This window comes from Treponema denticola, assembly GCF_024181405.1.
GTDB classification, from domain to species: Bacteria; Spirochaetota; Spirochaetia; order Treponematales; family Treponemataceae; genus Treponema_B; species Treponema_B denticola_D.
In genome coordinates this window covers 576,717-634,387 of sequence record NZ_CP051302.1, presented here as the reverse complement: position 1 = coordinate 634,387, position 57,671 = coordinate 576,717, and the positions used below count along the sequence as shown (strand labels likewise).

Below are 57,671 nucleotides of genomic sequence, written 5' to 3'. Positions count from 1 at the left end.
ATGAACTGATATGAACTCGATAAAACTACCGCGGACAATTCAGATAGGCGGCAAAGGACAGGTTAAAAAACTTACTCTCGGAGGCACTTCACCGATTTTGCTTCAAACTATGTGGAAAGAAAGCCTATTGGGAGCTGATCTCCTTTCTATTGTAAAAAGCTTAAATGAATTGAAACAATTGGGCTGCGATATCGTGAGGTTTGCAGTTCCCGACATGGATTCTGCAGAGCAATTTGTCAAGCTCACCCTATTAACGGAGATGCCTCTCGTCGCCGATATCCATTTCGACTATAAACTTGCCCTACGGTGCATGGACGGAGACACGGCAAAAATACGCATAAACCCCGGAAATATCGGTTCAAAAGAAAAAACGGAAGAAGTTATACGCAAGGCAAAGTATACGGGAACTGCTATCCGAATAGGGGTCAATTCGGGCTCTCTGCCTTCCGATCTAAAAAAGAAAATAGAAGAGGCAAATGCAAAAAGAAACTTAAGCGGCGACAAAAAGGCATTAGACGACGAGATTTCCCTCTTGAGAGCTGATGCCTTAACCGAGGCAGCCGCAAGAGAACTGGAAATTTTCGAAAAAGCCGATTTTAAAGATGCCGTAGTTTCTATGAAGGCTTCCAATGTGAGGGAAACGGTCATGGCAAACGAAATCTTTGCTAAAAAATTCGATAATCCTCTTCATTTAGGAGTTACTGAAGCAGGGCCCCTTATTCAAGGTATTGTAAAAAGCACAATAGCCTTTTACAGGCTTTTGGAACAAAACATAGGAAGTACCATAAGAGTAAGCCTCTCCGATTCTTGCGAAAATGAAGTTATAGCCGGAAGAGAAATATTAACCGAATGCGGTAAAAGGCAAGGCGGAATAAGGCTCATATCCTGCCCGCGATGCGGAAGAAAGGGCTTTGATGTTCAAGCCTTTGTAAAACGATGGCAGACAAAACTCTTATCCGAAAAGAAGGACATAAGCATTGCCGTTATGGGCTGCGTAGTGAACGGCCCCGGAGAAGGCAAGCATGCAGACCTTGGAATTACCGGAGCAGAAGACTCCGTTATAATATTTAAACACGGAGCAATTACCAAACGCTTGGATTTAAAAAAATTAACAGAAGAAGAAAAATTTGAGGCAGTGGATAAAGCCTTTATAGAGGAGCTTCAAAGTCTATGAAAAAACAATTAAAAATTATTTTTATCGTACTATCTATTTTTTATTTTTGCTCAAACCTTTTTTGTTTGGAATCTATTGATGAAAAAGAAAGACCTTGGCATCTTTTAGAACAGGCAAAAATCCAAATGGAAAAAGGTGAGTTCGGCCTTGCCCTCCACTTAACAAATAAGGCAAGGGATATTCATAAAGAACAAATGGAAGCAAAATATTCTTATATGTTCAATGCCTTAAAACCGAAAAGGGTAAAATTAGAGGGAGACAATATTTCGGATGTTTATGCAATTTTAAATAAAAGGGAAGATCACGATGCTTGTAAGATTTTGGATGAAATCTTTTTAACTCATCCGCCCATATTTTTTGATAAGTCTATTTCAAAATTAATGTCATGGCTCGAAAAACGCAAGGCCTTCCCTGAAACGGATTATTTGACAGGCCGAATTTATTTTGCAGAAGGAGATTATGAGCAAGCCATGCACTATTATAAAGAAGCATGGAATTCCCACAATTTCTTGGAAATACCCGATGAAAGGTTCAATATAATTTATGCACTTGCCGACACATCAAAACTTTTGCGAAAATACGATGAACAGGAAAAATACCTCCTGCTTGTTTTAACCGAAGATCCTATATACGGAACTACAAATTTGGAAAGCGATGCTCTTCAAGCTATGATTAAAACAATAAGCTCGGAAAAAACAACCGAAAAATTCTTTTTGCTGTATCGAAACCGTAATCCGATAGCCTTAAAAGCCTACATGGATTTAACTGAAATATATTTGGAAGCAGGCAAAAACAGAAGAGCTCTTGCAACCGCTGTTTTAGCTTCTATAATAACTATAACGAATCTTGATGACCTTATCTCAAAAGACGACTATAATTACAAATATACCGAATTTACAAACCTGCTTCACAGACTGAATAGAAGACAGGATGTAATATTATGGGCCGAAAAACAAAATTTTTGGAGAGCCTTTATGAATCTTGCGGATTCTCTTTCGAAAAACGGTAATACCGAACAGGCTTTATATCTTTATTCAAAACTGGCAGAATCTATTCCTTCCATAAAATATGCCCAGGAAGCCTCATATAAAAAAGAAGAACTTGCAAAAGGTAATAAATAAAGGTTTTAAGAAAATCTATAATTAAAACGATCTAAAAACGGCCTACCATCTGTAAGATTTTTTAAAAAATTTTCCATCAACTCGGCCGTTATTTCTATCGAATTATTGTAAAGAGAAAAAAGCTTTTTATTTGTAATTTTACTTTTAATATGGTCAGCCGTTCTAATAATGTGCCCCTGCAAAAAACCATAAAGGCCTAAGATTTTAATTAAAGAAAGTTTTAAAATCTGAGACAACCTTGTAGGTGCATAGAAAAAGTGTTTCCCCATTTTAAAACTACGAAAAGAACGCAAGATATCTTCTTTTGTTATAGAGGGAAGAAGACATCTGTAGATATTTGCAACGGCTTCAGCTTCTTTTTCACTTATATCGATATAATTATGGGCCTTGTATCTAAGAGGATGGAGACCGTCCTGCTTTAATAAAAATTTTTCAAATTCCATTTCAATTTCGGCATGGTCTCTTTTCATCTCCTCGACCATAGCATTTACATAAGGATGGCAGCAACTATCCAAACCGAAGTGACCTATAAAGCCCATCATGTAAGAAAATTCATCCGTATTAGGCTCTATTCTAATTTTATTTAATACGGCATTAAAAACATCGGTACAATTTTTATTATGGATATCCTTTGCAAGCTGCAATACAGGATTATTATTCTTTTTAAAGGGTTTATAAAAATACAAAAAATCAGGGCCCTGTAAGCCGAGATTATATAAATTTTTATTTGAAATTCCGGCAACAATTTCAGGAGACAATATAGCAAAAACCCTTTGTCCATGTATATAATGTGCGTAAAAATCCGGCATAAGGCTACCTATACCCTCCGTTATGTTTTAGTTCCTTAAAAAGACTTATAACTATCAGTATTATTATAATTCCTAAAGGAAAGGCGGCTATAATCGAAAGACTTTGAAGCTGGTTTAAATTAGTTCCCACAAGGATTAAGGCTGCGGGAAGCATTACAAAGACTACCGCCCAAAATGCCCTAAGGCCCTTTTTAGGTTCGCTATGCTTTTCCAAATTCTTTTGAGAATAGGAAGCTATTACCAAAGTAATTGCATCAAAAGTACTCGAATAAAAGGCTATCATTGTAATTATCAAAACACCTAAAACAATTTTTGCATAAGGAAGGGTGTTAAGAATTTGCAGGATAACTTGAGAAGGGTCCGTTTCCTTTATTGCGGAAGCCGCATCAAAAATTCCGTGAGCCTGTAAATGAAGCCCGTAATTTCCAAGGATTATAAAAGAACAATAAGTCCCTGCTATACCGCAGATAAGTCCGCCGATTATGGTATTCTTTATTGTACGGCCTTCAGAAATCTTTCCTATAAAGAAAGGAGTTGCAACAAACCAAGCTATCCAATAAGCCCAATAAAATATTGTCCAGTTTTGAGGGAAGCCGGCTCCTCCTTCTCCGGAAATACGCAATGGGTCCATCCATGTGGACATGCCGAAAAAGTTTTGAATAACCTTGCCGATACCGGTTATACTTGTTTCTATTATGTAGATTTTGGGTGAGGCTATAAATACAAGACCTAAAAGAACACAAAAAGAAACAACCGAAATCTTTGCAAGCTGAGAAATCCCCTTTAAACCCAATAAAACGGCAGCCGTGTAGACGGCAGCTATTATCAGAAGAATGACAAGAGTCAAAATCTTTCCTTGAGGTATTCCAAAAATAGTAGAAACAGCCAAAGACAAAAGAGGAGTTGCAAGCGAGAATGTTGTAGCAGTTCCGGCCAATAAACCTATTACCGAAAAAACGTCTATCATCTTTCCTATAGGGCCGTCAATCCTGTCCCCAAAAATAGGACGGCAGCTTTCGGACAGCTTTTGCTTTGTTCTTCCCTTGACATGAAGCATATAAGCAAAGGCTACGGCAGGCACTATATGAAAAGCCCATGGTGTTATTCCCCAATGGAATAGAGGATAGGCCGCGGCCCAATCCTGTCTTTCTGCCAGTGAAAGAGAAGACAGACCGAAGGGACTTTCACCAAAATAATAGGCCCACTCTATAAGCGACCAATAAAGAATATCGGCTGCCATAGTCGAGGTAAAAATCATAGCCCCCCATGTAAAATTTCCGTAACGGGGTTTTTCAAGGTTTCCCAGCTTTACAGTGCCGAAGCGGGAAAAGGCCAAACCTATGGCGGTAAAAACAAGACCCAAACCTAGCAAAATATAGAAAAAACCCAGCTTATTTACAAAAACAGACCAAAGAGCATCAACTACCTTCATCGATTCTACAGGAAAAAAGAGAACCAATCCCGTCAAACAGATTATCACTGTCAGTGGTAATACGGTTATAAGCCAATCAATTTCATTTTTATCCTTTAATTCAAGTTCCTTTACACCCAATTCATCTTCAGTGTTCATCATCAATTACCTCCTACTATACTCTTCACTTTTTTATAATAATCCTTTGCATATCTATACATCTTTAAGCCGTAATCTCCAAAGCTAACGCCTAGCGCCTCTTTATAACAAGTCCAAAGGGCCCATAAAAAACCCGAAAGAGCGACATAACAATAGATACGAAGCCTTTCATCTTTTTCAGGCTTTCTTTGAAAATAAAGCTCCATCAAATTTTCAAGTTCGGTATTGTCATAGTAGGCATAAATAGCAAACATCGCTATATCTATGAGGGGATCACACATAGCGGCATATTCCCAGTCAATTAAATGCACATCATCACCGCTAATTATAAAATTGTCCGGCACAAGATCTATATGACATAAAACATGAGGTCTTTCCGTATTTTCAATCAATTCCAAAAGCTCATTCATCAAAAGCCTAACCTCGCGGTAATCATTATAGAAAATGCCGTTTTTTTCGTTGGCGATTTTTTCGTAATAGTCCATACGTTCGCGGAGATTAAAGGAATGAGCAACATTTAAGCCTGACTCATGAAGGCGGCGGGCAACATTCATACATTTTTCTAAGTCTTCAGGATTACGGGCATCCGCAGTATGGGAGCTAGGAATAAACTTGGTAATCTTTACCCCATTTTCAGGGTCAAAATAAATAATAGAATCGCTTAAGTTTAAAGGAGAAATAGCCTTATAAACCTCATATTCTTCCTTTCTGTTTATAAGGGCTTCGGTTCCTTCTCCCGGTATTCTAAAAATATATTCTTCACCCTCAAATTCAAACAAAAAGGATTTATTTGTCATCCCGAATTTAAGAGGCTTTAGATTTGTGATACTGTGCTCGGGCCTTTTAAATACATTTGATATAAGTTCAAGCCATTTATCATGGGAGGAAATAAGATAAGATGAATCAAATAGGCGAATTTCGTCAAGGGATTCGAATTCATATACCTGATGCTCACCCTGCTTGTTTGCAAACATGGTTAGCTCTTTTATATTCCTCATATATACATCTTCCCAATACCAATCATCGGTATCATCTCTTTCATAAGCTTCTTCAATCAAGGGGCGTATCTTATCGGAAAATTCTTTTGAAAAATATACGGGGCCGTACATAACCCAGCCGTTTCTGCCTCCGACTTTTACATCCATAATTTTATCGTGCAAGCCTAACTTTAATATCCATTCTTTTGTTTTTCCGGCTATCTTAACGGAAGAATACCATGAATCATACTCATGGGAATGGTACATATTTTCCCTAAGCCAATTATCGCTCGAAAGAATATAGGTGCTTTTAAGCTCATCCCTTACATGGTAAAGGGTGGAAAGATTATTTTTATTTTTAAAATCGGGATTATATACAAATTTTACGCCGTACTTATCTATAAGATATTCAAAGGTTTCCTTTAAATAGCCCACAACTACCGTTATATCGTTGATACCTACAGCTTTCAGCTGTTCAATTTGCCTTTCAATCATCCTTTCCCCAAAAACTTCCAACAATCCCTTAGGTGTTGCATAGGTTAAGGGAACAAAACGCGAACCAAAACCGGCAGCCATAATAATTGCATTATCCACCCTGCACTCTTCAAAAGTTGTTAAAGCTTTTTTGGTAAGCCGCTTTTTTCCAAAAGGAGGAACACCTTCGGTATACAAAAAACCGTCATGCTCCATATCGAATAAAATCTTATTTACATAGGCCAAGGATATTTTTAACTTTTTTGCAATATCTCTTTGCGGAATATCCTTATCATTTTGCATAAGTTTTATAATTTGAAAGTATCTTCTTTTCATAGACATACATTATACAAAAATAACGTTCAAAGTCAAGCTCTTTTATACAAAAAAGTGAACATGCTATAAAAGTATTTTATTTTATTTTTGTATATCAATATCTTGACAAGTTGTAATTTTGATTGTATAGTTAAAGGCGCTTGTTTTTAACAAGTCTATATCGCTATATGCGTAAAAGGAGTTTAATCGCACTATGGAACAATTTTTACAAAATCTTACAAGCCTGTTTTCTTCGGCTAACGGATTTATTTGGGGTGTTTACTTCCTCATTCCGCTTCTATGCGGTACCGGTTTGTTCTTTACAATCCGGTTAGGAGGAGTACAGTTTACAAAATTCGGAGCAGGTTGGAAACGTCTTTTCGGTAACTTTTCATTAAGCGGAAAAGAAGCCGGAAAGCACGGTATGAGCTCTTTCCAAGCTGTTGCTACAGCTATTGCAGCACAGGTAGGAACCGGAAACCTTGTAGGTGCCATGACAGCCCTCATCATGGGCGGTCCCGGAGCTATCTTCTGGATGTGGCTTGCTGCCCTTGCAGGTATGGCAACCAACTTTGCGGAAGCCTCTATCGCTCAAATTTACAAGACAAAGGATGATTCGGGACAAACAGTAGGAGGTCCTGCATACTACATTTCTGCAGGTCTAAAAAATAAGGTAGGAGAAGGCTTTGCAAAATTCCTTGCAGGTTTCTTTGCCATAGCCATCATTCTAGCTCTCGGCTTTATGGGTAACATGGTTCAGGCTAACTCGATTTCGGATGCCTTCCAAAATGCTTTCCAGATTCCGACATGGATTACCGGTGCAGTTCTTGCACTAATCGCAGGTGTTATCTTCATGGGAGGAGTTAAGCGAATTGCCTCGGTTACGGAAAAAGTAGTTCCCATTATGGCTATCGTTTACATTGTGGTCGGTCTTATAGTCATTATCATCAATGCAGCTCAGATCCCCGAAATGTTTGCCATGATCTTTAAGGGAGCATTTAATCCCAAGGCTGTTTGGGGCGGAGCTCTTGGTTTCGGAATGGGAAGAGCCGTACGATACGGTGTTGCCCGAGGCCTTTTCTCGAATGAAGCAGGTATGGGTTCTACGCCTCATGCCCACGCTGTTGCCGATGTAAAACACCCCGTAGAACAGGGTGTTCTCGGTATCGTTGCAGTATTTATCGATACATTCATCGTTTTAAACATCACTGTATTTACAGTTTTAAGCTCAGGCGTTGTAAAATTTGAAGGAAGTGAGCCCACAATGAAAGGAATTAAGCTCGTTCAAGAGGCTTTCGCACAGCACTTGTTCGGATCCACATTCGGCTATCTTTTCATTGCCATCTGTCTTTTCTTCTTTGCCTTCTCGACCATCATCGGTTGGTACTACTTCGGAGAAACAAACATCAGATACTTGTTCGGAACAAAGGGACTTATTCCCTATCAGCTTCTGGTAGTTATCTTCATCTTTGTAGGAAGCTTGCTTAAGATTGACTTGGTTTGGGAATTGACCGACTTCTTTAACGGAATCATGGTTATACCGAACCTTATAGCCTTGCTATTCTTAAGCGGAACCGTTGCTAAAGTCTTAAGAGACTATAACAAGGGCCTCCCCTACGACGCAAGTCAGTACAAATAAGCACTAAAAAAGGGCAGCTTAAGCTGCCCTTTATATTTACTTTTATTTCCAAAACACAAGATATGCAAAAAGATTCACAAACTAATCAAAGACTTATTATTACAAATAACCCTAAAGTTAAGGCCTTCTATGAAGAAGATAGAACGGGCTTAAAAAAACGCTATGCCCTTAAATTTTTGGATTCCCGAGATGAAGTTTTTAAGACGGTAAGGGATTTAATACATTCCAACTGGAAGCTCTTAAACCATGCCATGGCAGGAAATATTCCGCTTCATAAGCACCCTTATAGAAGCATGGCCTTGGAACAGCAGGAAAATCTTGATACAAATTCTCTTATTCTTTGGGAATCGGCAATGGAAAGGGTAAAAAGAGGCAAAACGCCACCCTACCCTGATGATGTCTTGGAAGATTTCCAAGAATTGGACTATAACTTGTTTTCGGGTTCGGTAAAATTTTAAAAAATCTTCCGACATTCATTTTATAGTACGAAAACAATTTGGTGAATTTAGAAGAAGAGCCAAGAAGTGACATCGTCTATTATTTTTGTTAAAATCATTACATGTATTTCTTGTTTTTCGGACTCCGTATAAGCCTTCCATGACTCATAAGTATAGTTTTTATTTATTCTTGAGCGCAAGAGAAGGGCTTTTGCTTTTATTTCCTCTTCAGTCAACTGTGAATAGGTTTGTAAAACGTTAACAACAAAATATGTACTGAGACACTTAATCAGGGGATTTTTTGCCGAATCCGATACCTTAGTGAATAAAGCGGCACTTTTTTCATAATTTTTCATCATTTGAAGGGAAAGAGCCGAATAAAACACAATCCATTCACTTGCTGTTGTTTTTAAAACAGGTAAAGACGAACTAAATTCAAAAACATCTTGATAATCTCCCGAAATCATCTTAGCTGCTGCAAATTTGGGCCCCAGCTTTGATATATATTTTGGTTTATTATCCGTTAAAAAATCACAAAATTTATTCATGGAAGTAAAATCGCCTAAAAGAAGGAGAGATTCCGCTAAAAGAAGCGAATTTTTATAGGTAATCCGCTTTTTTGTATAGATTCTTTTCTCCAGTAAGGAGGCCAAAGAAGACCAATCTTCGGATTCAATATATTTGATCAAAAGTCTATTTTTTAAGAACATTATATTTACAAACAAAATAAGAATTAAAAATACAGGTCCAAAAAACCAGTTAGTCTTCCAAAATTCCCGCATAAAAGAACCGTCAGCATAAAATAGGGGGAGGAAAAAAACGGTAAACAATAATAAAATTAAGACGATATTAAATATAACAAATAGTACTTTTAATTTCATATAAAATCCTTTATAATGATATATATATTGTATCACAGGAGAGAAAATAAGTGAATACCTACAATGCAGAACATATAAAAGATTTATCTTTTTTTAATAAAAATGTTTATTTGGATAAAAAATTTTTGCTCTTAATCCCGGAAACACCTCTTACTGCCGAGCTAAAGGCTATTTTAAACGAGTGGGATTTTTCTCTCCTTTATTCTGACGGAGAACCTTCAAGTTTTATGAGTGTAAGGACCGATACAGCCTCAGGCAAGGATGTTCTGGACTCAAGCAAGGAAAACGAAATAATTTCCGACAAACTCAAAAAACAAAAGGAAATTATGGAAGAAACGGAAAATAAATTCTGGGATTTTTTAAGATTTACGGATAAAATTTTTACCGATTATACTATGAAAAAGATTTTGGATCCTCGTTTAGTTTTTGATAAAATAAAAGAATTATGCGATTTTGTAAAAAGCGATAAAAAAAATATCCTTCTAATAGAAATGCAGAAATACAGCTCTCCGACAAATTATCTTGTCATGCATTCTTTGCGGTCTTCAATTTTTGCCATAATTATAGGACTTCAGCTTAAAATGCCTCCTCATAGGCTCATAGAGCTTGGAGCTGCCTGTCTTTTACACGAAATAGGAATGTTCAGGCTTCCGCCTCAATACTATATGTATGACGCCCCCTTGAGCGAAGAAGGAAAAAAGGCCTTATTTACACATCCTGTCCTGTCCTACAATATTTTAAAAACCTCTTCTTTTTCTTTACCCATATGTTTGGGGGCTCTTGAGCATCACGAAAGAGAAAACGGGCTTGGATATCCGAGAGGCCTTACAAAAGAAAAAATTTCAATGTACGGCAAAATAATAGCCGTTGCATGTTCTTATGAGGCGGTTACAGCTCCGCGCCCTTACAAGGAAGCTCAAGATGCCTCATCGGGTATTGTGGAGATGATAAAGAATACTAACGGACAATATGATGAAACCATTTTAAAAGCCCTGCTTTATTCTCTATCCTTTTATCCAGTCGGAATGTATGTTCATCTTTCTAACGGAAAAATAGCAAAGGTAATAGATGTCAATCCTGATGACCCCAGATTTCCTATTGTACAAATCTACGGAAAAACAACTCCTACCGGAGATCCGGTTATTGTACAAACAAAATCAAATAACGTAACCATAAAAAGACAATTATCCAAAGAAGAGCTAAAAAATATCGACAGAAATACTGTATAAAAAAGTAAATTTAGTTTATAATCATGAAAATAAGAGGTAAGTAAATGAAAAAAAATAAGATTTTGTATTCCATATTTTTGGTATTTATTGCGGTATTTAGCCTTTGGGGAAATGAAGGATCGAAACTTTTAGAAGACTATAAAACCGTTCTTATGCGAATCAGGTATTCAAAAACTTCAGGCTTTTGTCATGACGGTAAAACAGAAATCAGGGAAGAAAAGGTAAAGGGTTCCGAAAATTCTTTTTTTACCGAACAGAAAAATATTTATTTAAAGGTAAAAAACATAAAAGAAAACAAGGTATATTATACAAGATGCTTTGAACTACAAGAAGATAACGGGAAATTAGCAGCTGCTGCAAATTATCAAATAGAACCGGCCGTCAAAATAACGGGTCATTGGAATTTTTTCAAAATAGGGAAAAAATTAAATATAACGGTATGCAGCGGTGAAAAATGTAAAAATATCGAGATGACTCTTTATGAAATAAATGAAACACCTAAAAATATAAAAGACGGCATATTTTTTGAATTCGATGAATCCGAAAAAAAGGAAGCATTGAATTTTAGTATAAGTCTTAACGCAAAGCCGATGCCTATCATAGATATTAAAGAGGAAGAAGCAAAAATGAATGAAATATTGAGGAAAATGGAAAAATATTTTACGGCAGCTCAAATTAAAGAAAAAAAAGACGCTTTTTATAAAGCTTTGGCATCTTTAAAATAATTTCTATTTTAATATAACCCAAGTGGAACCGGTGCCGCCGTCTGCATTTTTAGGATGACCGCACTCGCCTGCCCTTTTATGTTTTTCAAGATAGGAACGGACAAAGGGAGCCAAGACGGCACCTCCGCCGGAGTGGTTTCCCTTACCGTGAATAATTAAAATTTTTTTTAAGCCGTGGCGTATGGAATTTTCAAAAAAAACATTTAAAGCGGCTTCGGCTTCATCGCATGTCATCCCATGTAAGTCGATCTCATCTTCGCAGTGCATCTCTCTTAATGTCTTACGCTGCCTTGCATAATCGACTGAGGTAAACTCTTCTTGAGCATCCTTATCTTCAACGCCGTAACGCCTTAACCACATTTCCATGGGATTTATCTTTTTCGAATTATCTTCTTTTATAATCGTTTTATGGTTCTTTTTATTTAAATGCTCGTCTTTTTTTATCTGCTTTTTTCCGTAAGGTTTTCCCGTTATTTTATCCCACTCGTCCAAAATGTCTCCAAAATTTTTACTCATGTAAACCTCCCATCTTCCTAATCCGTTATAATAAAGCCGTTCTTTTTTTGCCAGCCGCCGGTACCGTCTTTTTTTTCTATAAAAAACCATTCGGAAGTTTTTTGTTTTATGATAACGGTTTCACCAATTTCCAGAGAACTTACAATGGTTCCGCTTGTTTCGGGTATATGATAAAGTAAATACGGCTCATCATAGTTTAGCGGCCTATAAACAGCTCTTTCATATTGCCGCGAATATAAAAAGATAAGGACAGAAATCAAACCAAGGCTTAAAATTAAAAAAAGCTTAAATACGATATTCTTCTTTTTATACAAGAAAAAATAGCTTGATAGCAGCAATAAAATAAAAAATAAAAACCATAATATTTTTTTTAGGATTGCAGATCTGACGGCAAAGCTTTCTTTTAAATTAAGTTCTTTTTCATATTCAAGTCTTTGATTTTTTATTTTTCCCGGAAAAAAACTGCCGGCTTCCTTTGTACGCAGCTCTGCAATAAGTAAAGCCCTTTCTTTTTTTTCTTCAAAATTTTCTTTATGATTTTTCAGCTTAGTTTGACCAAGTTCGTTTTTCTTAGTGTTTAAGGCAGGGCCTAAAGTTTCATAAGCTTTTTTTTCGTCGTCGCTTATTTCTTCTTGTTTAAGGCTTCCCTTTATTACATTTACCCTTTGCTCTCTAACATAAATTTTGCGGGAATCTTTTGATTCGGAGGCTATACTTATTTGCGCCACCGGAAGACCTATATCGCCGGCTTTAAGAGGCGTCCAAAAAAAATAAGAAACCGCCTTCCAACCTGTTTCATCAATAATTGTACGCTCTATTTTTGACGTATCGGATTCTTTAATTCTGACGGCAGCTTCGAAAATGGAATCTTCAGGAGCCTGACAGTTTATATCCAAACCGGAAGTCCTGCCCTCAGTTTGAAAATAATCATAAAAAAAGCCCATTAAAACGATGAGATATTTTTTTCCCTGTATAATTTTTTTAACCGGAGAATACGAAACAGCATCCAATATTTTCCATTTAAACATTGTATCCTTTGATAAGGCCGGAGGTTCCACCTGAATAGAAAACTTTTTAAGTTTAGTCTGATGCTTTCCCAAAGACAAGTAAGGAATAAGTTCAAAGTTTCCTATTTTTTTTAGCTTATACCTATTTGTGATTAAAATACCGCCGTACAATGAATTTATACTTGAATCCAAAAATTCAAGAACCGAATTCTCATCCAAAATAATCAGTTTAGGTTCATCCGATGACCTAGAAGAATATTCATCCAATTTTATTTTTATTTCAAAAACGGAATCTATAAATAGTGGGCCTGAAGAAAAAGATAGTTCCGGATCCTTCTCTATTCCGGCATAGATAAGTCCCGGATGAAGAGAAAAAAGAAAAAAAAGAATCAATAATCGAATGCCCGAGGCTGCTTGTTTTCTTGCTCTTTCTTTTGCCATTGTTCTTTCTCCTTTTGCCGTATTAAATTTAAAATCGTCTTTTCCAATAAATCGGCTTCTTTATTTTCAATAACGGCAGCTCTTTTAGAATTAGGAAGTTTTTCCTTTTGTTTTTTTTGATAACGCATACTAAGCTCGAAATTAATCTTAGCATCAACACTATCCGGTTTAAGTTCCAGAGATTTTTTAAAAAGCCTTACAGCCTTTTCATATTCATGATTTTTAAATGCTATTATTCCTTTTTGATAATAAATATAGGAATCCAAATTTTTATCCGTATTTTCATTTATCTTTTCAAAACGGGAAAGAGCCGAAGCATCTTCATTTTGCATAAGGTAGATGGAGCCGATTGCAAAATCCGAATAGTCTTTTATTTTTACATCTTCAACCTCTTCACTCAGGTCTATCGATTTAAAAAAGTTTGATGCAGCCTTATTCCAATCATTTTGTTTCCATGCAATATATCCCGAAAGAAAATTAAGCCTAGCCCTATCAACTTTACTACAAGAGGATATCAAGAAAATAAGGATACTTATACAGATTATTTTATTTATTTTTACCATAAAAGGATACTCCGCCTAAACATAAAAAAATAAAAGCAAGTAAAAGCATTTCAAAATTTCTTTTTACAGGCTCCTGTATATAAACCATTTTTTCAACTCCCTCTACACCGGCGTCTATTATTTTTAAAATAGTTTCTATAGACCCGGAACTTAAAGCCGAGATATACGTACTTTCACCTCCGGCTATACTTGCAGCCTTTTGTAAAAAGGCTTCTTCCAATCTTGCATCCTTTAATTGGGTATTTCCCTTTTCATCAAGGACTTTTATTTTAGTTTCTTCAAGAGTACCGAAGCCCACAATAATTAGGATTGCATCCGTCTTTTTTATTTTTTCTGCAGCATGTAAAAAAGAACCTGAGGTTTCCCCGCCGTCCGTGCATAAAACTATTATTTTTGAGTTTCCCCTGTTTTCTCCAAAAAAATCCAATGCCCGTAAAACGCCCGCTTCAAGGTTCGTGCCTGTAGAAGAAAGAATTAAGGGAGATAAGGCATTTATTGCAGAGGATAGGGCATTTTTTTCAAAGCTTAAGGGTACCGATAAAACACCCTCTCCCTTTGTAATTACAAGACCCACTGCAGGCTCGGCTGAGGTTTTATGCATCTTTTCGAGCAAGATTTTTAAAAACTGTCTTTGTACGGCAATACGGCTGGGCTGAATATCTTGAAGGCTCATACTTTTTGAAATATCGGAAACAAACATAACCGATACTCCCCTTCTCCTGACTGAAACGGGTTTGGAACCCCAAAGAGGACAGGCCAAGCCCAAAATCAAAAAAATCCATGCAGCAGAAAAAAACAAGGCTCTTATTTTAGCTTTTTTGATTATCTTTTTTGTATTTTCCAAGCCTGAATAAGCTTTTTTTATCTTTTTTAAGTTTATATAAAAAATAAACCAAACAGGAAGTAAAAACAGGATAAAAAACAGGTATACCGAATTTTCAAAACTTATCATAGATATACCCTCATAAAAATTCGGCGTAAAAGCCACACAAGCACAAAGGAAAAAATTGAAGCCGACAAAAAGTACACATATAAATTTTCTTCGATAATCCGGGTAAAATTAGACTGCGCTGCAGGGACCTGCTTGGATATTGTGTTAAATATATTTTCAAGTATTTCGGGTGAAGATGCAGAGGCATATTTTCCGTTTCCGTATTGAGCGATTTTTTTTAACTCAACCTCATCGAACTTGGAAAAAATAGATCCCGAGTAGGTTTTCCCCGTTTTTCGATCTGTGTACTCCAAGGTAGTATATCCCGAACTTCCTATCCCTATAACATAAAACCCGATGTTTTTATTTACTAAAACTTCTGCCGCAGTTTTCGGGTTTATTTCGCCCGTATTATTTTCACCATCTGTAAGTAAAACAATGTAAGAAGAATTCAGCTTAGTCCTTGTCATATAGGCTGAAGAAACTGCAAGCCCCATACCGATTGCAGTTCCATCTCCTAATTCTCCTATACTCAAAGAATCGAGGCGGGATAAAAATACCTTATGATCGATCGTAGGAGGAAGAATGAGAGCTGCAGAACTCGAAAGAGCTGTCAGGCCGAAAGAATCCCCGGGATACTTTGCAACAAATTTTCTTATAATTTTTTTTGCGGCTGCGATCCTCGTTTCTCCGTTCATATCCTTTGCCGCCATAGAAGGGCTTATGTCCAATAAAAACATAATGGAACTTCCGGCATCGGTATAAACCTGTTTGTTTTTAAAAATAACAGGTTCCGATAGGGCTATTATTAAAAAAATAATACCGCAATACCAAAAAAAATAGCATAAGAAATTTCCAAATTCCATAAGTTTATTTTTTTTTGGAAAAAAGCCCTTCCAATTAACCAAATTTAATTTTAACTCGGGAATTGCAACAAGGCCGCTTTTTTTTAATATAAGAAACAAGAAAAAAAACAAAATCAATAAAAGCATAAGGGGATGGTTAAAACTAATCATTTGTATCCGCCTTGTATTTTAATTTTTCTTTTTGAGCGGCATTTACGATTTTTTGAATTTCGGATTCTGCTATTTTCATAAGTTTAAGTGTTTGATTTAAAAAATAAATACTTTCCATTTCAAAGTTTATTTCTTTTAGATCCGCAGCCCCAAAACGGAGAGCTTGAAGTTTAAAAAAGATTTTTTCAAATTCAAAGTAAACTCCGTAGGTGCTTTCAAACTTCCGTTTAAGGTTTTCCAATATTTCCGAATATGTAAGACAGTCGCCCTCACCCGATTTTAAAACCTTTTCCGATGAAGTCAAGCTGAAGCAATACCTTCTAAAGGCAAACTCAAATTTTTTTAACCAATCCTTTCTTTTTGTAATTCCTTCAAGGCTGTCGGAAGAAGAAACGGAAGACACTTGCCGCTTTAACTTTCTCAAAGATTTATTTAAGGCTTTAATTCTTATTCTTTGAGCCCTCGAAAAAGAATAAACAAAAAAATGTTTTTTTACCGCAGAAAAAAACATTATGGAAGTAAAAATAAGTACACCGCTTATGGAGGCTATAAGATAAAGCAAATAACTCGTACCCGGAAGTAAAAGAGGAGGACGCGGAGGCTGTATGACCTCAACCTTTGCCGTTTCCAATATTGAAGAAATAAAAACTTGAGGCATTGAATCGTAAATACCGGCCTCAGCCAATGAAGGGAAAAATACGGATCCTGTTTCCCATGGAGTAAAATTTATGGATATGTATTCTTTTGTTTTCTGTTTTTTAATTTGAATGGAAGTTATATCCATCATAGTATTTTGTTTTATTTTATCAATCTTAAAATAGCCGGACATTAAAATGGAAGGATCAAAAGATTGCAAAGCATCTATGGGGAATAAAAATTCTGCGGAGTCTCCTACAAAAACCTGTTGAGGAATTAAAATGCCTTCCATCCATCCGCTCCAAACTTGGCCAAATTATCTTTTAAAACACGTTGATTGTTTTGTTTCGATAAAAAAAATTCTCCCAATACCTTTACGGTATCCTCATTTACATCGAGCAAAACAGGATTAGCAAGGGAATGCTTACAGGTATTCTCCCATCTTGATATTTCTTCAGTAAAATTCTTTTTATATTCCATCTGAAAGGTCTTAGAGTCCGTAGGCAAGAGCATTTTAAAATCGGTTTCCGGGTCTTTAAATCTTATAGCTCCGGCTTCCGGCAAAAAATAATCCATAGATCCGCTTATCTTAAGGCAAACAACATCATGTTTTGCCGCCAAGAGCCCAAGCTCCTTTTCATAGCCCTCAACCTTAAAATCAGAAATGATTATTACCAATGACCTCGAACGCAAAATCTTGGAAGCGGCAGTCATCGAAGATGCAAGGCGGGTTCCCTTTACGGGTTTTCGATTTTTGCAAAAGGCAAAATCTTCCATAGATTTTAATATGGTCAAAATATTCTCTTCTCCCGTTCTAGGAAGAAACAAGGGGCCTTTTTCTCCATCAAAAAAAAGGGCTCCGACCGGGGAAAACATATGCCTCCCAGCAAAGGCTAAGAGGGCTGCCGTTTCGACAGCTTTTTCCTTAGGGCTGATTTTATCGAGCCCAGGCTCCATCGAAAGCGAAAAATCCACACAGATAAAAATGCTTAGATCCCTTTCTTCACGGTACATCTTAACATAGGTCTTACCGCTCCGTGCCGTAAGGTTCCAATCGATAGAGCGCACATCATCTCCCGTTTCATACTCCCGCACCGAATCGAATTCTATCCCCTGCCCGCGAAAAGCCGAACTGAAGCCGCCTGAGCGTAAGCCTTCGGAAATAGAAAGAGAAGAGATTTTAAGCTGTTTTGCTCTTTCTGCGATAAAACCTGTTTTCATAAGTTTATATTTTAGTATTAAAACGAGTTTTATTCAAGATAGGTAAAACGGATAGATAAAACGGCATGATGATTACAAAATTGATTTCCGTGCCATCGGGCTCTTGATTTTTTTAAAAAAAAGGCCGAAAATATAAGATATGAAGAAAGGATTTATTATATTTTTATTTGTTGTATCTTTTTGCTTTGCAGAACAAGCCGCTTTTACCGATGAAAGTCTTATCGGCGAAAATGAACTATCACAAGTTTTGCCGGAGGTAAAGCCCGATAAAACAGGTTCGGAAAAGATAGAATTCGCGGAAAATCCTCAAGATCTGCAAAAAAATGAGGACTTTGCCTTTCTCTCATTTTCGATTCTCACAAGAGAAAGGTCTGTAATGATCAGCTGGAAAGCAAAACCTGAGGGAAGAAATCTAATTCTTTACAGGTCAACAACGGGCTTTTCATCAATAAGCTCTCTTGCCGAAGCCGTCCCTATTGCAAATATAACCGATGACGGACTTCCCTTTTTTGACTACCCGATTCCCGGGATTCCCTATTATTATGCCATTGCCGAAGAAAACGAAATCGCTTCAGGCAAAATTCAATTTATAAACGGAATAAATACAATCAACAGCCCCGTCGAAGTCTTCGGTTCTTCTGAAGAACAAGAGAAAAAAAACATTGCGCTGCAAAACCGCCCTATTCCTTTGCCTTTTTTAAACCCTGCAAAGCAAATAAAAAAAAGAACCGAGTTTTTTTCTTCTCAAACCGAAACCCTTATAAACGCTCTTACGGCGGAAAAAAGGGATTTCAGAGAATTTATTATTTCTTCGCAAAGACTGGAGCCCTATGTCTTTCCTGATGACAAAAGAACTCCTGACGGCGGTGAGGGCATGGAATTACAACGAATTCTAAACGATTATTTTTATACAAAAAACTGGCAAAAATGTAATGTTGAACTGAACAATTTTTTAAGAATACGCAGGACCTCCAGAGTTTCCGCGAGAACGCATTTTTATATAGGACAGACCCTTTTTTTCCAAAACCTCTATGACAAGGCCCTATTGGAATTTTTAGCTGCCCAAGACCTGTATCCGTCTCAGGCAAAAGAATGGGCGCATTATTGTCTTTTAGAATTAGCTAATTGAATTAGTTCAGTTCTTCGCTGGCGAATTGAATTAATTCTTCGCCGGCAAATTTTTGCTAGCGAATTTTCCTAAGAAGTAAAAGCAATAAAGAATTTTTTTGATAGGAATTCGTATAATCTTCCTCAGCTTTTTCTTTTGTATTTTCGCTAACAAGAATTACCGAATCGCCGGCATTCATTCTATCATAGTAACCGTTTCTCTTTAAAATTCCCTCAGACAAATTCTCCTCCGACTTTGAAGGTTCAAAATAACCTAAGAGATCGGATGGATCAAAGACTATGCCCAGGCCTTCTTTTTCGATAACCAAGCGGTCCTTGCGTATAACGGCAATTTTTAAATCCGTAAAATCCGAATCATGTTTTCCTATGTCGATAACGGCCTCATTTTGATAGCGGTTTATAAGCTTACCTACTATGGGCATTGCTTCATTAAGCATTGAAGAAAGCCGCCTTATGCCGTTCGAAAAACGGTCATTGCCTGAACGGTAAACGGTAAATGTTTTTGCCGGAGAACCGGTCCGCGAAACATAAAGTTCTAATATGATTTGAATATCCCTTCTGTTCTCTTTAAGTTTTATAATGCCGAAATAGTCCTCATTTGCCGTGCGAGATTTTTTCGAAGCCTCCCTGTAAGTTACAGATTTATCCGAATAAGAAGTTATTTTGATTCCGGGATTATAAGAAAAAATATCCGAGGTAAGAATTTGAGTTATACGCTCGGCTTCAGGATGTAAAACATTTGAGCTTTCCATGGCATAAAATAAACCTATGGATATGTGGGCCTTATCCAGATAAAGGGGGTCTATACGCCATTTTGATTGAATGGAACTTAAAAGATGTTTTTCATAAGCTTCAACTGCATCATTTACCTTTGTATTGCTCTTTACTATGGACTGAATAAAAAGCATTTGTTCCAAATATCTTTCGGGGTAACCGAGGCGGAGCAAAATACCGGCATAGGCCTCTCTGCTTTCAACATCATAAGGATATATCTTCAAGGTTCGCCTGTACTCATAGAGGGCTTGCTCAGTCATATTTCGGCGGAAAAATCCGAGAGCTTTTTGTGCGTGGTATTTTGAAAGCTCCATACGGAAGGAGTCTTCAAAATTCAAATTTTCTATGGCAAGCTCTTCTAAAAGGCAGCGCATTATTTCATCATCGGCATCCAAGGAAAGTCCAACCTTAGCGGCATTTATGGCCTCACCGTATCTTGCAAGCTGCCTTAAACTCAAAGTTTTTAGGTACCAAGCATCTGCCCTGTCTCTTTTTTTTGAAATCCTCATATCGGAAATCTTTATAACTTCTTCGTAACGCTTTTGTGCATATAAGACTGAAGCAAGCAGGGCATAGGCCTCATCATAATCTTCTTTTAATTTAAGAGCCGAATAAATACGTCCTTCGGCCTCTTCAAGTTTTCCGTCAAGAGAATGTAAATAGGCTGCAAAATAATGAACCTGAGGATTATCGCCATGGTATTTTAAGGCTCTGTTTATATAATCTTCGGCCTGTTTAACATTTCCGGCCTCATAGCTTACGAGAGCTAAGGAAAGAAGGGCCTTCCTGTTTTCCCCCTGACGCTGAAGGTTTTGCTTATACATCTCGGAAGCAAGATAGAGCTTTCCTTGGGAAACCTCTATTTCAGCCAAGCCGAAATGGGCTTCGGGATTGTTGGGATATTTTTTTAAAACCCCATTAAAAAGGGTCTTTGCCGCATCTATCTTTCCAAGACCTACCAAAATAAAACCGTGGAGGTTTTGCAAATCGGGATCATCTTTTTTATATTTTCGGGCTGACTCTACAAAGGATAAGGCTTGGTCATATTCGTCGAGAGCATAAAAACATTCGGCTAAGCCCTGATATACCAAATTATAGGAGGGGTTTTCCTTTAAAGCGGATTGGTACATTTCAATAGCCCCGTACCAATCTTCATTAGCCTGATATTCGGCACCTTTTTGATACAAGTCTGCAGGGTTGCAGAATAAAGAGGCTGAAAATAAAGCAATAAACATAAATCCGAAAAAAGGCTTTTTCATACATTCCCTCCCTAATTTTGCATAGAATTCTTGTTGTGGACAATTTTAACGGTCTTAACCTTATGTCCGTCCATATCCTGAACAATAAAGTCAAAATCATTCCAAGCCGTTTTTTCATATTTGGCAGGTATTTTTCCGAAAAGATCGAACACAAAACCGCCCAATGTTTCAAACTCGTCTACAGGTAAGTCATCGCTTTTAATGGTTTCGGCAAGGTCGTCCAGATCAACGCGGGCATCGCAAAGCCAGACCCCCGGGGCGATTTCGGTAATATCCTCACCCTCATTGTCAAATTCATCCTGTATATCGCCTACAATCTCTTCTATGATGTCTTCCATACATACAATACCTGAAACACCGCCGTATTCATCAACAGCAACGGCAATATGAACATGGCGTCTTTTAAATTCGGCTAAAAGAGCGTCAATTCTTTTTGATTCGGGAACAAAAAATGCTCGGCGCACTATCTTATCAAGCTCAATTTTTTGATTCTTTGTCAAAAGTTTTATTATATCCTTAACATAAAGAATACCTATAACATTATCGATTGACTCATCATATACGGGAAAACGGGAGTGACCGCTTTCCGATATTCTGTCTAAAATTTCATCGCTAGGCGTATCAAGGGCTAAAAAATCAACATCTATACGCGGAATCATAACCTCTTTTACAGCCGTATCGGATAAGTCGACAACGCCGCGGATCATATCCCTTTTTTCCTCGTTTAATCCTTCTTTTAGAATATTGTTTACATTACCCTTCTTTTTAAATAAGTCTATTATACCCATAACTATACCCGATAAATTTCCATATTTTTATATTGCATAAGCAATTCTTCTTGAAATTTAAGCATTTCTTGTTCCGGCGAATTATCCGAATGATCCATTCCGTTCAAATGCAAAATACCGTGCACAATCAGTCTTTTTAGCTCTTCATTTATGTCTACATTAAATTCTTCGGCATTAAAGCGGAGACTGTCAAGGCTTATAACTATGTCACCGGCCATAAACCTTGTTTCACCGGCCTCGTCAAAATATTCGTCACCCTGTTCAAAAGAAAGGACATCTGTCGGCGAATCGATATCCCTGTATTGTTTATTAAGGTTTTGAATAAAAGCATCATCACAAAACAACAAGGAGATATCCCAATTTTTCAAGTTTAAATCTTTTAGGACTTCAGATATAAAATTTTCAACTCTTACGGGGTCTATAGACCCCGGAGGTTCATCATTAAATGACACACTAATTGAATTAGACATTATGATTTTCCTTTTGAGGCTGTACCTGAGAAGTTTCAATCTCTAGTTTTTGACCGTTTTTATTCTGCGGCTTTGTGCCCTCATCATCATCAACATTCTTTTGATTCGGATATTCTATTCTGGAATGATAGTAACCGGCTAGGATTTTTACAAAGGCAGCCTTGATTATTCTGACTTCGCGGAAAGTAAGCTCAGAGTTATCAAGCTGACCTGACTTTATCTTTCCGGAAACAAGTTCATCAATAAATTTTTCCAAACGGGGAACCGAGGGTTTTTCCAAGGTACGGCATGCAGCCTCAACTATATCGGCCAGCATAACAACAGCAGATTCTTTTGAGCGCGGAGGTATTCCGGGATAACAAAAATCTTCGATATCTACATTGGGATCAAGTTCTTTTGCCTTTGCATAAAAATAGGATATACAGCTGTTTCCGTGATGCTCGGAGATTATATCTATGACGGGCTGAGGAAGCCGTAATTGCTTTGCTTTTTCTATACCGATTTTTACATGACTTCTTATTACCGTAGCCGAAAGGCGGGGATTTATATCCATGTGCTTATTATAATTTGTCTGATTTTCTACAAAGTATTCGCCCTGCTCCATCTTTCCTATATCGTGATAATAAGCTCCTACACGGGCCAAAATCGAATTTGCTCCTATCTCACGGCATGCACTTTCGGCCAAGGAAGCAACCATCATCGAATGATTATAAGTTCCCGCAACCGTTATAAGCATTTTTTTCATAATTGGAGAATTAAGGTCGGACAGTTCCATCAGTCTAAAACTTGTAGGAACATTCATCAAGGTTTCTAAAATAGGCAAAAAGCCTAAAACCAAAATACCGCTTATAAAACCGCTCCCTGCAGTGCCCAATAAAAGCACGGATTTATCGCTTGCAGAGTCCGGAAAAATAGCAAACATACAGAGTAAAATTACCGGCTGCACCAAGATTAAACCTAAAGAAGTTTTAATCAGATCCATCCTTTGGCCCTTAATATTTACCATACCGGCTCCGGCAAGACCTGAAAGGATGGCAAACAGAGCAGGCTGAATTTTAAAACCGGTTGCACCGAAAACAGCAAGAGAAAAAACAAAAACGGCAAATACCGAAATTTTTCTTGAAATTAAAGCCGCAATCAGCATGGTCAAAAAAGTAACCGGCAATATGGGAACAATATCAAGAGGGTATGCAAATATCGAAAGCCTTGAAAGAAAAAGAATTAAAATATAGATCAAATCAAAAGAGATTAAAATAAGCAGATTGAATTTAAAATCCAAACTTTCCCCGATAATTTTTTTAGAAAACAAAAATAGGCTGATTATAACAGATAAGGTTAAAAAAATTAGAGCAGCAGCAATCTGGCTAAAATCTATATATCTTCCGTCCCCTGCGTAGGCTTTTAAACGTGTATAGGCATCTTCAGATATTATAAATCCTCTCTTTATAATCTTTTGATTTTTTTCTATATTTATTTTTACAGGAGTTACCTTTTTTAAGGCCTCATCGACTCTTTTTTCGGTTTCTTCGGTATCAAATAAAATATTAGGCTGGGCAAATGGAAGCACAATACTCAACACATAAGATTCAAGTTTTGATTTTTTTACACCGGAAAGGAAAGTTTTAATCCTATCTCTCACATTATAAAATAAAACAAGGTTCGCAAGAAATACATTTGTAGACGACAGCTTTTGGTCTTGGCTTGTCCTCAGACTTATTTCGGCATCATTTAATTCTCCAAGGCCTGTAAGAGGCATCTCTATTATGCCGATATCGAAAAGCTGTTTTAACATGTTGAGCGAAACAGAGGTAATCTCATAAAAATCAACAGCCTTATATATGCTTTCCAAATCATTTTCTGAAAGAAGAACGGGATATTTTTCCATAACCATAAATTTAAAAGCCGTAAAACTCTTTGCCGAATCTTTTAGACCTATTATATAACTCGCAAATTCGGAGTACTCTCTTATCATTTTTTCCGAAACCGAGTCATCCTTATAAAAAACAGCCCTGACGGAATGTTTAGCTGCAACTCTTCTTATTTCTGTAGCTTTTTCATCAATCACCTCAATATTGCGGTTTGATATTACATCCCTATCGGAAACCATTCCGACTTCAAAATCGGAAATAGTCAATTTGGAAAATCCCGAATTTTCATAAGCATTGAGATAAATCATTACAGCCAAAACCAAAAAGCTTACCGCAACCGCTGTAACAAAGGCCTTATTTCTTTTAAATATCACACTGAGAAAAGATATTTTTTGTTTAAATTTACTTTCTTTTTTATTCTTTATCATAGGCTTTAATTATTTTTTGAACGAGAGAATGACGTACAACATCTTCCGGAGAAAACCGGACTATACCGATCCCTCGAATTTTCGATAAAAGATTTGCAGCATGTACCAAACCGGAATTTTTTGACGATGAAATATCGGATTGTGAAGGGTCGCCTGTTATAATGAGCTTGGAACCCTCTCCCATTCTCGTCAAAAACATCTTCATTTGCTCTTTGGTAGTATTTTGAGCTTCGTCCAAAATTACAACGGCGTTATGCAGGGTTCTGCCCCTCATATAGGCCAAGGGAGCCACCTCAACCATATTGGACTCCTCCATTTGGCGTATAAGCTCAAAAGGCATTAAGATCTCTATAGAATCATAAAGAGGTCTCAAGTAGGGAGTAATTTTTTGAACAAGGTCTCCCGGTAAAAAACCTAAACTCTCGCCGGCCTCTACAACAGGTCTTGTAAAAACAATCTTACGCATTTGGCGCGACATAAGCATTTGAAGGGCACATGCAACAGCCAGATAGGTTTTTCCCGTACCGGCAGCACCAAGTCCGAAACTTATATCGTTATTACGGATAGAATTGATGAATTCAAGCTGATGAGGATTTTTGGGGTATACGGAACGTGTGCCCCTCGGTATATGAATACATCCTGAGGAAAGGTCCTGCTTATCGGAAACGTTTATTGTAGATATAAGAGATTCGATATATTCCGATGAATTTTCGGACTTGATTTCCGATGAATTTACTGCCTTATCAACCACATGCTGAAATTTCTTGCAAACCTCATCATCGGCACTTAAAACACTTACCTCATTACCGCGGCAAACGACAGGAACTCCAAGATATTGCTCAAGAAAGCCCAAATTTCTGTCATTGGTACCGCAAAGAGCGGAAAGCACTTGTTCATCTTTTAACACTATTGTATATGCGTCTTCCAAATATAAACCTCTAGTAGTCTATTTTAAATGGAAAAAAGCAGTTCAGTCAAGGCCTTTAGGCCTTATTTAATACTTTTTCTTTCAATATTAGGTATAAACTACATAAAATTAGGTATAAAATACATAAATTCGCACAAAAAAAAGAGATACCGGATTTATCGGTATCTCTTTTAAACTACTCACCGTCTTTTTTGGTTTCAGTGCCGCTATTCGTACCGTCGTCGCTTTTCCACCAGTCGGTTGACGTTTCGGTTTGTTTTTTCATTGCCTCTTCGGATAAACCTGAATCCGATGGGGTTTTTGTAATAAGGGCCAATAAAAAGGTCGTTACAAAAAACAGGGCAACAACAACATAAGTAGCTCTTGTTAATACGTTGCTCGACTTTGAGCCGAAGGCCGAGTTGCTTCCGCCTGAAAAAAGGCCGCCCAAACTATCGCCTTCTTCATTTTGTAATAAAACTAAAAAGATAATAATCGCACAAATTATGACAAAAAGTACTAACAAAGCAATACCTAAACCACTCATAATCTAACTCCAAATTATAAAAATACGCCCTACAGAATACACTAAAAACGGAAAAGTTTCAATAGCTCTTATTAAATTTTTAGCGGACTTTTCTAAAAATAACGCGTTTTACTACAGTTGTCTTTGTTTTTCCTACAGAAGCGGCTTTTAGATCTTCAACTTCAAATCTTGAAAAAACATTAGTTCTTTTATATTCGGCGATAAATTCCATAATAATTTTTTCGCAGTCGGCTTCATTATAGGTATCGTTATTTTCCTCATAGGTAAGGTAAAACTCAACCTGATTTTCCAATCCCGGAACATCCATCTTTGTCAAATACATTACGGCAGACGGCCTATCTTTAACCTCAATTTTCTGTGTTTTGGTTGTTACATTTGCCGCATTTTGGGCAAAAACAGCCAAAGCTAATAAAGCCATAATACTAATCGCAAAAAATTTCTTTTTCATCTTAATAACCCTCCAATTTAAGTTATTTTATTATACTGTAAAGCTAAACAACTATCACAGCTCTTAAGATACTAGCATTTTATTCTCATTTTTTCAAGTAGAAAACAAGTCTAATCAAGAGTTTAAAGTCTACTCGGAAAACAAGGCTATAGGCAAAAATGTTTCCGTTTTAAGACCGGCTCCGCCTATTAAGCCTCCGTCAATATTGGGCTTTTTTAAAAGACCGGCGGCATTTTCAGGTTTCATAGAGCCTCCGTACTGGATTATCATATCTTTAGCAGCCTTTTCTCCGTAAAGAGCGGCTAAGGTCTTCCTTATTGAAGAATGGATGGCATCAGCATCCTCAGGGCTCGCATTTTTTCCCGTTCCTATTGCCCAAACAGGCTCATAAGCAATCGTTACCTTATCCAAATCTTTTGCAGAAACTTCTGTAAGCCCTTTTTTAATCTGCCTTTCGCATACGGCTTCGGCATGACCGGCTTCACGCTCTTCGAGAAGCTCTCCCACACAGAGGATAACTTCAAGACCGTGTTTTAATGCAAGTTTTACCTTTTTATTGATAAGGTCATCTGTTTCCTTGTATATATGCCTTCTTTCGGAATGGCCTAAAATTACGGCTTGAACACCTACATCCAAAAGCTGAAGAACAGAAACCTCCCCGGTATGAGCGCCCTTTTCTTCCAATCCCATATTTTGAGCACCCAGCAAGATATTGGAGCCTTTAAGCACGGACGCAACATCTTGCAGAAGAGTAAATGAAGGAGCTATCATATACTTATTTTTTCCGTCTTTTAGGCCGGCCTTCATTTCTGTTGCAAGCTGCTTGGCTTCAGCCCTATTCATATTCATCTTCCAATTTGCCGCAATGTAAAACTTTTTCACTTTTCCTCCTATAATTGAAGCCAAAAAGCCTCATTCATATTGAATAGGTTATCCTTTTATGCCGGCGTTGTCAAGACTATAATTGAATTTTATGGTTTATTGTGGTAATATGCCTAAAATATGAGAGGTTATTATGAAATCTAAAAAATACATAGTAATTGTTTTTCTTATTATATGTTTAATAACCGAAACGGTCCAAACAGCCTTCGCAACTGAAAATGAATCGGAATATGATATACCTTATGCAAAAATTTTTTATGAAAAGAATACGGATATTTATGATGCCGTATATTTTTTAGCTATCGAAAACGGATTTTCTCCCCTTTCCTATAAAAAGCCGCAATCGGCAGCAGAGCTTTATAAAACATTAAGTCTTATTGATAAAGAGAATTTAAGCACTATAGGCTTACAGGTATATGAAAATACAAGAAAAACTTTAGTGCAGCCTAATTATCTTCTTAAACAAGAAATACTTAAATTCAATATAAACGCCCTATTTGGGGTTCAAGGGCGCTTCACATACAAAGTAAACGATTATACCCCCCGCATAGATAAATTTTTAGCTTACAATGAAATGCCGATACCGATAGCCGTTCCAATAGAATTTTTAATTTCAAATTATTTTTATACTTACTGTTATTTAAGTCTTAATAAGAATTTTGCAGCAAGTAAATTTTCAAATACTTTTTTAAATATTCCGTTAAAAGAGAACGACATGGATTTTCATTTTCCTCAAAAGGCCGGCATATCGATGGGAAACTCTTTTTTTAACATAAATATCGGCAGGGGCTCGTTAAATTTGGGCAGAACATTGGGAGGCAGTATGCTTATAGCCGATACGGCTGACCGCTTTGATTATTTTTCGGGAACCGTATTTACAAATAACTTAAAACTTGATTTAACTATCGTAGAATTAAATCCTACCCGTTTTTTATTTACGCATGGGATAAGTTTTAGACCTATAAAGCAAATTTCAGTAACACTTCATGAAGGTGTTTTAATAAATTCTTTTTTTGATCCGCGCTTTTTAAACCCTGCTATGATTTTTCATAGCCATGCAGCATGGAAAGAAGATTACCTTCCTGGCACTACACCGGCATCTGAAAATGGAGCAGTAGGAAGTCAATTCGGGATTACGATAGATGCAGTTCCTATAAAAGGATTAAGGTTATATGGGCAATTCGGAATGAATCAGTTTCAAACTCCATCAGAGCTCAAGGGCTTAAACGGAAAAAATTATACCCCAAATTCTTTGGGCGGCCTTTTCGGTGTCGAATACCTTTACCCTACAACAATAGGCTACATCATATCTTCAGTTGAAGGCATTTACGCAAACCCATGGTATAATATCCTTTCAAACAAAAAAATAAGCTATTACCATGAACGGCAAGAAATGTCTTCTTCGGTTCTAGGATATGATAATTCCCAAATATACACATGGATTTCAAATCCATATGGGCCTGATACAATTACAGCCATAGCCCAAGTTTCTCTTGTAAATCCAAAAAAATATTCGGCATCCCTTACTTACAGACTTGTATGCAAAGGCGAAAATGAAGATAACTTTTTTGATAAAAATAAAGAAGATCCTCCGGGTGTGTATTATCCGGAAGCTAAGGGGAATAACCATCAGGAATGGCTTCTTTGGCGAAGTCCAAGCGGTAATCCTATCTTTTTTAACACTATCAGAATATCAGGATCGTACCAAATATTGCATAATTTAATTGCACGGGGAAGCTTTGCATGGACAAATGCATCGGGAAAAATTAATGGAAATGCAATTGACTTTTCGTTATCTTTAAAATATAGTATACGTTGATTTTTGAATTTTATAATCTTTGCAGTTGATCGAACAATGACCGCCATTGTTAATTACTTGTACTTGTATTGATTTTTGCTTATAATACTAACTATGAAACAGAAAATCGGATTTATATATTTAAAAACAGGAGCAGGACACATAGCCGGTGCAAAAGCTCTGTCAAGCAAATTAACGGATTTACACCCCGATGAAGTTGAATGCTACCTCAAGGACGGCTTTGATAAGGGCGCATGGTTTTTAAAATTCTTTTTTGAAAAAGGATATTTATCTTCTACAAATTATTTTGAACTTGGCTATGTTTCATTTTATCAATTATGTTCTTTAAAACCGGTGCTGACATTTTTAAAAAAAATAATAGTTCCATATGCCGTTCCAAATTTAGTAGAATTTTTAAAATCAAACCAAATTACAAAACTTGTATGTTTACATCATACCCTTATTCCAATTTGCAGAGAAGCGATAAACAGGATAAATCCCAATATTCCGCTCATCAGTATAGTAATGGATCCTTTTACGGTTCATCCTGTATGGTTTTTTGAAAAAAACACCGAATTCATTGTTTTTTCAAAAAAAGCACTCCAAGAAGGCTTAAACAAACACAATGTTCCTGCAGAAAAACTGCATCAATTTCCATTACTTATTTCAGAAAAATTTGATGTTCCCTACCCACAAGAACAAATAATTTCAATAAAAGAAAAATTGGGAATTCCGAAAGATAAAAAAATAGTATTAATAGCCGGAGGCGGAGAAGGATTAAAAAATGCACTGTCAATAGTTAAAGCTTTTATCAAAAAAAAATCCGACAGCTTTTTAATTGTTGTATGCGGAAAAAATAGAACTCTTAAATACAGCCTCGAATATCTAGTTCAATTTTCAAAATTTAAAAATATTAAAATATTCGGTTTTGTTGCATTTATGCCGGATTTGATAAATATATCAGATTGCATCGTTACAAAAGGAGGGCCTGCGATGCTAATGGAATCTCTGGCTGTAGGGAAACCTGTTATAGTTTCTACATATATAAGAGGACAAGAAGTAGGAAATATGCTGTATATTGTGCAGAATAAGCTTGGATGGTACATTCCAAAACCAAAATGTATTGTAGAAAAAATAGAGGAAATTTTTTCTGACAATAAATACCTTGAAGAAATTCGTGAACGTATAAAAAAAATGAGTATCAGAAACGGTCTAAACGATATAGCAAATTTTGTATGGAATTTTAATACCTAATAGAAAATAAGGACTTATATGTTGACTGTTTACATTATATTATGTAATATCATTTAACTATATACATAAGGAATATCTATGATTAAAAATAAACTTTTTGTTATATTATTTATATTTTTTGGATTATCGGTTTTTTCTCAGGCTGCAGTGGACATATTTGATCCTTTATATGAAGACATAAGAATATGGGAAAATATAGGTTTACTCAATGACTTGTCTTCACTACGGCCTTACCCCTTACAAGAAATAGAAAGAATCTTAAACATTGTTATCGAAACAGGATCCGAAAAACAAATAAAAAAAGCTCAAGAATATAAAAAACATTTATTTGGAAGTGTATTTCATTACGGAGGTGAGGCTGAATTAGGAATCACGATTCCTAAAACACAAAGAGATATTTCGATTGCTCCATTATTGGATATGAATATTTCCTTACATAAATTACTTACGGCTTCGGCCCATGCTAATTTTAGTTTATTAAATAAATTACCCAAAGAAGAGGGACTGCCTGCATTTCAATTTTCAAAAAAAGATATAATACCTGATAACAGCGTAGTAGGCTCATTTACTTTATTACCTATGTTTAATTCAGGAGTTGCAATAGGCACACCTGAATATTATTTTACAGCCGGGATGGCTAGAACATCCTTCGGCCCATTTGATGAAAATAATATTCTGATAGGAGAACAGGCCTTTCATTCGGGACAGTTTATATTTGTCGTCAATAAAGAAAAATTTACATATAATCAAGCTTTACTGGCTATATCTGCATCAGATGACAGAGGAGAATCTTATTTTCCTCAGAAATTTACGGCAGCACACTCCATAACATACAGACCCCTTCCATGGATATCTATTGGACTTGTCGATATAATTACATACGGAGGCAGGTTCGACCCTATTTATCTTCTTCCACTTTCAGTATTTTTTATAGGTCAAAGCATATACAATTTTGCTGATGCCAGTATGCTAGGTCTGACTATAGGAATCAAGCCCATTAATGGGTTAAAAATTGATGCAGTTCTTTTAGCGGATGATTTAGGTTTCAATGAGATTATAAAATTTAAAGATGCGAGATGGAGGATGGCAGGGCAATTCGGAGTTTCCTATGCAATGCCTAAAGATCATTGGTTCAGCTTTGCAGATATAAACTATATTTTGGTAACACCCTACTGCTATACCAGCATTCACAATAACAACAGAAAAGAACCTAACTATGAAAATTATACACATAATGGAGAACCTTTAGGCAGTAACCTGCCTCCAAACTCCGACCGCATACGGGTTAAGGCCCAATTTACACCGCTGGAAGGTCTTGCAATAAATGTATCAAATACCTTTATCCGCCATGCCAATGTTACGGAAAGCGTATATGATCCAGTAATATTAAAAGAGTATCTTAAAGAAGGAAATTATTCGACTGATGGCTCGGTTTTCAATCATTCAGCTGTAGTAGATAAAAATTCAGAAAGAACACATGCTTTCCTTTACTCCACACCGTTCCTAACCCAGCAGACAATTCAATATGTCAATCAGCTTGGATTGGAAGGAGTTATTAACCTCCCGATTTTAAAATCAGGCGGTTTAATGCAGTTTAAACTGGGCTATACCTTTGAAACAAATATAAATCCGGGAGTGAATAACCATATTTACAATGAAAAAATTCCTGCTGCAAGTTTAGCCACTGATGCACAAGTACTTAATGAGGCCAATAAGCAGTTAAAAAAATGGAGAGAACAAGCCGTCGGAAAAGAGTTTAATCACTACTTTAACATAGGCGTAAAAATCTCTTATTAATATTTTTTTGCGGTCTTTTGCCAAACCTTATTTTTAATTTTCCATGTGCATAGACCGCTTTTTTCTTCTTTAAATTCAACGTCTGCATAGTACCAGCTGCGGCAGTTTAAAATTGAAAAAACAGGAAGACTTGTTTTTTGTTTTAAGCTCTCAAGTTGTAAAAATACTGTTTTTGCCTCTTCACGTGCATCACCTAAGATAAAACCTCCGTTAACCTCAAAAGCATCGGGAGAATTACAAGGTCTTACAATTAGAGAGCCTGACAAAATCGGCGGATAGATTGTAAGATAGTCAAATTTTTTCTTTGTTTTAAAAAAAGGAATTGTCTTACGAAAAGGAAAAGACACAAGACTTTGAATCAATTTTTGTTCCTCATAGAGAACGGTCATTAAATTATCGGGCAAAAAAAGACAAGTTTCCGTCATACTTAAAAAGGTTTATTTTCAAAATCTTGAAAAAACGAAGCATTGAATTTACGCTCTACCCCTATGGAAGTGGGAGGACCGTAAAAAGGCATGATAATAAGATTATCTTCAAAACGCATGAGCTTTGTTTTTAAAATATTGCGCAGTGTCCGCTCTGCATACATATTTGAAGTTTGACCAATCATTCCTGCAGATAAGGAGGTTCCGGTAAATACCATATTCTCAATTTGAAACATGTAGGAGTATGACGAGTGTGCAGGAATTGCAAAATATCTTACAGAATAACCGGCTACATCTATGCAGCCGTCTCCTCTCAGTGTATTTATTGTTACATTTTCAGAAAGGCAGCTTCCGGCATAAACCTTTGGACTGTAAATTTTTAAAATCGTATTGAGTCCCGTTTCATAGGGATGTTCAAGATCGTGAGTCAATAAAACGGCTTTAAGATTAAATTCGTTTTTTTCAATTTGATGTATCATCTTTTCGGTAATTTTTGCAGGGTCAATTATAACAGCCTCTTTTGTAATTTCATTTCCGATAAGATAGGTGTTTGCAAAAAATTGCGGCGAAAAATGAAGATAAACTTTCATACAAATTCATCTCCTTCCGTAAAAACCGCCTCACGGGTATTGGATGACTTATAAGAAACGCCATCTTCTTTCGAATATAGAAACAAGGTCTTTTTAAGATTGCAGTTTTGAAAATATACGTTTTTTAAAAACGAAAACATAAAACGTGAGCTATATAAATCAGAATCGTTAAAGGAAACATCTTCCGCCCTTATTCCGTTAAAATTATTTTGCAGAAGCTCGGAATTTTTAAAATCAGTGCAGATAATTTTTGCCCCTCCGAATGAAGAAAACTGAATATCGGAATTTTGAAAATTACAAGAGTCTATTTCGCAAAAATCAAAAAAACACATTCTAAGGTGTAGGTTGCTGCAATTACAGTTTTTAAATTTGCTGTTTGAAAAAGTACATCCGGTAAAAGATTTTTTTGAAAAGTCTAAACCTTCAAATTCCAAACCGGATAAATTTAAACTGTTCAAAGAATCCGATTTTTTTAAAAGTTCGAGAAAATCTTCATATTCAGTTTTTTTATCAAAATTAAACATCAGCTCCTTCTTATTATCGTATTCTAAACTTAAAAAACTTCCTATTCAAGTAGTGAAGACTTTAGTTCGTACACCCTTATTCTATTATCCAAAAAATCGGATAGAACTATTTTTTTTCCGTCGGGAGAAACATCCAAGCCTGTAGGCTGATTACCGGCTTCAATGCTTTCAATACGGGTAAATGTTTTTGTATCGATTATATCGAGACGGCCGAAGACATAACCCTTATACAAATATCCTTTATCGGGATTATTCGGCCCCCTGCATGAAACATAGAGAAGATTCTTATCGGGTGACAGCTGAATAGTATTCGGATTAAAAAACACCTTGATACTTGCAACAAGCTCATCCTTATCCGTAGAATAAACTTCAACAATATCATTTCTCATATCCGAAACGTAGATTAGCTTACGCTCATAGTCGGTAACAATGTGCCGCTTTGCCCCCTTTACCCCGCCCTCGTAAACGGTTTTATAATCGGCTAAAGATTTTTTTATAAGTTTACATTGAGAATTACCGGCCGAATCTTCAAATTGTGCACAGTAGATACATTTTCCGTCTTCAGAAAATGCCATACCTCTCGGAACAGCCTTAGTTTTTATCTTTTTTTCTTCTTTATAAGAAGAAGGATCGATAACACTTATATCCTGTGAGGTCCAATTACTCAAATAGACCCTATCAAGACCGGCATTATAAGCCATTACCTTGCTCCATGTACCTGTAGAGTTTATAGTTCTTTTATACTCAAAAGATGTAAGATCAAAGACATGAATTGAGGCCGTAGGCATTTGGCTGACCCATAATTCGTTTTTATGTTTTAGCACGAGAGATTCTACAAAGCCGAATTTTTCGGCATATTCTTTTGGAGGAGAAATTCGCTTTGTCTCTCCGGTTTCAATATCTATCAAATCAAATCCTGAGCCGTCAAGAAGGGCTACAGCAACGGTTTTATCGTTTACGAAGGTAACGCTCTTAGGTTTTTTTCCTGTAGGAAAAACCTTAACTACATCGTATTTTGAATCTATGGGAGATAGAACAACAAAGGCTTTTTTATTTTCTATCGATGCTAAATCCAAACTATGAGTATGGAAACCTTCTTTTTTTATCACAAGTGAAGTTGTCCTATCTTTTAAAGTAAAACTCAAATGCCCCAGGGTCTTATCGGAAGATATAAGTTTAGATTCAACTTTAAGGCCGTCAGCAAAAAATTCCGCATTTTTATACGGCTGAAGATTAAGGTCAAAAGCAAAATCTGCAAAACACAACATGGCGGAAAGAAAAAAGCAAAATATACACAAAAACTTTTTCATAAAAAATGAAGAATAAATAGAAAATCTCATAAACCTTATTTTGCTTGTTTTATAAAGCTTTGTCAATGGGATTCAGCTTGACATTTTCTTTATTTTTTTATATATTATAATCATAATTTTGATATATCAAAATAGGAGATTTGAAATGACAAAAAAATTAATAATCTTATGTTTAACAGGACTTACCATATTAAGTTCGGTGTTTTTCTCATGTTCTAAAACAGAAGCAACGAATGAAGCCAAGGATTCAGGTAAGATAAAAATTACTGCAACAATAGGCATGGTTGCCGACATAGCCAAAGTTGTCGGCGGAGATGAAGTTAATGTGCAAGCTCTTATGGGTGCGGGAGTAGATCCCCACCTTTACAGGGCAAGTGCAGGAGACATGGAAAAACTTCAAAAAGCCGATATTATTTTTTACAGCGGGCTTCATCTTGAAGCAAAGATGGGAGAGGTTTTGCAAAAAATATCTTCTACCCGCAAAACCGTAGCAGTTGCCGAAAGCATTCCCAAAGAATATTTATTACCCTTTGAGGAATCCGAATTCGATCCCCATGTTTGGTTTGATGTAAAGCTATGGAAATATGCAACGGAATCGGTATATAAAACCTTAGCGGAATTTGCTCCGCAAAAAAAAGAAGTCTTTAAAGAAAATTATGAATTCTATCTTGCAAGACTTAACGAACTTGATGAGTTTATTAAAAAGAGAGCTTCCGAAATTCCGCAAGAAAAAAGGGTTTTAGTTACGGCCCATGATGCCTTCAATTATTTCAGCAAAGCCTACGGCTTTGAAGTCAGGGGGCTGCAAGGCATAAGTACTGTAAGCGAAGCAGGAGCAAAGGACGTACAGGAGCTTGCAGATTTTATTACAAAAAGAAAACTTCCGGCCATCTTCGTTGAAAGCTCGGTTCCCGAAAAAAATGTAAAAGCCTTGCAGGAGGCCGTAAAAGCCAGAGGCTATGATGTTTCAATTGGAGGAGAGCTTTTTTCGGATGCTATGGGTGATGAAGGAAGCTTCGAAGGAACATATATAGGAATGCTCACCCATAATATAAACACGATAATAGATGCCTTAAAAAAATAAAAGATTTATTCTAAAAGGATGATTTTATGAATACAGGTGCAGAACATTTAAAAGAGAACTTAATTCCGGCTTTTTGTGTTGAAGACCTTACCTTGGCTTACCGCGAAAAGCCTGTACTATGGGACATAGATGTATGCGTACCCCAAGGAGCAATGGAGGCTGTAGTCGGCCCCAATGGAGCCGGAAAATCCACCCTTCTTAAAGCAATGATGGGTATTCTTCCTATAGCATCGGGAGAAATAAAAATATTCGGAAAATCATATAAATCTCAAAGAAAAAGAATAGCCTACGTACCGCAAAGAAGTTCGGTAGATTGGGATTTTCCGACAACGGTCTTTGATGTCGTTTTAATGGGTTCATATGGAAATTTGGGATGGATAAAAAGGCCGGGGCAAAAGGAAAAAAACGAAGCTATGTCAGCCTTGGAAAAGGTAGGAATGCTCGAATTTGCAAAACGTCAGATAAGCGAACTTTCAGGCGGACAACAGCAAAGAGTTTTTTTGGCAAGGGCACTCGTTCAAAATGCGGATCTTTATTTTATGGATGAGCCATTTCAAGGAGTTGATGCAGCTACCGAACAGGCTATTGTAAAACTTTTAAAAGAGCTAAAGGAAAATGGGAAGACTCTTTTGGTAGTCCATCACGATCTTCAAACCGTAAAGGATTACTTTGATCGAGTACTCTTATTGAATGTAAGATTAATAGCTGAGGGAAGTATTGAAGAAGTTTTTACCGAAGAAAACTTACGCAAAACTTATGGAGGCAGAATAGCCTATAATTCTGAAAAAAAATGAACGGAATAATAAATTTTTTTGCCGATTATACTTTGAGAAATGTCTTTTTGGGAACGATGCTTTTAGGCATAGGCTCAGGTGTGGTAGGAAGCTTTGCCGTCTTACGAAAACAAAGTTTGCTTGGAGATGCGGTTGCACACGCTGCCCTCCCCGGAGTTGTAATAGCATTTTTACTTACAGGTTCTAAAATGACACTGCCTCTTTTACTGGGTGCAGGTCTTACGGGTCTTATAGGAACATTTTTTATAAACAACATCGTACATAACTCAAAAGTAGACACAGATGCAGCTCAAGGTATTGTCTTGGGAGTATTTTTAGGCCTAGGTTTTTTACTTTTAACCTATGTTCAAAAATTACCGGGAGCCGGAAAAAGCGGCCTTGACAAATTTATCTTCGGGCAAGCGGCAACAATAACACAACAAGATGTGATAATCATTTTTATAGTCGAAGCATTTGTCCTTATAATCATTGCACTCTTATGGAAAGAATTAAAACTATCTACATTTGATCCGGGATTTTCGCAATCAATAGGTTTTTCACCTAGAATACCGGAATTAATTTTAACGGCTTTAATTGTAATTACAATAGTTATAGGAATACAGGCCGTAGGTGTAATTTTAATGAGCGCTCTTATACTTGCACCTGCTGCTGCAGCAAGACAATGGACGGATAGACTGAGCATAATGTGTCTCCTATCTGCTTTTTTTGGAGCAGCATCCGGAATGGGCGGAGCTGCAATTTCTTCTCAGGTTTCAAAAATGCCTACGGGCCCTGTAATAGTTTGTTTTTTAACAGGTTTTACATTGATTTCCATTTTATTTAGTCCTCATAGAGGAATTATTCAATCAAAGATAAAAAAGTTTTATACAAAAAACAAATTACGAAAAGAAACAAATATGAAAAGGAGATAGCTATATGAATATGGAAATAATATTAATTGCAATTATTGTCTCTGCCTCATGTGCTCTCTGCGGAGTATTTCTAGTCTTAAGGAGAATGTCTTTGATGGGTGATGCAATAAGCCATTCTATCATAATAGGAATCGTATTAGGCTTTTTTATAAGTAAAACCTTATCTTCAAGCATACCATTGATAGGAGCCGTTATAGCCGGAATGGCCTCGGTTATCTTTACCGAAGTCTTGCAAAAGACAAAACTTATAAAAAGCGATGCAGCCATAGGGCTTGTTTTTCCATTTTTATTCAGCCTTGGAGTTATTTTGGTTTCACTCTATGCAGGAAATGTTCATTTGGATACGGATTCGGTTTTATTGGGAGAATTAGCCTTTGCACCCTTTGACCGTATAAGTTTTTTTTCGGTTTCATTCCCAAAAAGCTTGGTTCAAATGATCTGTATTCTTTTATTCGATTTTGTTTTTATCGTAGCATTTTTTAAAGAATTAAAACTGACAACATTTGATCCTAACTTAGCAAAATCATTGGGCTTTTCACCTTCAATTATGCATTACGGTCTAATGTTTGCAGTGAGCCTTACCTGTGTGGGTGCATTTGATTCGGTTGGAGCCGTTTTAGTTACAGCCTTGATGATTGCACCTGCCGCGGCAGCCCTATTATTAACAAACAGTCTTTTTTATATGATAATAATTTCAATTGTTATTGCTTCGGCATCATCGATAAGCGGCTTTTACCTTGCAGTAAAAATAGATGGAAGTATATCCGGCTCAATGGCTGCAATGACAGGCGTCTTTTTTTTACTTGCTTACCTATTCTCTCCAAAAGACGGATTGGTAAAACGAAGGGCCGAACAAAAAAATCTAAAAATAAATTTTGCCGTAAAAATGCTCATTGTTCATCTTCTGCACCATCAAGGTGAAGAAAATATGATCAGTGAGTGTAGAGAAGAACATTTATGTGAACATATTAACTGGACGGAAAAAAAAGCCCATGCAGTAGTACTTGCAGCAAAACGGCTGGGATATATAAAAAAAGAAAACGGTTTACTTCTTTTGTCTCCATTAGGAAGGCAGGAGGCGGAAAAATCAATAACACATATTTAAGTGAAATGAATTATTAGGAGGAAGAGTGAAAATCTCGCAAATTACGACCGAAAATTATTTAAAAGCTATTGTCAAATTTTTGTCGGAAAGTGATAAAGAAAAAATTACTACCGGTGAACTTGCAAAACTATTACATGTTACTCCCGGTACGGCAACATCAATGGCAAAGAAACTTGAAAAAGAAGGATACATAGAATATCAAAACCGGATAGGATGCAGCTTAACCGAAAAAGGTAAAAAGTACGGCCTCAATATTTTAAGGAGGCATAGATTAATTGAAACCTTTTTATTTCAAACACTCAAAATGGATGGAAAAAATGTTCACAATGAGGCAGAGAATTTAGAACATGCAGCCTCGGATCTTTTAATAGATAAAATAGACAAATATTTAGGACATCCTAAAAGGGATCCCCATGGAGCAATGATACCCAGAAAAAATCAAAAGGAATATACATGTACAGATTCAAGTTTAGATAAAGTAAAATACGGAATAGAATATTCGATATCAAGACTTACAGGCTCAGATGCTCAATTTGAATATTATAAAACAATAAATTTAAAATTAAATTCAAGGATTATAATTCAAAACAAAAATGAAGAAAGCGGTTTAGCCGAGATAATAATAGACGGTAATAAGATATCCTGTTCCACAATGATTTTAAAAAATATATTTGTCGAAAAAATTATTATTTAGGTTCATTTGATTTTTTTAAAATATCTTCCGCAGCTTTTTTCGCCTTATAAAATTTTTCTTTATTAAATTTGTATTTTTCTATAGGCTTCAATGATTCATCAATAATGCCCATCTTTATTTTTGTTTTTAAAATATTAAATACCGCATCATCAATTCTTTTAAGAAAATCGGGCTCGCTATTCATTTTTTTTGAAATTGCTTCTACAAGCTCTTTAAACTTAGGTTCGGAACACATAACCATATCACAACCGGCATCAAGAGCTAAAAGCACATTATCTGCTGTCGTGCGCCCATCTGCCTTAAGAGCTTTCATCGCCATATCATCAGTAATAATTAAACCTGAAAATTTTAATTCGGTACGCAAAATGTTTTCTATTCCCTTTTTTGAAAAACAAAAAGGTTTTTTATCTATAAAAGAAACTTCAGCATGTGAAATTAAGACAACCTCATCGGTACCATAAAGAATTCGGCGAAAAGGAGAAATAAAATCCTTATAAAAAATATCTTCATCAACATCGATAATGCTTTTTGAAAGATGCGGATCGGTCTCCGCATTCCCGGGGAAATGTTTAACGGTAGAAAGCATCCCGCCCTTTTTCATTCCGGAAATAAAAGCGCCTGCATATTTTACTATAACATCTTCATCATCGGAAAAAATACGATCATCCAAGAAACCGGCATCTTTGGATTTTTCTTTTTCAACAATCGGAGCTAAGTTTAAATGTATACCCAATAGGTGTATTTGTTCTGCCGTATGAGTATATAGAGCTAAGGCCTCTTCTTCTGTTAATGTTTCTGCTACTTCTCTTGGTGAAGGGAGGGGCGATCCTATTTTTCTAATTCGATAAACACGCCCGCCTTCAAAGTCGGATGCAAAAAAAGGCGGTACAAATGTTTGGGATTTAGACAAATTTTGTATAGACTGCTTAACCGATTTTATATAAGAAGCACAAGCTTCAGGAGTATTCGAAAAATTATATCCGAATAAAATAAAAGCACCGGGTGTATAAGAATCGAAATAAGAGCTTAAATAAGGCGGAAAAGTTTTTTTTCCTTCAATACTCATCATTAGAACTTGAGAAGCCTTGTCTTGCATACTCATTTCCGAAATATAAGCCTTGATACTTTCATCATCACCAAAAAGAGCCGTGTAAATAAAAAAACAATAAAAAAAAGCGGATATAAAACGTTTCATAAATATTCCAATGCTAAATAAGTTTTTGATTTTTTGCAATCTTAAAAAGTTTTGAGTTCCATAAATTATTTTGCATATACTTGTCACGTATATCGTTTTCACCTATTGCCAATACATTTTTTTGCATTGACTTAAAAGCTTTACTTAGATAGGCAATAGTTTGAGAAGAACTTTCTCCGTATAACTTAACGGATAAATCATAACACAGATACATATATAAAGATGAATAAGGACCATTTTGATAAAGGGATTCAACAGCCGATGCTTCCAGATTTGATAAAAAAATCTTACATTCTTCGATATCATACATCTTTGAAAAGTTAATTTTACAATTATAATAATTATAAAAAGCATCAAACATCTTTTTCCCAATAGACATATTATATATATTGGACCAGATCAGATCTTCAGCAATACTAAAACCCGATTTTAAGTTTATAAAATCCGTTAGGCCGGAATTATTATATGCACTATAGATAGAAGATATATCCAAATTCATTTTTTCAAAGTCATTATTTAAAACAGGATAGAATAAAAAAGACTCAAGCAAAAACAATAAAGCATCATCAGTATAATCGATATATTTTAGTAAAATCTCTTGACCGTTTTTTATTTGCCCCATATAAATTAAAGAACGGCCATACCAAGATTTACATAATGGTTCTATTTTATCAAAATATAAATCAGCAAAATCCGATGCCATCCTAAAACTGTCTGCAGCCTTATTAAACTCTCCTATTTGCAAATAAACACGGCCTTTCATAAAAAGATATGGAATTTTCCAATCCTGTTCAAAATATTCATCAACGGCAGCAGCTAAACGGTCTAAAAAAGTTATAGATTGCTTTAAGTTATTTTGTAAGAAATAAACGACACTAATATTAAATAATGCATCACAGATAAAGGATGTATCATGAGAATGCTCGGCATTATCAAGAGCATAGGAAAAATAAGTAATAGCATCGGATATTTTATTTTGCATTAAATTAAAGAAGGCAAGCAAAGAAAAAGCTCTATACTCTCCCGATTCCAATTTATTTTCTTGAAAAAAACCGATTGCAGTTTTTAAATATGCATAGGATTTTGCTGTACTATCATCTATATTTGCAATAATAGAATTTTGATAATATTTTAATGCGTCATAAAAAATTTCGTTTTTATATTTTTTTAAATCTAAACCTTCAATAGAAGAGTCAGAATAATTATGAAATATTGAAGCAAGTAAAAAATCAGGCTTACATTTAAAATTTAAGGAATCAAATATTTTTTCGGCCTCAGGATTTGCATTTAAAATTCCTTTTTTATATTTAGTCCATAAATATTCGGTTATATTTGAATCTACCATGTTTTTGCTAAGATTAATACGTCTTTCAATAATTTCAGGTAAGCCATAAGGCACGGCATATATATTATTCTCGACTAAAATAATTCCCATTGAATACATCCAAGCATAAACATCATCAAAAAAAGCCTTGCTTTTATTCAATGAAACTAAAAAATCACTAATCTCATCATAGAAAAAATATTTACTTGAAACAAGAATAATATATATCAGTTGTAATAAATCATCAGGAATATTATATATTGACGGTAAGGAAGAATCTAAAGCCTCTATTTCCATATATTTATTAACTGCATATATTTTTTCTGCTTCTTCCAAATTTTTTTTATCGTCAAGATTATCTATTAAAACTTTTATCGATGTCCCGGCATTTTGTTTTTTTATGTAATTTTTTAAGTATATTGCAGTATTTGTTAAAAAAGCATCAACAAAATATTGAGGCATATCTTTAGAAAATCTATGTTTTTTTAGATAAATATAAACATTCTTTGTAGCTAAAAAAGAAACTCTATCTTCAGCACTCATGGCTTTTAAACAATCATTATCCAAGGGATTAGCCAAAATAAAATTATATATAGACCAAAAATAATTATCATTTCGATGCAATATTATCGAAGCATTTTTTTCAATGTTTTTATTAGAAGTTAAATTAATATTTTCAAAAAACTTAAATGCGTTACATAATAAAACGGACTCCTCCGTTTCATTAAAATCAATATATTTTGAAAGTTTATCGGAAGCCTCTTTTGAAGCAAAGATACCCATTTCAGGTATTAATTGTTTTTTATACAAGGATAAAGATTCAAATAAAACCTCATTTAAAACTTCTTCTTCATAATAATTTGTAATACATCTTACTTCGGCAATCTTATTTTTATATGAAATTAATATTTTATTTACATTATATAAAAATCTGGCAGTAGAAAAAGCATAAGCAATCGATTTTTTTTTAAATAAAAAATAAAAACTGCCTTGGTCTTGTATAATTTCCGCTCCGTTTGATAAAGCTTCTTCTTTTATTAAGTTAATAAAATCGGTAAGGATTTTCAAATTAATTTTACGCAATTGTCTTTCATATACTATTTCTAAAAAAACACTTAACATGTACTCATCCTTGATTAATTATTCCTCTTAACTGCAATTGTTTTATTTTGACCGAATCTATAAGTAACAATATCATCGATATATGTTTCTTCCGCTTTTATATTTTCTTTTTCCCATAGCTCCCGTTTTTTTTCTTTTAATTTTGAAATCACTTTGCGTTTTGATGCAGCCTCAATGTAAATCTTTCTTTTTTCTTCAATAACTTGTTCTGCAAGAACTAGTTTTTCTAATAATTCATCCTTTTTTTTATCTAAGAGTATAATATAATTTTGGGCATTATGAAGATCGGTTATATCAATTTTATCGGACTCAGGATTAAATTCGGTACCTGTTTTTACTTTTAACTTAGCAATCTGCTTTAATTGCAGATCTATATAATCTTTATGAGCAATAGCATGAGCCAAGTCAATTTCTGCCTGATGTTCATAAAATTCGCGTAAGTTCAAAAGTTTTTCAAGCCGAAACTCAAACCTTTTCATTAATTAACCTCTCGATCCGGTTTATATAATGCGGAGGCCTCAGAACTTTGAGCATATTTTTTTATGGCCCCAACACCTAATCCTGCTTCATCAAATTCTTCGGGAGGAATATCAATACCCGTAATATCCGAAAGTTTTTGTAATGTATCTTTCAGTTTTGCAGGATCATCCACCTCTTGTGTTAAAAAATCATAAATACGCGGATAATGTTCTATAGCATCATCGATTGCTGCACTGCTTCCTTTTTGATAAGCTCCGAGATTTATCATATCTTCGGATTCGGTATAATCTTTTAATAATGTACGCATTCGTTTTGATGCATTCTTTGTGTTCGGTCCCGATACTCTGTTGGATAATCTGGAAATACTTTTTAAAATATTAACGGCTGGATATTGTCCTCTCTCGGCAAGATTTCTATCCAATACAATATGACCGTCTAAAATACCTCGTACGGCATCCGAAATCGGCTCATTCATATCGTCGCCTTCAACTAATACGGTATAAAATCCTGTAATGGAACCTTTTTCGGAGGTACCGCTTCTTTCAAGCAGTTTAGGAAGCGAACTAAAAACACTGGGAGTATATCCGCGAGTTGCAGGAGGCTCTCCTATGGCAAGCCCTATCTCTCTTTGTGCCATAGCAAAGCGTGTTACCGAATCAAAAAGAAGCATAACATCTTTGCCCTGATCTCTAAAGTATTCTGCAATGGCCGTAGCAGTATATGCTCCTCTTATTCTTGCAAGAGCACTTTGATCGGAGGTTGCACTTACAATTACCGAATGTTTTAAACCTTCAGGTCCCAGGTCATGCTCAATAAAATCCAAAACTTCACGTCCGCGCTCTCCTATAAGAGCTATAACATTTACGTCGGCATTTGTGTTTCGAGCTATCATTCCAAGCAAGGTAGACTTTCCGATTCCCGTACCTGCAAAAATTCCAAGGCGCTGTCCGCGCCCCACAGCCAAAAGACTATCGATAGCACGGATGCCGGTAACGATTCTTTGTCTTATAGGCTTACGGGTCATAGCATCGGGAGGAGGAGCTACAACAGGATATCTTTTTGCCGAATAAGGCTCAGGTTTACCGTCAGCAGATTTACATAAAGCATCTACAACACGGCCCAGTAGAACATTTCCAACCGGGACGGATAGAATTTCTCCGCTTGCAATAATAAGATCACCTATTTTTACACCTTGAACATCGGTATAGCTCATCAGCTGAACGATAGTTCCGTTTAAGCCTACAACCTCAGCCTTTAATCCATCAGGATTATCATCCGTAATAATCTGGCAAAGCTCTCCTACGGAAGCCACAGGACCTTCACTTTCAATTAATTTATCATGAACACGGACTACACGTCCAGTAAATTTTATCGGATCGGTTTCTGAGACAGCATTGGTATATTTATCAAACAGATCTACCATATCGGCACCTTAAATATTTCCGGTCTTTATCTTTGTTTTAATGGGAGATATTTCCAAAATCTTTTGCTCAAGTTCGTTAAGCTGACTTGCTATGCGTGCATCCACTGCTCCAAAATCGGTTTCAATGATACATCCGCCTTGATCAACAGTAGAATCTTCAACCACCGTAATATTTTTAATATTTTCTGCAGCAGATATAAAGTTTTGGATGTGCTCCGTAGTCATCTTCACATCAGCAAGATTAACGCGTATAACCACGTCTCCCCTGCCCTTTACTTTTCGCAAAGCATGAACGACATTAGAAACTACAACATTTCTCTGATTTTCGGAAATAACTTTAACAACCTTTCTTGTCATCAAAAGAACAAGATCCACTATTTGCTGCTCGGTTTCAGAAAGAATTTCTTGACGCCTATCCATTGTCTTATTTATTATTGTATGAAGACGATCGGTTAGGCGTTGCACTTCAAGATTTCCTTCTTTAAAACCTTCTTCACGGCCGCGGTTAAAACCTTCTTTATAAGCATCACGGTTTACGGAATCTTTGTTTTTTTCGGAATCGGCTATTATATCTCCGGCTTTTTGCTCGGCTTCGGCTATAATATCTTCAGCATCTTTTTTTGCATTTTGAGCAATAACTTGAGCTTCATCTGTCTGCCTTTTTACCTCATCAAAGGCTGCATTTTGAGCATCTTTAATAATTTTATCGGCTTCAGCTTTAGCATCAGAAATCATTTTTTCTTTTTGCTTTTCCCATTCGAGTTTAAAATCTTCAGCTTCTTTTTTTAAATCTTCAACAGTCGGACCTTCATAAACCGGAACCTTTTCTTCAATAATTTCTTCAGGTTCTTCTTGAAAAGTTTTATTAAGCTGTAAAAACACTACATCGTTATTGTTTTTGTTTACCTCAAAGCCTCTAAAAATAGTCTTAGCCATAAGCAATTCTCCGTTTTATTTTATACCAATTCATCCTCTTCGGATCTGGCGATAACAATTTCACCCTTATCCTCCAAGTGTCTGATAATCGAAACAATCTTCTGCTGAGCTTCTTCAACATCTTTAACACGTATCGGTCCCATGTATTCCATTTCATCGCGGAGCATGGCACCTGCACGCTTAGACATATTCCTAAATATCTTATCTTGAACTTCGGCATCAACCTGTTTAAGAGCTTTAGCCATTTCATCGTTATTAACTTCGCGCAGAACCTTACTGATGGATCTATCGTCAAGCATAACAATGTCTTCGAATACGAACATCTTCTTCTTGATTTCTTCTGCCAAGTCGGGATCTTCGTCTTCAAGAGATTCGATAATGGATTTTTCAGAAGAACGGTCAACAAGGTTAAGAATCTCAACGATGCTGTCGACACCGCCCGCTGCAGTATAGTCTTCACTTGAAACAGTAGACAGTTTCTTTTCCAAAACGCGTTCAACTTCACGGAGAACATCGGGGGAAGTTGTATCCATGGTTGCAACGCGTCTTGCTACATCGCTTTGAATTTCATCGGGAAGATTTTGCAAAATCACCGATGCTTTTTGCGGCTCAAGGTAGGCAAGGATCAAAGCTATTGTCTGCGGATGCTCTTGCTGAATGAAGTTCAATAAGTGCGCAGGATCCGTTCTTCGAATAAAATCAAAAGGACGAACTTGGAGAGAACTCGTGAGTCTGTTTATTATTTCGATAGCTTTTTGACTGCCGAAAGTTTTTTCCAGAACATCCCTTGCATAGTCTATACCGCCGGTTGTTATAAAGTTTTGAGCCGCCATTAAATCCTGAAACTCTTGGAGAACGGCATCTTTTAATTCGGCTTCAACACTTTCAGTTCTTGCAATTTCAAAAACTATTTTTTCGACTTCATCTTCACGAAGCCTTTCCATTATCTTAGCGGAGATTTCGCCTCCGAGAGATACTAAGAATATTGCAGCCTTTTGTCTTCCGGTAAGAGAATTAATATCCTTACCTTTTTTTGAACTGCCTCTTTCTTTTGCAGGTGCTACAGCCATATTATTCCTCCATGAGCCAAGTTCTAATTAAGAGAGCAACATCTTCAGGATGTTCCCTAGCCATATTGATAGCATTTTCTTGAAGCTCCTGACGTCTTCGCTCTTCAACCGTCATTGAAACATCGGCATCAGCCATTTGCTGATCATACAACATTCTTTCACGCTCCAACTGTGCCTGACGCAGAAGCTCTTCTTCGCGGAGCCTTTTTCTTCTTTCATATTCTCGGCTTATGATTCTATACAATATAAAGAAGAGCAATATTAATGCTATTCCTGCTAACGAAAGTAAGAATATGGTTTGTCTTTGCAAAGCCTTAAAATATTCCTTATCTTCCAGTTCAAACTGAGAAGTTCTATCAACCTTAACATTTACGACACTTACGGAATCTTTTCGGCTTGCATCAAATCCTATGGCATCTTTAATTATTTTTTCGGCCTGCTTTATTTCTTCAGAAGAAAGAGGTTTATATTCTCTTTCAATCACACCGTTTTTAATAATATATTTTCCGTTAACATCTTTTTTCTTTTCCCAAACACCGTCAATGTTTACCGATACGGTTCTTCTTCCCATTTTTGGAAGGAAGACTTCCTTTATCTGGCTTGAACTTACAAGATGGTTTTCCTTTGTGATGGTCTGAGTCGAGCGTCCCACTAAATTTCTTGTATCTTGATAAGAAGGAGGAGTTTGTCCCTCGGTTCCCGTAGTCCCTTGAGGATTTATTCCGCTTCCTTCCCAGATAGTCGTTGCATTTTCCGAACTTACCGTAACCGATTGAACTACTTGAGAATCATCATAAGAAGTCTCGGGATTATCTTCTTTGATAACTGTAGGGCGAATTTCGGTTGTATCGGCAGAACGTTCAGACATATCCATATCAATTTTAACGTTTATATCTCTAACTCTGTCTTCACCGTATATTTTTTGTAAAGGAGTCAATATATTTGCCCCGTATTGCCTTTCAAGTTTAGCAATAAACTTTTGCTGCTTTTCAATTAAGGTTAAGCGGTCGGCATCTTTCATGATTTCAAAATCGTTTAAAGGAATTCCGGAAGCATCGCTTATCGTAATATCTTCATTTTTTAATCCCGGAACCGCAAGCCTGAGCATCTTTTGAATACCCTCTATTTTTTTTCGATTGGTTGAAATATCGCTTCCGGGTGCAGGAGTAATAACAACAGTCGCAGTTGCAGGAAGTTGCTCCGATTCAAATAAGGCCTTTTCAGGTATTCTGACGACAACATTGGCATCATCAATATCATCCAATGCTTTTAAGTGTCTCTTGACTTCCTCGGTAATTGCACGGCGTACATCAATCTCGCGCTCAAAATCGGTACGCGAATAACGCTCAACATCAAAGAAGGCCCAAGGGCTTGTATTCTTGGGTATCAAATCCTCACGCAACAAGATAGTCCTCATCCTTCTGGCTGTTGCTTCATCTGCAACAGAGATTATACCTTCGGAAGAGATTGTAGTTTTTACATTTTCTTCATTAATGCGCAAGATAATTCTATCACGCAGATCAACATCGGTTATCGCCATGTCTATTACGGGTACCGATGTCGGTTTTGAAGACCATCTACCGAGAACTACAATCAGCACCAGAGCAAGTACAATTACCCCGATGATGATTCCTTTTTGGAGCTTTGTCCATTTTCCCCAAAGCGTCCCAAACTTTGTTTTTAGATTGTTAAACTTTTCGTTCATGTTTCCCCCCATGTACTGAACGAGCTTTGCAAGACTTTAAGTTAAAAGTCTTGCGAGGCTATTTTTTATCTCGTTGTAGTAATATCATTCCAAGTTTTTACTAAACGGTCGATTATGGTTTGCGCCAATTTAAGCGACAAACTTGCTTCGGCCATTCCCATCGTTATATCATGAACATCGACAGATTCGGGATCGACAATCATTTGTTCTCCCAACTTGTCCATGTTTGTTTGCTTTGCATTCATGCTGTCGAATGCTTTTAAAATTGTCTGTTCAAAACTTGCAGCTTCTTTATTTGAAGCAAGCTCAATCATGTCGGTATTTGAGACCATTTTGGCTCTAAAATTATCGGTAACAACAGCATTAATTTTCGGAACATCCAAAAGTCCCGGTACCGAATTTACATTTGCAACATTTACAGCGTTTATCATTTTTTCCTCCCACTAAAATATTTTATCGTTCATTTTATCTTGCAATATCCAAGGCTCTTTGGAACATATCCTTTGCACCGTTTACAACGGCAAGGTTTGCCTCATAAGCTCTTGAAGCCGAAATTAAATCTACCATTTCGGTAACTATGTTTACATTCGGATACTCTACATATCCTTCCTTAGGGCCGTACTTTAAAGCCTTAGGATGGGTCGGATCATAAACCCAACGGGTATCGGAAGTATCTTTTTCTATCGAAAGAACTTTAACGCCCTCACCTACTCCCCTTTCTATATTTTGAGGAGTAAAAGGAGTCTGCCAGTCGATACCGCTTTTCTTTTGGCCGACTATTACACGGCTTCTTTTAAAAGGACCGCCTTCTTGGGTTTCCAAGCTTGAAGCGTTTGCAATATTGTTTGATATTACATCGGTTCTAAGACGCTCTACACCCATTCCCGTAGCTGCAATATTTATACTCGTAAACAATCCCATATTTTTTCCTCCGATTCCTTATTCTACTTTAAAACCGATTGTACCTGATTGTACTGAAAACCTGCCATCATACTTAAAAGCTGATACTGCATTTGAATCTTTAATACCTTCATAGCTTCATCTTCAGGGTTTACATTATTTCCGTTTGCTTTTTCGGCAGTCAAATAATCCAAAACACGCACAGGCTCAACCGTTTTATAATCTATAGGCTCATTTGATTTTATATGCAAGGGATGAGTCGTTGCAAGCTGAAAAGCTCCTTTTGCATTTTTTTCCGAATCAAAGGCTCTTTTTAACTCCGATTCAAAATTTACCTCAGTCCTCTTAAAATTAGGAACATCCGAATTTGCAAGGTTATTTGATGTAACGGTATAGCGTAAAGAGTTTACATCCAAGGCTCTGTGCAGTATATCCGTTGTTCTTAAAAAACTATTAAAACCCATAATTCACTCCTAAGGATATTTTCGGCAAATTTTAAATACCCCTTAACCATATTATAGAATATATCGGGATAAATCCTGATCCTGTACTATATCTTTTAACCTTTCATCCACATAGGCTACATCGATTTTTACCGTTTCGCCTCCCATTTCGCTTGCATTAAACGAAATATCTTCTAAAAGCATTTCCATAATCGTATGGAGCCTTCTGGCCCCAATGTTTTCGTTTTTGCTGTTTACATCGGCAGCCAAAAAACTCATCCTATCAATGGCTTCATCTAAAAATTCTATTTTTACACCTTCGGTTTCCAAAAGCTCTGCATACTGTTTGGTCAAAGCATTTTTAGGTTCGAGGAGAATGCGTTTAAAATCTTCTGCATGCAAGGCTTCAAGCTCTACGCGCAAGGGAAAGCGTCCTTGAAATTCAGGGATTAAATCGCTCGGCTTTGATACGCTAAAAGCTCCTGCTGCTATAAAAAGAATGTGACGGGTATCGACAACGCCGTACTTAGTGGAAACCTTAGAGCCTTCAACTATGGGAAGAATATCGCGCTGAACACCCTCTCGCGAAACATCGGGCCCGCCTCCTCGATCCGAACGGGAAGCGACCTTATCGATTTCGTCAATAAATATAATTCCCATCTGCTCGACCCTTTGCTTTGCCTCGTCCGTTACCTTATCATGATCTACCATTCGGTCAAGCTGTTCGGCCATTATAATTTCGCGGGCTTCTTTTACGCTTACGTTTTTGCGTTTCGATTTTGCTCCGCCCATGAGCATACTGGAAATATTAGACATTGCAGATTCAATATCTTCCATATTTGAACCGCCTGCAAAAAACTCGAATGTGGGAGTTCCCATGGAAGGAGAAATAGTAACCTCAACCATCTTATCTTCGAGTTTCTTTTCGCGGAGCATTACGCGGAATTTTTCCCTTGTGCCGCTCATATCGTTTTCATTTTGAGCCTTATGCTCTTCAACAGGAGCCGTAGAACTCATACTTGGAAGGATTATCGTTGTTCCGGCAGAGACTTGAGAAACATCTTGCGGCTGAGAGGCAGCTGCAGTTTTCTTTTTATTTGAACCGGGCAAAAGCAAATCCAATAAAGATTCCTCAGTATTTTTTTCTGCTTGCTCTTTTAGTTTTTCCTGCATTTCGCTTTTAACCATTGTGTAGCCGACAGCCATCAAATCCCTGATCATAGATTCGACATCGCGGCCTACGTAACCCACTTCAGTGTACTTTGTAGCTTCTACCTTTAAAAAAGGAGCTCCCGACAATTTTGCAAGCCGTCTTGCAATTTCGGTTTTACCTACACCCGTAGGCCCTATCATCAAAATATTTTTAGGAGCTATTTCATCTCTGATTTCTTCGGGAAGTTTGAGACGTCGCATTCTGTTACGAAGAGCAATAGCAACGGCTCTTTTCGCCTTGTTTTGTCCTATGATATATTTATCCAGTTCTGCAACAGTTTGTTTAGGTGTCAAATCTTTTAATTCTTCGTTCATTATATTTCCTCCATAACTATCTTTCCGTTTGTGTAAATACATATCTTTCCTGCAATCTGTAAACTCTTTTCCGCAATTTCACGGGCAGAAAGGTTTGTGTTTTGCATCAAAGCCAAAGCAGAAGCATAAGCATAATTTCCTCCGGAGCCTATTGCAAGTACATCTTCTTCAGGCTCTATAACATCTCCGTTTCCCGAAATTAAAAGAGTAGTCTTTGCGTCAGCCACAAGTAAGAGGGCCTGCAAGTTTTTGAGCATCTTATCGGTGCGCCAATCTTTTGCAAGCTCTACCGCAGCTCTGGTAAGGTCTCCTGAAAATTCTTTTACCCTGATTTCAAATTTTTCCAAAAGAGTAAAGGCATCGGCCGTTGCTCCGGCAAAGCCCGTTATAATTTTTCCGTCATAAATTTTTCTTACCTTTCGGGCATTTCCCTTCATAACGGTTTCGCCCATGGTTACCTGTCCGTCTCCGGCCATAACAATTTTCCCGTCTTTTCTTACCGCAATCACCGTAGTACTTCTTATTTTTTGACTCATCTAAAACTCCTATCTATGAATGAGGATGAGCAGTCTTATATAAATTTTGAAGCTGCTCAGCCGTAATATGCGTATATCTTTGCGTGGTCGAAACACTTTCGTGTCCAAGCAATTCCTGTACAACCCTTATATCTGCTCCGCGTGTAATCAATGTCGATGCAAAGCTATGCCTAAAAGCATGGGGTGAAAGATGTTTTAATTCGGGAGATAACTCAACATATCTGTTTATTATATACCGAATTCCCCTGCTTGTTAAGGGTTGAGCCTTTTGATTTATAAAAAGAGCATCTCTAATTTTTCCCTTGCCGTCTTTTTGAACTTGGCCTTTAAACTTTCCAACCAAGTCAGACCTTTCTTTTAAATACTCCCTCAAATATTCTTTTGCAAATTCCGCAAAAAACACCTTTCTTTCTTTTTTACCTTTTCCGAAAACGATGGCATAAGAAAGCGTTTTATCCAAGTCTTTTATATCGAGCCCGGCTAATTCCGAAACACGGCAACCCGTAGAATAAAGAGAAGCAAATAAGGCAGCATCCCTTATTTCCCAAAGAATACCGGCATTTGAAGGCAGCTTACAAAACTCTTGTGCCTGTTTTGGAAACATAAACACAGGAAGTTTTTGAGCAAGTTTTAAATTTCTTACAGAAGATATAGGATTTATTTTTGTCAAATTGAACCTTAGAGCATATTTATAAAAACCTCTTAGCGTAGACATCATTCTGTTAATTGAAGCCGGAGCAATTTTTTTATCTGCAAGTTCTGCAATAAAAATCCTGATGTCCGAAGCCTTTAACTCAAAAGCATTTAAGTCAAGTTCTTTTAGCCATTCTTCAAAAATAATCAAATCGTTTTTATAAGAATCTATTGTTGCCTTTGTAAATTGCCGCACTCCCGCACTATATGTGAGGTAGCTTTCAAATACTTCATTCATTGCTTCTGTCCACCTCCACATCTTCTACACCTTCAACTACACTGTGTAAATAATCGCAATTAGGATTAATACAAGCCTTATAGTTTCCGTTTTTCTTATCATACTTTTCTACCATAAACCAGCCGCATTTAGGACAAGAGGCATTGATAGGTTTAAAGTGCGAAATAAAATCACATTCGGGAAAATGTGTACATCCGTAAAATTCTTTTCCCCTCTTTTTAGATTTACGTGCGATTATGTCTCCGCCGCAGCCTTCCCGCGGACATTTTGCCAAAGGAATTGATTTTGTATTTTTACATTCAGGGAAGGCACTGCAAGCCAAAAACACCCCGAAACGGCCAAGTTTTTTTACCATCTTATTTCCGCATTTTTCGCAGACTATGTCCGTAGCTTCATCCAATGAACCTTTAATACTTTCTACATTTTCCAAGGCTGTATCTACTTTTTCTTTAAATGAACCGTAAAAACTTTCCATCAATTTAGGCCATTCTATTTTATTTTCAGCTACTTCGTCCAAGCGGTTTTCCATTCCGGCAGTAAAGTTTACATCTATTATTTCGGAAAAATTTTTGACTAAAAGATTGTTGATAATTCTTCCCAGCTGAGTCGGAACAAGCTGTTTATTAGATCTTGTTACATAATAACGTCCAAGTAAAACGGAAATAATAGGCGCATAGGTTGAAGGTCTTCCGATTCCTTTTTCTTCAAGCATTTTTACGATACTTGCATCCGTATAACGGGCAGGACCTTGAGTAAAATGCTGTTCAGGTCTTAAACTTTCAATACTTATTTCATCTCCCATCTTCATAGATGGAAGAGAAGTTCCTTTTTCGTCTTTTGAAATTAATGTTTTTGTAACCGTGTAAAAACCTTTTTCGGTTATCTTTGTAGAAGCTGCACGAAAAACGGCATCCCCCACTTTTATTTCATAACTCGATGTTTTTGTTTTTGCATTTTTCATTTGACTTGAAACAAAGCGTTCCCAAATCAAAGAGTAAAGTCTTAGCTGGTCACGGGTTAAGAATTCTTTTAAATAAGAAGGAGTATACTCAATGTATGTAGGACGAATTGCCTCGTGTGCATCCTGTGCTTTTTTCCCTGCTGCGTATACATTCGGCCCATCAGGCAATTCTTTAGGATGATTTTCATTAATCCATTTACGGACAGCCTCTATTGCCGTATCGGAAATTCTTACCGAATCGGTACGCATATAGGTAATCAAACCGACTCTGGTAGAACCGACAGCAACACCTTCATACAGCTGCTGGGCTACCTGCATTGTTTTTTTTGATGTAAAGCCTATTCTGTTTGCCGCAACCTGTTGTAATGTAGAAGTTGTAAACGGGGGGCGAGGCTTTATACTTTTTTCCGTTATCTTAATATCATCCACAACAGCAGGCAAGGACTTCAACTCATTGATGATTGCATCAACCTCTTTTTGATTTTTTAATTCAGGCTTATTATCCTTGTATTTTACAAGTTGAGCTTCAAAAGAAGTTTTATTGTATTTAAAATCTCCGTCAAGAGTCCAATACTCATCAGGAATAAAATTTTCAACTTCTTCTTCCCGTTCACAGATTAGACGCAATGCAACGGATTGAACACGGCCTGCCGACAATCCGTTTTTTACTTTTTGCCAAAGAAGCGGAGATAGGTTATAACCGACCAATCTATCCAAAACTCTTCTGGATTTTTGAGCATTTACCTTTCCCATATCTATATCCATGGGATTTTTTACGGCTTCTTGGATTGCATTGGGAGTAATTTCGTTAAAAACTATTCTTTTTATCGGAGAAGAACATTCCGGAAGCAAGGCTTCATGTAAATGAAAGGCGATAGCCTCCCCTTCTCTATCATTATCACTTGCAAGAAATACACCTGAAGATTTTTTTGCTTCCTTTTTTAATTCTTTTAAAATTTTAGCACGGCCCCGAACCGTTATATATTCGGGAGTGAAATTATGTTCTATATCGATTGCCAATCTGGATTTAGGCAAATCTATCAAATGACCCATCGAAGCTCTTACGATATAATCGCTTCCTAAATATTTTTCAATCGTCTTAGCCTTTGCAGGAGACTCGACTATAACCAAGCAATGCTGTTTTGTTTTTTTTGCAGTACGTTTAGTTTTTTTTGTTTCATTCATCGTGTTTTCCATAAATCAATACCTCATAATCTATAAATTAGTAAACAGCATATTTTGCTGATTATTTTTTAAATTATTTTCCGTAGGATATTTCCAGTCATGTAAAATATCATCTATGGATTTTATCGCAAATGCACCTTGTTCGTAAAGGGCTTTACCGCCTTCATTTTGTAAAGAATTAAGAAGAAGACCGCATACATAAACATCCCTGCCTTGCTCCAAGGCAAAATCTGCAGTAATAAGAGCTCCCGATTTTTTTGGAGCTTCTACAATTAAAACGGAACGTGAAAGTCCCGAAATAATTCTATTCCGTTCAGGAAAGCGATAGGACAAAGGTTCCGTTCCCGGAGCATATTCACTTAAAATACATCCGCCCGATTCCAAAATATTTGCAGCAAGTTTTTTATTTGAACGGGGATAAATCATTTCAGGCCCGCAGGCCAATACTGCCAAGGTCTTACCTTCTCCTTCAAGACAGCCCTTATGAGAAAAACAATCTATACCGAAAGCCAATCCCGAAACAACAGGAATATTTTTTTCGGCACTTTCTTTTCCCAAATTCAAGGCTTGTTCAATTCCGTCCCCCGTAGGCCGCCTTGTTCCTACCATCGCAAGCATAGGCTGTTCAGTTGACGGGAGTGTTCCGCGATAAAAGACGGTAAATGGATGATCCGGAATCTCCCTAAGCTGCGGGGGAAAATCCGAATCATAAAAATAAAGCATCTTTATATCATATGAGCTCATAAGTTTTATGCTTGAATCCGTAAGAGATCTAAGTAAATCTTTATCCCATTTTTTGGGTCTTACCTGCCGGCCGATAATTTCCGAAATATCTTTTAGAGAAAGCGACACAAGAGAAGATAAGGAATCGAGCTTTTCCGATAGAACAAGCTTTTCCCTTCCTTTGAGAAAATAGCAATGAGATAATCCTATGTACAAACTTTCTTTTTCGGATATCTTCACTTTTTATCTTCCTCCCGAACTCCTAATCTCCCTAATATTGCTTTCCGCTTTTGCTTTTTTTTCTGCGCTGCTTGAAATTTCGATAATGCGCTCATAAACGGCAATAGCTTTTTCATTTTCACCTGTCATATAATAAGCAGCCCCAAGTAAAAATAAATGATCTATAGGTTTCTTTTCCCATTCGGTAATTTTTTCTAAAATAGGAATTGCTTCGGCAGGACGATTTAATTCGAATATGTACAATACCGATATAGCATAAACAGCCTTTGCATGTTTAGGATTTATTTCAAGAGCACGCTTATAAGCGGAAACGGCAAGATCAAAATATCTTTTTTTCTCGATGTCGGTTCCGGTCAATTCAAAATCTAAAGAATTTTTTGCCGTTAAACTTGCAGCAAGACCGGCCTGATAAAATAAATTTTGATTCTCGGGATAATACTCCAATGCAGATTGAAAAGCTTTTAATGCTTTTTTATACATTTTTTGATCCATATATCTTGATCCGAGTATTTTATACCAAATACCTATCCTTTCTTCTGCAATCATTATATCGTCAACTCTTTTTTCATATTTTCTTATAGCATCCTTTAATTCGGCCTCCGTATTCGGATTGCTGACTCCTTCCTCCAATTCTTGAAGCCTTCGAATACTTGTAACCTTGTTACAGCTTCCCAATATAAAGATTAACAACAAAGTGATTATTACAAAACAAAATCTTTTTTTCATTTTATACCTCGTTCTAACTTTTTAGTATCAAAAAATTTATTATGATACATTTGTAAAGACTTATCCTCGATATGCGTATAAACTTGAGTTGTAGAAATATCGGAATGTCCCAAAAGACATTGAACAGACCTCAAATCCGCTCCTCCGGCAAGTAAATGCGTAGCATAAGAATGTCTTAAAGTATGAACCTTTGTTTCAATACCCGAAAAATTTGAAAGTTCATTTATTCTTTTCCAAATTCCCTTTCTGGTTAAAACAGCTCCTCTGTTATTTAAAAATACGGAACCTGAAATCAATGTGTTTTCAGGATGCTTAGGTTTTAATAGTTCGGTACGGGCTTCAAGTATATATTGCTTAAGCCAATACTTGGCGGCACTGCCGAAAGGAACAATTCTTTCTTTATTGCCCTTTCCCGTAACCTTAATTAAATCTTCATCATAAAAAATATCTTCCATTTTTAAATTAACAATCTCGCTGACTCTAAGACCTGCAGAATAAATAAGCTCAAATAAAGCCCTGTCTCTTATATTATTAGGAGAATCCAAAGGAATTGCAGCAAAAAGGCTGTCTACTTCATCCGGAGATAAGACCCTGGGCAGAGTCTTTTCCCTTTTAGGTCTTTCGATACTCTCACTCGGATTATCTTTTCTAACTCCTTCGATAATTAAAAATCTAAAAAAGGAATTAAGAGCTGCAATATCCTTGGCTATGGTTTTAGCCATAATTCCCGATTCGGATCTATTCAAAATAAAATCAATACAGTCGGCTTCTGTTGCA

The 57,671-nt window shown here is 36.5% G+C and carries 55 protein-coding genes (1 of these 55 only partly in view); 15 read left to right on the top strand and 40 right to left on the bottom strand.

Annotated elements, in window-relative coordinates; all coding sequences use genetic code 11:
* Positions 1–10: 10 nt before the first annotated feature.
* Both ispG and HGJ18_RS02905 read left to right on the top strand, forming a co-directional pair.
* Positions 11–1,174 (top strand): (E)-4-hydroxy-3-methylbut-2-enyl-diphosphate synthase, encoded by a 1,164-nt coding sequence (ispG, locus tag HGJ18_RS02910; protein WP_253697588.1) that lies wholly within the window; start codon positions 11–13, stop codon positions 1,172–1,174.
* Entirely contained in the window at positions 1,171–2,295 is a 1,125-nt protein-coding gene (locus HGJ18_RS02905) for a tetratricopeptide repeat protein (RefSeq protein ID WP_253697587.1), read from the top strand. Before ispG ends, HGJ18_RS02905 begins: the two co-directional genes overlap by 4 nt.
* A 5-nt stretch (positions 2,296–2,300) precedes the next feature.
* Here HGJ18_RS02905 and HGJ18_RS02900 read toward each other — a convergent pair whose 3' ends face one another.
* The 3 genes from HGJ18_RS02900 to HGJ18_RS02890 are packed head-to-tail and all read right to left on the bottom strand — an operon-like array spanning position 2,301 to position 6,461.
* Positions 2,301–3,104 carry a zinc dependent phospholipase C family protein gene (locus HGJ18_RS02900; protein WP_253697586.1) on the bottom strand — a complete coding sequence of 268 codons (804 nt, stop codon included), beginning with the start codon at positions 3,102–3,104 and terminating at the stop codon, positions 2,301–2,303.
* A gap of 4 nt (positions 3,105–3,108) precedes the next feature.
* A complete protein-coding gene (locus HGJ18_RS02895; RefSeq protein WP_253697585.1) occupies positions 3,109–4,677 on the bottom strand; it encodes a BCCT family transporter in 1,569 nt (522 codons plus the stop codon).
* A complete protein-coding gene (locus tag HGJ18_RS02890) occupies positions 4,677–6,461 on the bottom strand; it encodes a phosphotransferase (RefSeq protein WP_253697584.1) in 1,785 nt (594 codons plus the stop codon). The genes HGJ18_RS02895 and HGJ18_RS02890 overlap by 1 nt, the downstream gene beginning before the upstream one ends.
* Before the next feature lie 193 nt (positions 6,462–6,654).
* Here HGJ18_RS02890 and HGJ18_RS02885 point away from each other — a divergent pair, with 193 nt between their 5' ends.
* A complete protein-coding gene (locus HGJ18_RS02885) occupies positions 6,655–8,079 on the top strand; it encodes an alanine/glycine:cation symporter family protein (RefSeq protein ID WP_253697583.1) in 1,425 nt (474 codons plus the stop codon).
* 62 nt (positions 8,080–8,141) lie between these two features.
* Positions 8,142–8,537 (top strand): GrdX family protein, encoded by a 396-nt coding sequence (locus tag HGJ18_RS02880; RefSeq protein WP_253697582.1) that lies wholly within the window; start codon positions 8,142–8,144, stop codon positions 8,535–8,537.
* Between the two features lie 47 nt (positions 8,538–8,584).
* Here HGJ18_RS02880 and HGJ18_RS02875 read toward each other — a convergent pair whose 3' ends face one another.
* Positions 8,585–9,397, bottom strand: a complete 813-nt coding sequence (locus HGJ18_RS02875; RefSeq protein ID WP_253697581.1) for a hypothetical protein — start codon at positions 9,395–9,397, stop codon at positions 8,585–8,587.
* Positions 9,398–9,447: 50 nt separating this feature from the next.
* Between HGJ18_RS02875 and HGJ18_RS02870 the strand changes: the two genes are divergently transcribed.
* Positions 9,448–10,626, top strand: a complete 1,179-nt coding sequence (locus tag HGJ18_RS02870) for an HD-GYP domain-containing protein (protein ID WP_253697580.1) — start codon at positions 9,448–9,450, stop codon at positions 10,624–10,626.
* Positions 10,627–10,670: 44 nt separating this feature from the next.
* Positions 10,671–11,351, top strand: coding sequence for a hypothetical protein (locus tag HGJ18_RS02865; RefSeq protein WP_253697579.1), 681 nt, complete (start codon positions 10,671–10,673; stop codon positions 11,349–11,351).
* A 3-nt stretch (positions 11,352–11,354) separates the two neighbouring features.
* Here HGJ18_RS02865 and HGJ18_RS02860 read toward each other — a convergent pair whose 3' ends face one another.
* The 7 genes from HGJ18_RS02860 to HGJ18_RS02830 are packed head-to-tail and all read right to left on the bottom strand — an operon-like array spanning position 11,355 to position 17,682.
* Entirely contained in the window at positions 11,355–11,867 is a 513-nt protein-coding gene (locus HGJ18_RS02860) for a Smr/MutS family protein (RefSeq protein ID WP_253697578.1), read from the bottom strand.
* A gap of 17 nt (positions 11,868–11,884) precedes the next feature.
* Positions 11,885–13,315, bottom strand: coding sequence for an SH3 domain-containing protein (locus HGJ18_RS02855; protein WP_253697577.1), 1,431 nt, complete (start codon positions 13,313–13,315; stop codon positions 11,885–11,887).
* Positions 13,264–13,878 (bottom strand): tetratricopeptide repeat protein, encoded by a 615-nt coding sequence (locus HGJ18_RS02850; protein WP_253697576.1) that lies wholly within the window; start codon positions 13,876–13,878, stop codon positions 13,264–13,266. Before HGJ18_RS02850 ends, HGJ18_RS02855 begins: the two co-directional genes overlap by 52 nt.
* Positions 13,862–14,830, bottom strand: coding sequence for a vWA domain-containing protein (locus HGJ18_RS02845; protein ID WP_253697575.1), 969 nt, complete (start codon positions 14,828–14,830; stop codon positions 13,862–13,864). Before HGJ18_RS02845 ends, HGJ18_RS02850 begins: the two co-directional genes overlap by 17 nt.
* On the bottom strand, positions 14,827–15,825 hold the full coding sequence (locus HGJ18_RS02840) for a VWA domain-containing protein (RefSeq protein WP_253697574.1): 999 nt from the start codon (positions 15,823–15,825) through the stop codon (positions 14,827–14,829). Before HGJ18_RS02840 ends, HGJ18_RS02845 begins: the two co-directional genes overlap by 4 nt.
* Complete coding sequence (locus tag HGJ18_RS02835) at positions 15,818–16,753, bottom strand: hypothetical protein (protein ID WP_253697573.1); 936 nt, start codon at positions 16,751–16,753, stop codon at positions 15,818–15,820. The genes HGJ18_RS02840 and HGJ18_RS02835 overlap by 8 nt, the downstream gene beginning before the upstream one ends.
* Positions 16,738–17,682, bottom strand: coding sequence for a DUF58 domain-containing protein (locus HGJ18_RS02830; RefSeq protein ID WP_253697572.1), 945 nt, complete (start codon positions 17,680–17,682; stop codon positions 16,738–16,740). The genes HGJ18_RS02835 and HGJ18_RS02830 overlap by 16 nt, the downstream gene beginning before the upstream one ends.
* Before the next feature lie 139 nt (positions 17,683–17,821).
* On the opposite strand from HGJ18_RS02830, the gene HGJ18_RS02825 reads away from it, so the two are divergent.
* Complete coding sequence (locus HGJ18_RS02825) at positions 17,822–18,811, top strand: tetratricopeptide repeat protein (RefSeq protein WP_253697571.1); 990 nt, start codon at positions 17,822–17,824, stop codon at positions 18,809–18,811.
* A 55-nt stretch (positions 18,812–18,866) separates the two neighbouring features.
* On the opposite strand, the gene HGJ18_RS02820 is transcribed toward HGJ18_RS02825, so the two are convergent.
* The 8 genes from HGJ18_RS02820 to tpiA all read right to left on the bottom strand — a co-directional run bounded on the left by HGJ18_RS02820 (position 18,867) and on the right by tpiA (position 27,181).
* The gene (locus tag HGJ18_RS02820; RefSeq protein WP_253697570.1) at positions 18,867–20,843 is read right to left on the bottom strand and encodes a tetratricopeptide repeat protein; all 1,977 of its coding nucleotides are present in this window, start codon (positions 20,841–20,843) and stop codon (positions 18,867–18,869) included.
* A gap of 11 nt (positions 20,844–20,854) precedes the next feature.
* Complete coding sequence (locus HGJ18_RS02815; protein WP_002668519.1) at positions 20,855–21,631, bottom strand: hemolysin family protein; 777 nt, start codon at positions 21,629–21,631, stop codon at positions 20,855–20,857.
* A 2-nt stretch (positions 21,632–21,633) separates the two neighbouring features.
* Complete coding sequence (gene ybeY, locus HGJ18_RS02810; protein ID WP_002677742.1) at positions 21,634–22,101, bottom strand: rRNA maturation RNase YbeY; 468 nt, start codon at positions 22,099–22,101, stop codon at positions 21,634–21,636.
* The gene (locus HGJ18_RS02805; protein ID WP_253697569.1) at positions 22,094–24,397 is read right to left on the bottom strand and encodes an HD family phosphohydrolase; all 2,304 of its coding nucleotides are present in this window, start codon (positions 24,395–24,397) and stop codon (positions 22,094–22,096) included. The genes ybeY and HGJ18_RS02805 overlap by 8 nt, the downstream gene beginning before the upstream one ends.
* A complete protein-coding gene (locus HGJ18_RS02800) occupies positions 24,384–25,325 on the bottom strand; it encodes a PhoH family protein (RefSeq protein ID WP_253697568.1) in 942 nt (313 codons plus the stop codon). The genes HGJ18_RS02805 and HGJ18_RS02800 overlap by 14 nt, the downstream gene beginning before the upstream one ends.
* Before the next feature lie 175 nt (positions 25,326–25,500).
* Positions 25,501–25,851: a preprotein translocase subunit SecG gene (secG, locus tag HGJ18_RS02795; protein ID WP_253697567.1), complete on the bottom strand. Its 351-nt coding sequence runs from the start codon at positions 25,849–25,851 to the stop codon at positions 25,501–25,503.
* A 79-nt stretch (positions 25,852–25,930) separates the two neighbouring features.
* Positions 25,931–26,299: a hypothetical protein gene (locus HGJ18_RS02790; protein WP_010699193.1), complete on the bottom strand. Its 369-nt coding sequence runs from the start codon at positions 26,297–26,299 to the stop codon at positions 25,931–25,933.
* A 129-nt stretch (positions 26,300–26,428) separates the two neighbouring features.
* Positions 26,429–27,181, bottom strand: coding sequence for a triose-phosphate isomerase (gene tpiA / locus HGJ18_RS02785; protein ID WP_253680213.1), 753 nt, complete (start codon positions 27,179–27,181; stop codon positions 26,429–26,431).
* Between the two features lie 133 nt (positions 27,182–27,314).
* Here tpiA and HGJ18_RS02780 point away from each other — a divergent pair, with 133 nt between their 5' ends.
* The 3 genes from HGJ18_RS02780 (at position 27,315) to HGJ18_RS02770 (ending at position 32,030) form a co-directional block, all read left to right on the top strand.
* Complete coding sequence (locus HGJ18_RS02780; protein ID WP_253697566.1) at positions 27,315–29,000, top strand: hypothetical protein; 1,686 nt, start codon at positions 27,315–27,317, stop codon at positions 28,998–29,000.
* A 93-nt stretch (positions 29,001–29,093) separates the two neighbouring features.
* On the top strand, positions 29,094–30,233 hold the full coding sequence (locus tag HGJ18_RS02775) for a glycosyltransferase (protein ID WP_253697565.1): 1,140 nt from the start codon (positions 29,094–29,096) through the stop codon (positions 30,231–30,233).
* A gap of 78 nt (positions 30,234–30,311) precedes the next feature.
* Positions 30,312–32,030 carry a hypothetical protein gene (locus HGJ18_RS02770; protein WP_253697564.1) on the top strand — a complete coding sequence of 573 codons (1,719 nt, stop codon included), beginning with the start codon at positions 30,312–30,314 and terminating at the stop codon, positions 32,028–32,030.
* On the opposite strand, the gene HGJ18_RS02765 is transcribed toward HGJ18_RS02770, so the two are convergent.
* The 4 genes from HGJ18_RS02765 to HGJ18_RS02750 are packed head-to-tail and all read right to left on the bottom strand — an operon-like array spanning position 32,027 to position 34,879.
* Positions 32,027–32,455, bottom strand: a complete 429-nt coding sequence (locus HGJ18_RS02765; RefSeq protein WP_253697563.1) for a hypothetical protein — start codon at positions 32,453–32,455, stop codon at positions 32,027–32,029. The two genes, HGJ18_RS02770 and HGJ18_RS02765, sit on opposite strands and share 4 nt — an antisense overlap.
* Positions 32,456–32,457: 2 nt before the next feature.
* Positions 32,458–33,045 (bottom strand): MBL fold metallo-hydrolase, encoded by a 588-nt coding sequence (locus HGJ18_RS02760; protein ID WP_253697562.1) that lies wholly within the window; start codon positions 33,043–33,045, stop codon positions 32,458–32,460.
* Positions 33,042–33,569, bottom strand: coding sequence for a pentapeptide repeat-containing protein (locus HGJ18_RS02755; RefSeq protein WP_253697561.1), 528 nt, complete (start codon positions 33,567–33,569; stop codon positions 33,042–33,044). The genes HGJ18_RS02760 and HGJ18_RS02755 overlap by 4 nt, the downstream gene beginning before the upstream one ends.
* Positions 33,570–33,610: 41 nt before the next feature.
* Positions 33,611–34,879: a YncE family protein gene (locus tag HGJ18_RS02750; RefSeq protein ID WP_366793569.1), complete on the bottom strand. Its 1,269-nt coding sequence runs from the start codon at positions 34,877–34,879 to the stop codon at positions 33,611–33,613.
* 145 nt (positions 34,880–35,024) lie between these two features.
* Between HGJ18_RS02750 and HGJ18_RS02745 the strand changes: the two genes are divergently transcribed.
* From HGJ18_RS02745 to HGJ18_RS02725, 5 genes are read left to right on the top strand one after another with little or no spacing between them, the layout of a single operon-like run.
* Positions 35,025–35,963 (top strand): metal ABC transporter solute-binding protein, Zn/Mn family, encoded by a 939-nt coding sequence (locus HGJ18_RS02745; RefSeq protein WP_253697559.1) that lies wholly within the window; start codon positions 35,025–35,027, stop codon positions 35,961–35,963.
* A gap of 26 nt (positions 35,964–35,989) precedes the next feature.
* Positions 35,990–36,757, top strand: a complete 768-nt coding sequence (locus HGJ18_RS02740) for a metal ABC transporter ATP-binding protein (protein ID WP_002668485.1) — start codon at positions 35,990–35,992, stop codon at positions 36,755–36,757.
* Positions 36,754–37,668: a transition metal ABC transporter permease subunit TroC gene (gene troC / locus HGJ18_RS02735; protein WP_253697558.1), complete on the top strand. Its 915-nt coding sequence runs from the start codon at positions 36,754–36,756 to the stop codon at positions 37,666–37,668. Before HGJ18_RS02740 ends, troC begins: the two co-directional genes overlap by 4 nt.
* Positions 37,669–37,672: 4 nt before the next feature.
* Complete coding sequence (locus tag HGJ18_RS02730) at positions 37,673–38,773, top strand: metal ABC transporter permease (protein WP_253697557.1); 1,101 nt, start codon at positions 37,673–37,675, stop codon at positions 38,771–38,773.
* Positions 38,774–38,798: 25 nt separating this feature from the next.
* On the top strand, positions 38,799–39,467 hold the full coding sequence (locus HGJ18_RS02725; RefSeq protein ID WP_253697556.1) for a metal-dependent transcriptional regulator: 669 nt from the start codon (positions 38,799–38,801) through the stop codon (positions 39,465–39,467).
* Here the strand turns inward: HGJ18_RS02725 and HGJ18_RS02720 are convergent.
* The 17 genes from HGJ18_RS02720 to HGJ18_RS02640 all read right to left on the bottom strand — a co-directional run.
* The gene (locus tag HGJ18_RS02720; RefSeq protein ID WP_253697555.1) at positions 39,460–40,662 is read right to left on the bottom strand and encodes a glycoside hydrolase family 3 N-terminal domain-containing protein; all 1,203 of its coding nucleotides are present in this window, start codon (positions 40,660–40,662) and stop codon (positions 39,460–39,462) included. The two genes, HGJ18_RS02725 and HGJ18_RS02720, sit on opposite strands and share 8 nt — an antisense overlap.
* Before the next feature lie 13 nt (positions 40,663–40,675).
* A complete protein-coding gene (locus HGJ18_RS02715; RefSeq protein WP_253697554.1) occupies positions 40,676–43,108 on the bottom strand; it encodes a tetratricopeptide repeat protein in 2,433 nt (810 codons plus the stop codon).
* A 14-nt stretch (positions 43,109–43,122) separates the two neighbouring features.
* Positions 43,123–43,587, bottom strand: coding sequence for a flagellar export protein FliJ (gene fliJ / locus HGJ18_RS02710; protein WP_253697553.1), 465 nt, complete (start codon positions 43,585–43,587; stop codon positions 43,123–43,125).
* Positions 43,587–45,011: a flagellar protein export ATPase FliI gene (fliI, locus tag HGJ18_RS02705; protein WP_253697552.1), complete on the bottom strand. Its 1,425-nt coding sequence runs from the start codon at positions 45,009–45,011 to the stop codon at positions 43,587–43,589. Before fliI ends, fliJ begins: the two co-directional genes overlap by 1 nt.
* 9 nt (positions 45,012–45,020) lie before the next feature.
* Entirely contained in the window at positions 45,021–45,947 is a 927-nt protein-coding gene (gene fliH, locus HGJ18_RS02700) for a flagellar assembly protein FliH (protein WP_253697551.1), read from the bottom strand.
* Positions 45,948–45,967: 20 nt separating this feature from the next.
* Positions 45,968–47,017, bottom strand: a complete 1,050-nt coding sequence (gene fliG, locus HGJ18_RS02695) for a flagellar motor switch protein FliG (RefSeq protein WP_253697550.1) — start codon at positions 47,015–47,017, stop codon at positions 45,968–45,970.
* Between the two features lies 1 nt (position 47,018).
* The gene (gene fliF, locus HGJ18_RS02690) at positions 47,019–48,722 is read right to left on the bottom strand and encodes a flagellar basal-body MS-ring/collar protein FliF (protein WP_253697549.1); all 1,704 of its coding nucleotides are present in this window, start codon (positions 48,720–48,722) and stop codon (positions 47,019–47,021) included.
* A 65-nt stretch (positions 48,723–48,787) separates the two neighbouring features.
* A complete protein-coding gene (gene fliE / locus HGJ18_RS02685; protein WP_253697548.1) occupies positions 48,788–49,153 on the bottom strand; it encodes a flagellar hook-basal body complex protein FliE in 366 nt (121 codons plus the stop codon).
* A 34-nt stretch (positions 49,154–49,187) separates the two neighbouring features.
* On the bottom strand, positions 49,188–49,643 hold the full coding sequence (gene flgC, locus HGJ18_RS02680; protein ID WP_002668462.1) for a flagellar basal body rod protein FlgC: 456 nt from the start codon (positions 49,641–49,643) through the stop codon (positions 49,188–49,190).
* A 23-nt stretch (positions 49,644–49,666) separates the two neighbouring features.
* Positions 49,667–50,086 (bottom strand): flagellar basal body rod protein FlgB, encoded by a 420-nt coding sequence (gene flgB / locus HGJ18_RS02675; RefSeq protein ID WP_002668460.1) that lies wholly within the window; start codon positions 50,084–50,086, stop codon positions 49,667–49,669.
* Positions 50,087–50,137: 51 nt separating this feature from the next.
* Positions 50,138–51,592 carry an ATP-dependent protease ATPase subunit HslU gene (gene hslU, locus HGJ18_RS02670; protein WP_253697547.1) on the bottom strand — a complete coding sequence of 485 codons (1,455 nt, stop codon included), beginning with the start codon at positions 51,590–51,592 and terminating at the stop codon, positions 50,138–50,140.
* The gene (gene hslV / locus HGJ18_RS02665) at positions 51,592–52,128 is read right to left on the bottom strand and encodes an ATP-dependent protease subunit HslV (RefSeq protein ID WP_253697546.1); all 537 of its coding nucleotides are present in this window, start codon (positions 52,126–52,128) and stop codon (positions 51,592–51,594) included. Before hslV ends, hslU begins: the two co-directional genes overlap by 1 nt.
* A 13-nt stretch (positions 52,129–52,141) precedes the next feature.
* The gene (locus HGJ18_RS02660; RefSeq protein WP_253697545.1) at positions 52,142–53,059 is read right to left on the bottom strand and encodes a tyrosine recombinase XerC; all 918 of its coding nucleotides are present in this window, start codon (positions 53,057–53,059) and stop codon (positions 52,142–52,144) included.
* Positions 53,052–55,217 (bottom strand): type I DNA topoisomerase, encoded by a 2,166-nt coding sequence (topA, locus tag HGJ18_RS02655; protein WP_253697544.1) that lies wholly within the window; start codon positions 55,215–55,217, stop codon positions 53,052–53,054. The genes HGJ18_RS02660 and topA overlap by 8 nt, the downstream gene beginning before the upstream one ends.
* An 18-nt stretch (positions 55,218–55,235) precedes the next feature.
* Positions 55,236–56,168 (bottom strand): DNA-processing protein DprA, encoded by a 933-nt coding sequence (gene dprA, locus HGJ18_RS02650; RefSeq protein WP_253697543.1) that lies wholly within the window; start codon positions 56,166–56,168, stop codon positions 55,236–55,238.
* Between the two features lie 3 nt (positions 56,169–56,171).
* Positions 56,172–56,894 carry a tetratricopeptide repeat protein gene (locus HGJ18_RS02645; protein WP_253697542.1) on the bottom strand — a complete coding sequence of 241 codons (723 nt, stop codon included), beginning with the start codon at positions 56,892–56,894 and terminating at the stop codon, positions 56,172–56,174.
* Positions 56,891–57,671 carry the 3' portion of a site-specific tyrosine recombinase gene (locus HGJ18_RS02640; RefSeq protein WP_187115764.1) on the bottom strand. Its footprint extends 134 nt past the window's final position, so the window shows 781 of its 915 coding nt (coding positions 135–915); its start codon lies beyond the right edge, outside the window; the stop codon is at positions 56,891–56,893. The genes HGJ18_RS02645 and HGJ18_RS02640 overlap by 4 nt, the downstream gene beginning before the upstream one ends.

Excerpts from the sequence above, each read along its gene's own strand:
- HGJ18_RS02895 (WP_253697585.1), bottom strand. The coding sequence starts at position 4,677 with ATGATGAACACTGAAGATGAATTGGGTGTAAAGGAACTTGAATTAAAG.
- fliI (WP_253697552.1), bottom strand. The coding sequence starts at position 45,011 with ATGGTAGATCTGTTTGATAAATATACCAATGCTGTCTCAGAAACCGAT.
- hslU (WP_253697547.1), bottom strand. The coding sequence starts at position 51,592 with ATGAACGAAGAATTAAAAGATTTGACACCTAAACAAACTGTTGCAGAA.
- hslV (WP_253697546.1), bottom strand. The coding sequence starts at position 52,128 with ATGAGTCAAAAAATAAGAAGTACTACGGTGATTGCGGTAAGAAAAGAC.
- HGJ18_RS02815 (WP_002668519.1), bottom strand. The coding sequence starts at position 21,631 with ATGGGTATAATAGACTTATTTAAAAAGAAGGGTAATGTAAACAATATT.
- topA (WP_253697544.1), bottom strand. The coding sequence starts at position 55,217 with ATGGAAAACACGATGAATGAAACAAAAAAAACTAAACGTACTGCAAAA.
- HGJ18_RS02855 (WP_253697577.1), bottom strand. The coding sequence starts at position 13,315 with ATGGCAAAAGAAAGAGCAAGAAAACAAGCAGCCTCGGGCATTCGATTA.
- HGJ18_RS02745 (WP_253697559.1), top strand. The coding sequence starts at position 35,025 with ATGACAAAAAAATTAATAATCTTATGTTTAACAGGACTTACCATATTA.
- HGJ18_RS02840 (WP_253697574.1), bottom strand. The coding sequence starts at position 15,825 with ATGATTAGTTTTAACCATCCCCTTATGCTTTTATTGATTTTGTTTTTT.
- ispG (WP_253697588.1), top strand. The coding sequence starts at position 11 with ATGAACTCGATAAAACTACCGCGGACAATTCAGATAGGCGGCAAAGGA.
- HGJ18_RS02905 (WP_253697587.1), top strand. The coding sequence starts at position 1,171 with ATGAAAAAACAATTAAAAATTATTTTTATCGTACTATCTATTTTTTAT.
- HGJ18_RS02835 (WP_253697573.1), bottom strand. The coding sequence starts at position 16,753 with ATGGAAGGCATTTTAATTCCTCAACAGGTTTTTGTAGGAGACTCCGCA.
- HGJ18_RS02770 (WP_253697564.1), top strand. The coding sequence starts at position 30,312 with ATGATTAAAAATAAACTTTTTGTTATATTATTTATATTTTTTGGATTA.
- HGJ18_RS02645 (WP_253697542.1), bottom strand. The coding sequence starts at position 56,894 with ATGAAAAAAAGATTTTGTTTTGTAATAATCACTTTGTTGTTAATCTTT.
- HGJ18_RS02805 (WP_253697569.1), bottom strand. The coding sequence starts at position 24,397 with ATGATAAAGAATAAAAAAGAAAGTAAATTTAAACAAAAAATATCTTTT.
- HGJ18_RS02885 (WP_253697583.1), top strand. The coding sequence starts at position 6,655 with ATGGAACAATTTTTACAAAATCTTACAAGCCTGTTTTCTTCGGCTAAC.
- HGJ18_RS02715 (WP_253697554.1), bottom strand. The coding sequence starts at position 43,108 with ATGTTAAGTGTTTTTTTAGAAATAGTATATGAAAGACAATTGCGTAAA.
- HGJ18_RS02720 (WP_253697555.1), bottom strand. The coding sequence starts at position 40,662 with ATGAAACGTTTTATATCCGCTTTTTTTTATTGTTTTTTTATTTACACG.
- HGJ18_RS02825 (WP_253697571.1), top strand. The coding sequence starts at position 17,822 with ATGAAGAAAGGATTTATTATATTTTTATTTGTTGTATCTTTTTGCTTT.
- HGJ18_RS02850 (WP_253697576.1), bottom strand. The coding sequence starts at position 13,878 with ATGGTAAAAATAAATAAAATAATCTGTATAAGTATCCTTATTTTCTTG.
- HGJ18_RS02660 (WP_253697545.1), bottom strand. The coding sequence starts at position 53,059 with ATGAATGAAGTATTTGAAAGCTACCTCACATATAGTGCGGGAGTGCGG.
- HGJ18_RS02820 (WP_253697570.1), bottom strand. The coding sequence starts at position 20,843 with ATGAAAAAGCCTTTTTTCGGATTTATGTTTATTGCTTTATTTTCAGCC.
- HGJ18_RS02755 (WP_253697561.1), bottom strand. The coding sequence starts at position 33,569 with ATGTTTAATTTTGATAAAAAAACTGAATATGAAGATTTTCTCGAACTT.
- HGJ18_RS02780 (WP_253697566.1), top strand. The coding sequence starts at position 27,315 with ATGAAATCTAAAAAATACATAGTAATTGTTTTTCTTATTATATGTTTA.
- HGJ18_RS02775 (WP_253697565.1), top strand. The coding sequence starts at position 29,094 with ATGAAACAGAAAATCGGATTTATATATTTAAAAACAGGAGCAGGACAC.
- HGJ18_RS02740 (WP_002668485.1), top strand. The coding sequence starts at position 35,990 with ATGAATACAGGTGCAGAACATTTAAAAGAGAACTTAATTCCGGCTTTT.
- fliJ (WP_253697553.1), bottom strand. The coding sequence starts at position 43,587 with ATGAAAAGGTTTGAGTTTCGGCTTGAAAAACTTTTGAACTTACGCGAA.
- HGJ18_RS02865 (WP_253697579.1), top strand. The coding sequence starts at position 10,671 with ATGAAAAAAAATAAGATTTTGTATTCCATATTTTTGGTATTTATTGCG.
- fliG (WP_253697550.1), bottom strand. The coding sequence starts at position 47,017 with ATGGCTGTAGCACCTGCAAAAGAAAGAGGCAGTTCAAAAAAAGGTAAG.
- fliE (WP_253697548.1), bottom strand. The coding sequence starts at position 49,153 with ATGATAAACGCTGTAAATGTTGCAAATGTAAATTCGGTACCGGGACTT.
- HGJ18_RS02845 (WP_253697575.1), bottom strand. The coding sequence starts at position 14,830 with ATGATAAGTTTTGAAAATTCGGTATACCTGTTTTTTATCCTGTTTTTA.
- HGJ18_RS02890 (WP_253697584.1), bottom strand. The coding sequence starts at position 6,461 with ATGAAAAGAAGATACTTTCAAATTATAAAACTTATGCAAAATGATAAG.
- troC (WP_253697558.1), top strand. The coding sequence starts at position 36,754 with ATGAACGGAATAATAAATTTTTTTGCCGATTATACTTTGAGAAATGTC.
- fliH (WP_253697551.1), bottom strand. The coding sequence starts at position 45,947 with ATGGCTAAGACTATTTTTAGAGGCTTTGAGGTAAACAAAAACAATAAC.
- HGJ18_RS02750 (WP_366793569.1), bottom strand. The coding sequence starts at position 34,879 with ATGAAAAAGTTTTTGTGTATATTTTGCTTTTTTCTTTCCGCCATGTTG.
- HGJ18_RS02765 (WP_253697563.1), bottom strand. The coding sequence starts at position 32,455 with ATGACGGAAACTTGTCTTTTTTTGCCCGATAATTTAATGACCGTTCTC.
- HGJ18_RS02760 (WP_253697562.1), bottom strand. The coding sequence starts at position 33,045 with ATGAAAGTTTATCTTCATTTTTCGCCGCAATTTTTTGCAAACACCTAT.
- secG (WP_253697567.1), bottom strand. The coding sequence starts at position 25,851 with ATGAGTGGTTTAGGTATTGCTTTGTTAGTACTTTTTGTCATAATTTGT.
- fliF (WP_253697549.1), bottom strand. The coding sequence starts at position 48,722 with ATGAACGAAAAGTTTAACAATCTAAAAACAAAGTTTGGGACGCTTTGG.
- HGJ18_RS02860 (WP_253697578.1), bottom strand. The coding sequence starts at position 11,867 with ATGAGTAAAAATTTTGGAGACATTTTGGACGAGTGGGATAAAATAACG.
- flgB (WP_002668460.1), bottom strand. The coding sequence starts at position 50,086 with ATGGGTTTTAATAGTTTTTTAAGAACAACGGATATACTGCACAGAGCC.
- flgC (WP_002668462.1), bottom strand. The coding sequence starts at position 49,643 with ATGGGATTGTTTACGAGTATAAATATTGCAGCTACGGGAATGGGTGTA.
- ybeY (WP_002677742.1), bottom strand. The coding sequence starts at position 22,101 with ATGTCTAATTCAATTAGTGTGTCATTTAATGATGAACCTCCGGGGTCT.
- HGJ18_RS02730 (WP_253697557.1), top strand. The coding sequence starts at position 37,673 with ATGAATATGGAAATAATATTAATTGCAATTATTGTCTCTGCCTCATGT.
- HGJ18_RS02830 (WP_253697572.1), bottom strand. The coding sequence starts at position 17,682 with ATGAAAACAGGTTTTATCGCAGAAAGAGCAAAACAGCTTAAAATCTCT.
- HGJ18_RS02790 (WP_010699193.1), bottom strand. The coding sequence starts at position 26,299 with ATGAAAAAGAAATTTTTTGCGATTAGTATTATGGCTTTATTAGCTTTG.
- HGJ18_RS02880 (WP_253697582.1), top strand. The coding sequence starts at position 8,142 with ATGCAAAAAGATTCACAAACTAATCAAAGACTTATTATTACAAATAAC.
- HGJ18_RS02875 (WP_253697581.1), bottom strand. The coding sequence starts at position 9,397 with ATGAAATTAAAAGTACTATTTGTTATATTTAATATCGTCTTAATTTTA.
- HGJ18_RS02900 (WP_253697586.1), bottom strand. The coding sequence starts at position 3,104 with ATGCCGGATTTTTACGCACATTATATACATGGACAAAGGGTTTTTGCT.